Origin of the sequence: Pelobium manganitolerans, from assembly GCF_003609575.1 — a bacterium.
Classification (GTDB): Bacteria; Bacteroidota; Bacteroidia; order Sphingobacteriales; family Sphingobacteriaceae; genus Pseudopedobacter; species Pseudopedobacter manganitolerans.
On record NZ_MBTA01000025.1, the window covers coordinates 288,152 to 332,373 of the forward strand.

At 39.6% G+C, this 44,222-nt stretch carries 50 protein-coding genes and 1 tRNA gene (1 of these 51 cut by a window edge); 33 read left to right on the forward strand and 18 right to left on the reverse strand.

What is annotated here, in order from left to right; translation table 11 throughout:
- On the reverse strand, positions 1-452 hold the 5' portion of the coding sequence (locus tag BCY91_RS11605) for a protein-L-isoaspartate(D-aspartate) O-methyltransferase (RefSeq protein WP_120182204.1). 205 nt of this gene lie to the left of the window's left edge; 452 of the gene's 657 nt are visible here — the first part of the coding sequence; the start codon lies at positions 450-452; its stop codon lies off the left edge, out of view.
- A 99-nt stretch (positions 453-551) separates the two neighbouring features.
- On the opposite strand from BCY91_RS11605, the gene BCY91_RS11610 reads away from it, so the two are divergent.
- Both BCY91_RS11610 and BCY91_RS11615 read left to right on the forward strand, forming a co-directional pair.
- Positions 552-1,910 carry a sugar transferase gene (locus BCY91_RS11610; protein WP_120182206.1) on the forward strand — a complete coding sequence of 453 codons (1,359 nt, stop codon included), beginning with the start codon at positions 552-554 and terminating at the stop codon, positions 1,908-1,910.
- A gap of 27 nt (positions 1,911-1,937) precedes the next feature.
- On the forward strand, positions 1,938-2,615 hold the full coding sequence (locus BCY91_RS11615) for a hypothetical protein (RefSeq protein WP_120182208.1): 678 nt from the start codon (positions 1,938-1,940) through the stop codon (positions 2,613-2,615).
- Here BCY91_RS11615 and priA read toward each other — a convergent pair.
- Positions 2,612-5,092, reverse strand: coding sequence for a replication restart helicase PriA (gene priA, locus BCY91_RS11620; RefSeq protein WP_120182210.1), 2,481 nt, complete (start codon positions 5,090-5,092; stop codon positions 2,612-2,614). The genes BCY91_RS11615 and priA overlap by 4 nt on opposite strands.
- Entirely contained in the window at positions 5,092-5,475 is a 384-nt protein-coding gene (locus BCY91_RS11625) for a DUF423 domain-containing protein (RefSeq protein WP_120182212.1), read from the reverse strand. Before BCY91_RS11625 ends, priA begins: the two co-directional genes overlap by 1 nt.
- Before the next feature lie 126 nt (positions 5,476-5,601).
- Here BCY91_RS11625 and BCY91_RS11630 point away from each other — a divergent pair, with 126 nt between their 5' ends.
- Positions 5,602-7,176, forward strand: a complete 1,575-nt coding sequence (locus BCY91_RS11630; RefSeq protein WP_245989103.1) for a hypothetical protein — start codon at positions 5,602-5,604, stop codon at positions 7,174-7,176.
- Positions 7,177-7,210: 34 nt separating this feature from the next.
- Positions 7,211-8,677 (forward strand): DUF5723 family protein, encoded by a 1,467-nt coding sequence (locus BCY91_RS11635; protein WP_120182215.1) that lies wholly within the window; start codon positions 7,211-7,213, stop codon positions 8,675-8,677.
- Here the strand turns inward: BCY91_RS11635 and tsaB are convergent.
- The 5 genes from tsaB to mscL all read right to left on the reverse strand — a co-directional run bounded on the left by tsaB (position 8,674) and on the right by mscL (position 10,733).
- Positions 8,674-9,366: a tRNA (adenosine(37)-N6)-threonylcarbamoyltransferase complex dimerization subunit type 1 TsaB gene (tsaB, locus tag BCY91_RS11640; RefSeq protein ID WP_120182216.1), complete on the reverse strand. Its 693-nt coding sequence runs from the start codon at positions 9,364-9,366 to the stop codon at positions 8,674-8,676. The two genes, BCY91_RS11635 and tsaB, sit on opposite strands and share 4 nt — an antisense overlap.
- Positions 9,367-9,378: 12 nt before the next feature.
- Positions 9,379-9,609, reverse strand: coding sequence for a membrane protein insertion efficiency factor YidD (gene yidD, locus BCY91_RS11645; RefSeq protein WP_120182217.1), 231 nt, complete (start codon positions 9,607-9,609; stop codon positions 9,379-9,381).
- On the reverse strand, positions 9,606-10,004 hold the full coding sequence (locus tag BCY91_RS11650; RefSeq protein WP_120182218.1) for a ribonuclease P protein component: 399 nt from the start codon (positions 10,002-10,004) through the stop codon (positions 9,606-9,608). The genes yidD and BCY91_RS11650 overlap by 4 nt, the downstream gene beginning before the upstream one ends.
- Positions 10,005-10,070: 66 nt before the next feature.
- Positions 10,071-10,229 (reverse strand): 50S ribosomal protein L34, encoded by a 159-nt coding sequence (rpmH, locus tag BCY91_RS11655; protein WP_017258626.1) that lies wholly within the window; start codon positions 10,227-10,229, stop codon positions 10,071-10,073.
- Between the two features lie 120 nt (positions 10,230-10,349).
- A complete protein-coding gene (gene mscL / locus BCY91_RS11660) occupies positions 10,350-10,733 on the reverse strand; it encodes a large conductance mechanosensitive channel protein MscL (RefSeq protein ID WP_120182268.1) in 384 nt (127 codons plus the stop codon).
- Between the two features lie 156 nt (positions 10,734-10,889).
- On the opposite strand from mscL, the gene rpoN reads away from it, so the two are divergent.
- Both rpoN and BCY91_RS11670 read left to right on the forward strand, forming a co-directional pair.
- Positions 10,890-12,365, forward strand: coding sequence for an RNA polymerase factor sigma-54 (gene rpoN, locus BCY91_RS11665; protein WP_120182219.1), 1,476 nt, complete (start codon positions 10,890-10,892; stop codon positions 12,363-12,365).
- Between the two features lie 84 nt (positions 12,366-12,449).
- On the forward strand, positions 12,450-13,091 hold the full coding sequence (locus BCY91_RS11670; protein ID WP_120182220.1) for a hypothetical protein: 642 nt from the start codon (positions 12,450-12,452) through the stop codon (positions 13,089-13,091).
- A gap of 67 nt (positions 13,092-13,158) precedes the next feature.
- Here BCY91_RS11670 and rpsO read toward each other — a convergent pair whose 3' ends face one another.
- Complete coding sequence (gene rpsO, locus BCY91_RS11675; RefSeq protein WP_120182221.1) at positions 13,159-13,443, reverse strand: 30S ribosomal protein S15; 285 nt, start codon at positions 13,441-13,443, stop codon at positions 13,159-13,161.
- A gap of 179 nt (positions 13,444-13,622) precedes the next feature.
- Between rpsO and BCY91_RS11680 the strand changes: the two genes are divergently transcribed.
- The 8 genes from BCY91_RS11680 to BCY91_RS11715 all read left to right on the forward strand — a co-directional run bounded on the left by BCY91_RS11680 (position 13,623) and on the right by BCY91_RS11715 (position 22,605).
- The gene (locus BCY91_RS11680) at positions 13,623-14,339 is read left to right on the forward strand and encodes a class I SAM-dependent methyltransferase (protein WP_120182222.1); all 717 of its coding nucleotides are present in this window, start codon (positions 13,623-13,625) and stop codon (positions 14,337-14,339) included.
- On the forward strand, positions 14,336-14,755 hold the full coding sequence (locus BCY91_RS11685) for an acyl-CoA thioesterase (protein WP_120182223.1): 420 nt from the start codon (positions 14,336-14,338) through the stop codon (positions 14,753-14,755). Before BCY91_RS11680 ends, BCY91_RS11685 begins: the two co-directional genes overlap by 4 nt.
- Before the next feature lie 111 nt (positions 14,756-14,866).
- Positions 14,867-15,997 carry a tRNA guanosine(34) transglycosylase Tgt gene (tgt, locus tag BCY91_RS11690; RefSeq protein WP_120182224.1) on the forward strand — a complete coding sequence of 377 codons (1,131 nt, stop codon included), beginning with the start codon at positions 14,867-14,869 and terminating at the stop codon, positions 15,995-15,997.
- Complete coding sequence (locus tag BCY91_RS11695; RefSeq protein WP_182995365.1) at positions 15,997-17,094, forward strand: LptF/LptG family permease; 1,098 nt, start codon at positions 15,997-15,999, stop codon at positions 17,092-17,094. Before tgt ends, BCY91_RS11695 begins: the two co-directional genes overlap by 1 nt.
- Before the next feature lie 2 nt (positions 17,095-17,096).
- Positions 17,097-18,002: a DMT family transporter gene (locus BCY91_RS11700; RefSeq protein ID WP_120182225.1), complete on the forward strand. Its 906-nt coding sequence runs from the start codon at positions 17,097-17,099 to the stop codon at positions 18,000-18,002.
- A gap of 636 nt (positions 18,003-18,638) precedes the next feature.
- Positions 18,639-18,788, forward strand: coding sequence for a hypothetical protein (locus tag BCY91_RS17635; protein ID WP_182995366.1), 150 nt, complete (start codon positions 18,639-18,641; stop codon positions 18,786-18,788).
- A gap of 668 nt (positions 18,789-19,456) precedes the next feature.
- Positions 19,457-22,291: a hypothetical protein gene (locus tag BCY91_RS11710; RefSeq protein WP_120182227.1), complete on the forward strand. Its 2,835-nt coding sequence runs from the start codon at positions 19,457-19,459 to the stop codon at positions 22,289-22,291.
- 2 nt (positions 22,292-22,293) lie between these two features.
- The gene (locus BCY91_RS11715) at positions 22,294-22,605 is read left to right on the forward strand and encodes a hypothetical protein (protein ID WP_120182228.1); all 312 of its coding nucleotides are present in this window, start codon (positions 22,294-22,296) and stop codon (positions 22,603-22,605) included.
- 69 nt (positions 22,606-22,674) lie between these two features.
- Here the strand turns inward: BCY91_RS11715 and BCY91_RS11720 are convergent.
- Positions 22,675-22,748 (reverse strand) — tRNA-His (locus BCY91_RS11720).
- A 148-nt stretch (positions 22,749-22,896) separates the two neighbouring features.
- On the opposite strand from BCY91_RS11720, the gene rnhA reads away from it, so the two are divergent.
- Positions 22,897-23,367: a ribonuclease HI gene (gene rnhA, locus BCY91_RS11725; protein ID WP_120182229.1), complete on the forward strand. Its 471-nt coding sequence runs from the start codon at positions 22,897-22,899 to the stop codon at positions 23,365-23,367.
- A gap of 130 nt (positions 23,368-23,497) precedes the next feature.
- Here the strand turns inward: rnhA and fbp are convergent, their stop codons facing one another.
- From fbp to BCY91_RS11740, 3 genes are read right to left on the reverse strand one after another with little or no spacing between them, the layout of a single operon-like run.
- Entirely contained in the window at positions 23,498-24,544 is a 1,047-nt protein-coding gene (gene fbp / locus BCY91_RS11730) for a class 1 fructose-bisphosphatase (protein ID WP_120182230.1), read from the reverse strand.
- A 23-nt stretch (positions 24,545-24,567) separates the two neighbouring features.
- Positions 24,568-25,062, reverse strand: a complete 495-nt coding sequence (locus BCY91_RS11735; protein ID WP_120182231.1) for a metallophosphoesterase family protein — start codon at positions 25,060-25,062, stop codon at positions 24,568-24,570.
- 10 nt (positions 25,063-25,072) lie between these two features.
- A complete protein-coding gene (locus tag BCY91_RS11740; protein WP_120182232.1) occupies positions 25,073-25,786 on the reverse strand; it encodes a tRNA1(Val) (adenine(37)-N6)-methyltransferase in 714 nt (237 codons plus the stop codon).
- A 167-nt stretch (positions 25,787-25,953) separates the two neighbouring features.
- Between BCY91_RS11740 and lepA the strand changes: the two genes are divergently transcribed.
- The 7 genes from lepA (at position 25,954) to BCY91_RS11775 (ending at position 30,962) form a co-directional block, all read left to right on the forward strand.
- A complete protein-coding gene (gene lepA, locus BCY91_RS11745; protein WP_120182233.1) occupies positions 25,954-27,738 on the forward strand; it encodes a translation elongation factor 4 in 1,785 nt (594 codons plus the stop codon).
- A gap of 163 nt (positions 27,739-27,901) precedes the next feature.
- Positions 27,902-28,159, forward strand: coding sequence for a DUF6364 family protein (locus tag BCY91_RS11750; RefSeq protein WP_120182234.1), 258 nt, complete (start codon positions 27,902-27,904; stop codon positions 28,157-28,159).
- Entirely contained in the window at positions 28,156-28,575 is a 420-nt protein-coding gene (locus BCY91_RS11755) for a PIN domain-containing protein (RefSeq protein WP_120182235.1), read from the forward strand. Before BCY91_RS11750 ends, BCY91_RS11755 begins: the two co-directional genes overlap by 4 nt.
- Positions 28,576-28,672: 97 nt before the next feature.
- Complete coding sequence (locus BCY91_RS11760; RefSeq protein WP_120182236.1) at positions 28,673-29,554, forward strand: bifunctional 5,10-methylenetetrahydrofolate dehydrogenase/5,10-methenyltetrahydrofolate cyclohydrolase; 882 nt, start codon at positions 28,673-28,675, stop codon at positions 29,552-29,554.
- Between the two features lie 48 nt (positions 29,555-29,602).
- Positions 29,603-30,076: a YehS family protein gene (locus BCY91_RS11765; protein WP_120182237.1), complete on the forward strand. Its 474-nt coding sequence runs from the start codon at positions 29,603-29,605 to the stop codon at positions 30,074-30,076.
- 12 nt (positions 30,077-30,088) lie between these two features.
- Complete coding sequence (locus BCY91_RS11770) at positions 30,089-30,442, forward strand: VOC family protein (RefSeq protein WP_120182238.1); 354 nt, start codon at positions 30,089-30,091, stop codon at positions 30,440-30,442.
- A 67-nt stretch (positions 30,443-30,509) separates the two neighbouring features.
- Positions 30,510-30,962 carry a DUF2059 domain-containing protein gene (locus BCY91_RS11775; RefSeq protein ID WP_120182239.1) on the forward strand — a complete coding sequence of 151 codons (453 nt, stop codon included), beginning with the start codon at positions 30,510-30,512 and terminating at the stop codon, positions 30,960-30,962.
- A 54-nt stretch (positions 30,963-31,016) separates the two neighbouring features.
- On the opposite strand, the gene BCY91_RS11780 is transcribed toward BCY91_RS11775, so the two are convergent.
- Positions 31,017-31,781: a lytic transglycosylase domain-containing protein gene (locus tag BCY91_RS11780; protein ID WP_245989108.1), complete on the reverse strand. Its 765-nt coding sequence runs from the start codon at positions 31,779-31,781 to the stop codon at positions 31,017-31,019.
- A gap of 217 nt (positions 31,782-31,998) precedes the next feature.
- On the opposite strand from BCY91_RS11780, the gene BCY91_RS11785 reads away from it, so the two are divergent.
- Positions 31,999-33,468 carry a pseudouridine synthase gene (locus BCY91_RS11785; protein WP_120182241.1) on the forward strand — a complete coding sequence of 490 codons (1,470 nt, stop codon included), beginning with the start codon at positions 31,999-32,001 and terminating at the stop codon, positions 33,466-33,468.
- Positions 33,469-33,566: 98 nt separating this feature from the next.
- Entirely contained in the window at positions 33,567-34,631 is a 1,065-nt protein-coding gene (locus tag BCY91_RS11790) for a HesA/MoeB/ThiF family protein (RefSeq protein WP_147387941.1), read from the forward strand.
- Here the strand turns inward: BCY91_RS11790 and BCY91_RS11795 are convergent.
- The 4 genes from BCY91_RS11795 to BCY91_RS11810 form a co-directional block, all read right to left on the reverse strand.
- Positions 34,619-35,173, reverse strand: a complete 555-nt coding sequence (locus BCY91_RS11795) for a molybdenum cofactor guanylyltransferase (protein WP_120182243.1) — start codon at positions 35,171-35,173, stop codon at positions 34,619-34,621. The two genes, BCY91_RS11790 and BCY91_RS11795, sit on opposite strands and share 13 nt — an antisense overlap.
- Positions 35,174-35,339: 166 nt before the next feature.
- Complete coding sequence (locus tag BCY91_RS11800; protein WP_120182244.1) at positions 35,340-35,795, reverse strand: molybdenum cofactor biosynthesis protein MoaE; 456 nt, start codon at positions 35,793-35,795, stop codon at positions 35,340-35,342.
- A 1-nt stretch (position 35,796) separates the two neighbouring features.
- Positions 35,797-36,030 (reverse strand): MoaD/ThiS family protein, encoded by a 234-nt coding sequence (locus tag BCY91_RS11805; protein WP_120182245.1) that lies wholly within the window; start codon positions 36,028-36,030, stop codon positions 35,797-35,799.
- Between the two features lie 115 nt (positions 36,031-36,145).
- The gene (locus tag BCY91_RS11810) at positions 36,146-36,790 is read right to left on the reverse strand and encodes a radical SAM protein (RefSeq protein ID WP_182995367.1); all 645 of its coding nucleotides are present in this window, start codon (positions 36,788-36,790) and stop codon (positions 36,146-36,148) included.
- A 260-nt stretch (positions 36,791-37,050) separates the two neighbouring features.
- Between BCY91_RS11810 and BCY91_RS11815 the strand changes: the two genes are divergently transcribed.
- From BCY91_RS11815 to BCY91_RS11850, 9 genes are all read left to right on the forward strand, one after another.
- Entirely contained in the window at positions 37,051-38,316 is a 1,266-nt protein-coding gene (locus BCY91_RS11815; RefSeq protein WP_078704261.1) for a site-specific integrase, read from the forward strand.
- Between the two features lie 665 nt (positions 38,317-38,981).
- Positions 38,982-39,359 carry a single-stranded DNA-binding protein gene (locus BCY91_RS11820; RefSeq protein ID WP_113264893.1) on the forward strand — a complete coding sequence of 126 codons (378 nt, stop codon included), beginning with the start codon at positions 38,982-38,984 and terminating at the stop codon, positions 39,357-39,359.
- Positions 39,360-39,403: 44 nt separating this feature from the next.
- Positions 39,404-40,477, forward strand: a complete 1,074-nt coding sequence (locus tag BCY91_RS11825; protein WP_113264894.1) for a DUF932 domain-containing protein — start codon at positions 39,404-39,406, stop codon at positions 40,475-40,477.
- A gap of 52 nt (positions 40,478-40,529) precedes the next feature.
- A complete protein-coding gene (locus tag BCY91_RS11830; RefSeq protein WP_078704255.1) occupies positions 40,530-41,129 on the forward strand; it encodes a PRTRC system protein E in 600 nt (199 codons plus the stop codon).
- Positions 41,130-41,156: 27 nt separating this feature from the next.
- A complete protein-coding gene (locus BCY91_RS11835; RefSeq protein ID WP_037438461.1) occupies positions 41,157-41,375 on the forward strand; it encodes a PRTRC system protein C in 219 nt (72 codons plus the stop codon).
- Between the two features lie 17 nt (positions 41,376-41,392).
- Complete coding sequence (locus BCY91_RS11840) at positions 41,393-42,316, forward strand: hypothetical protein (protein ID WP_245989010.1); 924 nt, start codon at positions 41,393-41,395, stop codon at positions 42,314-42,316.
- A gap of 5 nt (positions 42,317-42,321) precedes the next feature.
- On the forward strand, positions 42,322-42,555 hold the full coding sequence (locus BCY91_RS17890; RefSeq protein ID WP_245989011.1) for a hypothetical protein: 234 nt from the start codon (positions 42,322-42,324) through the stop codon (positions 42,553-42,555).
- Complete coding sequence (locus BCY91_RS11845; protein ID WP_120181048.1) at positions 42,552-43,271, forward strand: PRTRC system protein B; 720 nt, start codon at positions 42,552-42,554, stop codon at positions 43,269-43,271. Before BCY91_RS17890 ends, BCY91_RS11845 begins: the two co-directional genes overlap by 4 nt.
- Positions 43,271-44,077 carry a PRTRC system ThiF family protein gene (locus BCY91_RS11850; RefSeq protein ID WP_113264898.1) on the forward strand — a complete coding sequence of 269 codons (807 nt, stop codon included), beginning with the start codon at positions 43,271-43,273 and terminating at the stop codon, positions 44,075-44,077. Before BCY91_RS11845 ends, BCY91_RS11850 begins: the two co-directional genes overlap by 1 nt.
- Positions 44,078-44,222: the final 145 nt, after the last annotated feature.

Genomic DNA, 44,222 nt, shown 5'->3' on the forward strand with positions numbered 1-44,222 from the left:
TCGTAGGGCGCATATTCAGCAATGCCTTTAGAGCCGTCGCCCAAAAAGAAATTGGCCTTATAGCCTAAATGGGGCAAAACTTGGCTGGTACGTTGGTAAAGTTTTTCTTGCCTTTCTATGGTAAACACTTGCGCACCCAGTTCTAGCAAAACACAGGTTTGGTAACCGCAGCCAGTACCAATTTCGAGCACTTTGTCGCCACGTTGAATGTGCAACAGTTCCGACTGGTAGGCAACCGTATAAGGATTGGAAATGGTTTGACCTTCGCCAATGGGAAAGGCTTTGTCTAAATAAGCTTGCGCCCAAAAAGTTTCGTCAAAAAAATAGTGCCTTTTCACTTTTCCTATCGCTTCCAATACTTTCGCGTCTGATATCCCTTTCGCTTTTAGCTCTTGCACCAATTTTTTTCTCGCACCTTTTTCGCGGTAATTATCAACGTATTTGTAGGCCATTTGCTCACAAAAATATAATCTCCAACCAATATATGGTGCATTTTCTTAGTTTTACCGGTATTAAAAATTGTACAATCTGAAAACGAGCATCTTAAAATAATGGTAAAAAAATCGCAGGTTTCTTATTTTATTTTAAACCTGTTGGCTTTGGCCACTTTCGTTTATCTCATCAACAGTTTTAACTTAAATCCCTTCATCGGAACCCAAAAAAATATTTGGTTTGCGCTGTGCCTTTTAGGCTTATATACTTTATCCGGAACTTTTTTAGACGCTAAACGCAAATCGCGCTTTAAAGAGTTAGTGCTCACCTTAAACCAGTCTTTAATTGTTGCTATTTGCCTGCTCTTTTTTACTTACACGCATCTTCAAAACAGCCGATTATCGTTCGCTATCGCCACCATCTTCAACATTGCACTTTGCCACTTCGCCGTGTTTTCGATATTTAGGCTAACTTATCTTACCGCTTTAAAAAAGCTCCTGCAAAACGCAACTATAGGTTTTAATACCGTTATCATTGGCAATAAGCAAAAGGCAGATACTATTTTAAAAGAGATAGCGGCGCAAAAAAAATCGCTCGGCTTTAAAATTTTAGGTTTTTACGATTTAGAACACAGCACTTTTCAAGAGAAAAATTCGGGGCAAACCCTCACCCATCAAATTCCGGAACTGATTAAACTGCACCAGATTGAAGAGATTATTATAGCGATAGAAACATCAGAACATTTACGGCTAAAAACCCTTTTAGACGAGTTGGAGGAGCATCATGTTACCATACACATCATTCCGGATGTATATGATATTGTCTCCGGATTTGTAAAAATCAACTACCTTTTTTCCATTCCGTTAATTACCCTGCACCGGCAGTTTATGCCTTTTTGGCAAAGAGTAATTAAAAAACTTTTTGACGTTGTTTTTAGTACGATGGTTTTGCTGGTTTTAAGTCCGCTTTTAATCATCATTGCCATATTTATTAAACTTGACAGCAAGGGACCTGTTATTTTCTCGCAAGAACGCATTGGAAAAAACGGCAAGCCTTTTGTAATTCATAAGTTTAGGACAATGGTATTAAACGCAGAAGCGTGCGGACCGCAACTCTCTAGCTATAACGATACGCGCATTACTAAATTTGGCCTTTTTTTAAGACGCTTACGGCTTGATGAACTACCGCAATTTTACAATGTACTTAAAGGAGAAATGTCTGTTGTTGGTCCCCGGCCCGAGCGTAAATTTTATATAGACCAGATTGTGAAAATAGCCCCACATTATCATCACCTTCATAAAGTACTGCCGGGCATAACTTCTTGGGGCCAAGTAAAGTTTGGCTATGCCGAAACCATTGAGCAAATGGTCAATCGTTTAACTTTTGATATAATTTATATTCAAAATCGTTCGCTTTCTTTAGATTTTAAGATTATGATATACACTATTGCTATTATTTTACAGGGAAGAGGAAAATAGTGATTATATTTACGTAATTATTTTTTTATGAGAAAACTCTTTATCATTATATTTTTCGTCACTGTATCTATTGGTGCATCGGCACAATCCCAAAGCAATTCTACCTACTCTATCGGGCTTAAGATGTTTGCATTAGAAGAACAGCCCAAACTTTTGAATGAGGTTAGAAACAATACAAAGTATTACAGCTCTGGTCTTAACGGCCTTATGCTTAAAATAAACGACAACCAAATATCCTATCGCTTTGCTGCTTATACTTTCAAAGAAAAAGACTATACCTTCCGTAATCAGTGCAGCACTTGCGAAATTGTGAGCGGGAACTATAATAGTTTAGATATTAAAATAGGCTTTGAGCGGAGCATCATTTACAGTCGTTTGCAGCCATATTACGGTCTGGAGTTAGGTTATAAAAACGTAGAATTTGGAGGCGTGTCTGCCGATGCAAATAGCAAGGCGCCTATTTATAATGTAAACATCGAAAAAAACGGCGTTACGCTTAACCCTTTTTTAGGTTTAAAACTAAATGTTATTAATGCCATAACCATTGGTGCCGAGGCGGGTTTTGATATCATCAGAACGCATGATAAAGAAACAAAAACCCAACTAAACAGCACGCTAATTTCTAACAGCAACTTTGATCGTTGGCAATACGCTTCGCGCCCGCTGGCCCGGCTTTCTTTGCAGTTTAATTTCGGAAGAGATTAATAGGGGTCAACGTCCGCAATAATAAATGCGCCTTTATTGGCTTTATCTGCTTCAAAAACGCTAATCTGCTCTTTAAGCAAAACCTTTATTTTACTTAACGACTGGCTGGCCCAATCTATTTTTATCGTAATGGTTTGGATATAATAATTGCGCACGCGCCCCACAAGCGGACTATGAGGCCCAATAACCATATCGCCGAGGTAATGTTTTAAAAGCTTGGCAAAAGCATCTGAAATCTTTAGCAACATGCCCAAATCTTTATGTTTGATGTTTAGCTGGATAATCTTGTAAAAGGGCGGATATTTAAATTGCCGGCGCTCAATCATTTCTTCGTGGTACATACTTTCGTAATCGTGGTTTACCACTTGCTGTATTACCCTATGTTTCGCATCGTACGTTTGGATAATCACCTTCCCCTGTTTGCTTCGCCTGCCTGCCCTGCCAGCAACCTGCGATAACAACTGAAAACTACGTTCGTAGGCTCTAAAATCAGGAAATTGGATAATGCTATCGGCGTTGATAATGCCTATTAAGGTAATATTTTCAAAATCCAGACCTTTAGCTACCATCTGCGTCCCCACCAAAACATCTATTTTTCGGTCTTCAAAATCGTTTAAAATCACTTGGTGTGCGTTCTTGTTCCGCGTAGTGTCGTAGTCCATCCGCGCTACGCGTACATCGGGCAATATCACCTTTAAATCGTCTTCAATTTTTTCGGTCCCTAAGCCCTTATAAGCAATGTGTTTAGATGCGCAGGCCGGGCATTCGGTAATATTATCTTCTTTGTACCCGCAATAATGGCAATGCAATTTGCCACTGGCTTTATGATAGGTTAAGCTAACATCGCAATTGATACATTTAGGGGTATTTCCGCAGGTTTGGCAAATTAAAATGGGGACATAACCCCGGCGGTTTTGGAACAAAATCACCTGCTCTTGATTAGCAATGGCGGTGTTTATACCTTCAAGTAAAACACTGGTAAAATGCTCTTTTATTAATTTGCGGTTACGTTCTTCGGCAATACTCACCACTTCAATGTATGGCAGTTTAACGCCTCCATAACGTTCGGCAAGTTTAACCAAACCAAACTTATTGTTTAAAGCATTGAAATAGGTTTCTAAGGATGGCGTTGCCGAACCCAATAAAACTTTTGCGTGGGCAATAGTTCCCAACATAATAGCCACATCGCGGGCGTGGTAACGTGGCGCTGGTTCAAATTGTTTAAAGCTGGCCTCATGCTCTTCATCAACAATCACAAAACCTAAATCTGCGAAAGGCAAAAATACCGATGAACGGGCGCCCAAAACGATTTTTACTTCATTGTTGAGTACCTTTTGCCAAATCTCGGCGCGTTCATTATCATTGAATTTGCTGTGGTAAACAATAATCTGATCTTTAAAATAAACTTTTAACCGATCTATCATCTGGCCGGTTAGCGCAATCTCTGGCAATAGGTAAAGCACCTGTTTGCCCAGGGCTAAATAATCCTCAATTAAGCGGATATAAATTTGGGTTTTGCCCGATGACGTGATCCCGTGCAACAACGTAACCGATTTTTCGTTGATGGATTTTTGAAGTGCCGAAAGCGCTTGCTGCTGTGCGTCGCTCAGCGTAAAATCCATCACTGCCGTTAAATCCGGATGGGTAAACCGGCTGATAACTTCATGCGCTGCAATAAAAACTTCTTTATCAACCAAAGCTTTAATTACCCCGGCGCTCACACCGGTCGCCTCTAATAGATCAGTTTTTTTTACAGATTTCCCGCTTTTTGCCAGTTTGATGTAGCCCAACAACGCATCTACTTGTTTTGGCGCTTTCTCCAGTTCGGCAAACAAATGCTTCAGGTTCTCTTTGTCCTGATAAAGTGGGTTCAACTGTATAACAGCGACTTTCTTTGGCTGAAATTTTTCGTCAATTTCTTCTAAAATATAAATCAGGTTTTTTGAAAAAAGCGAACGTAAGATGGGGAACACAGATTTCTGCGCCAAAATTTTGGTAACATCCGTAACACTAAGTTCGTGCTTCAACTCTAAGGCATCCAGCACCAAAAACTCTTTATCGTTTAAAAGGCTTTTATCAAAATCCGGATTTGCGTTTAAAACTATCCTTGTTTCGCTGGCCAACTTTAATGCAGACGGTAAGGCAGCGGCCATTACCTCGCCTAAAGTGCACAAATAATACTCGGCAATCCACTGCCACAACTTTAGTTGCTGCTGGGTAACAATAGCTTTCTCGTCTAAAACATCTATCAGATACTTTGCTTCGTACTTCACAGGTGCTTTTTGCCCTATTGCAGAAACGATGGCCGTGTAAATTTTACTTTTACCAAATTGCACCACTACCCTTTTGCCTACTTCTGTAAGTGCATTTAGGTGCTTTGGCACACGGTAGGTATATGTTCCCGGAATGGCCAACGGCAAAATCACCTCAACAAACAAGGTTTGCTGGTTAAGCTCTTCCGAATCAAAATCAAACATTATTTGTCTTTTATGGCGGCCAGCAACAGGCTAAACCATCCAAAAATAAACAGCAAGCCGCCCAAGGGCGTAACAGGCCCAATAAATTTAGTGTTGATGCCCATAACGTCTTTTAAGGCTATAAGGTACAAAGAACCACTAAAAAGCAGGATGCCGAATACAAAACAATAAGAAGAAATATTGATGAGATTATTTTTAAAGCGCGCAAAGGTGGATAAAAACGCTAAACCCAAAGTGTGGTAAAAATGGTATTGAACGCCGGTATGCCAGGTTTCTAGTTGCGTGCTACTGATCATGTTTTTTAAAACATGGGCGCCAAACGCACCAAAAACAACGGCAAAAATCCCAAATATTGCCGCACTAATAATTATTCTTTTATTCATTTCGCTTTGATGGTTTTGCTAATTTAATAAAGATGAAAGCAATTTCCAGCCTTTGCCACAAAAATCTATTTTTGTAGCTTAGGAATCTGTGAAATGAAGAAGCCCGTTTTTATTATAAGTGCCTTAATGATAGGCATAATTGCTGTTACTTGGTTATATTTTAAAAAATTAAACGCATCTACCCTCTCCAGCGAGCAAATTTTTAAAGTTTTACCTGCAGATGCTTCAATCGTTTTTGAATATAAGAACGAAGCATACTTTTATGATATCTTCAAAGATTTTACGCTTTTTAGCGATGTTTTAGGAAAAGAAAACCTAAGCCATTTAAGCGCCTTAAAACAGGTGTTTGTAGATGATCAAAATACCGAAGGCATTTTCAACCAAAGCGATATTTTCTTTTCTGTACATCCAACAAAAGCAAGCGAGGCCGCGCTGTTGGTTGTTGCCCCACTAAATTTGGAAAGCCACAACTCCGAAGAGCTTTTGGTCGTTCTGAAAAAAAAGTATCAGCTTCGTCAAAATCCCGACGCTAAAAATGCAATTTACCAGCTTGCCTTTAGCAATAAAACCTACTTCAACTTTTTTATACACAACAACCTGCTGGTTGGCAGCTTTGATGAAAACTTAACCAAAAAAAGTTTGGCCCAGGCAAACAGCAACAATGATAAAGCCACTTTTAATGCCGATTTTAATACACAACGAAACAAAAACTCCGTTGCCAACTTGTACGTCAACTTTGTCAACTTGCGCAACTTTGCCAACCATTTTTCGTCCCGAAAAAACCCCTACGAAACCTATTTCCTAAAATCTATTGACGCTACAGCATCACTAAACATCAATTACCAAAAAAACGCGCTGATGTTTAGCGGCATCACATCGCCAAATTTAAACGCCAAAACTTATTTTAACCTTTTTTTAAACCAAAAACCCGGCGCCACTACCTTGGCCAAACACCTGCCTTATGATGCGGCTAATTATGCATTGTATTATGTTTCTGATTACGGCAGTTTTAAAAATGATTTGCAAAATTTATTGGCTTCGCGCAAAGAGGATAAAGATTTAAAAGCGCAAATACAGCGTATTTCTACCAACCACGCTATTAATTTAGATAAGGAAGTTACTGCAATTTGGGGTAAAGAATTCGGGGTGTTCCAACTGGCCTCCGGAGACAATATAGGCATCGTGAAAAGCACCAATATGAACAGGTTGTCTTTTGTGCTATCTACAATCAGCACAGAAGCCGGAGGCGATATTCGCCATTTCGACGATTCTTTTATGATGTACAACTATTTTGGCGATCCTTTTAAGCAGTTTCGCCGCCCATACTACACCACTATTGAAAATCATTTGGTAGTAGCGAACAGCAGCAATGCTTTACGCCGATTTGTAGAGAATTACCGGGCTCAAAAGCTGCTGGGTTTAACGGATAAAAATATCGACTTCCAACAGTATCTATCCAACCAAGGCAATATCTTCTACTTTATACACAACAGCAATTCAAAAGCGATTATCCGCTCTTTTTTGAGCAAAAGCAGCTATAAAAGTTTTAGAAGTGATAACTTTAAATGGAACGAAATTTACGGCTTGGCCATACAATTTAGCGCCGACAAAGACCGTTTTTTTACCAACTTTTACATGAACGAAACTCCGGATACCGAAGAACTTTTGCCTAAGATTGATAGCGCGGCGTTGGCTTATTGACCTTTGGTTACAGCATCTGCATCAATAAAACAAAATGAAACGTGACACTTTAGTACTTATACTTTTATTGTGGCCAACCTTGTTTTATGCACAAAACATTGCCTTAAACCATAGCAGTACCCAATTTGATGCTTTTGAAAATCCGGTTCAACAAGGTTTTCAAAAAGATTTAAGCCGTAAATATGCCATTACCCTTTTTCCGCATTTATTTGTAACATTTGCCTTTGAAGGCGATGCAGAAACACTTTTTAAACGTGCGCTTTATACCCGAAAAATAAGCAAAAGCAACTTACCCAATTTAGGAGAGAATCACCTCAACTACTTTTACGGAAATAGCAACATCTATTTATTCAATTACCGCATCTTTCGCACCCGTAACTACAACCGCGAGCTTGGATTTTCCCTACAACTGAAGGAAGAAGGCAGCAGCCAAATCAGCAACGAAACATTTACATTGCTAGATGACTTTAGAAAATTTACCCGGCCCGCCTATACCAACCCTTTTAATTCTTCCGGATTAAACCAGGCTTATTGGCAGCTAGGCGCCACCTACCGCGAAAATTACGATGACCGCTGGGCTTTTGGCGCCAAATTGAGTCTCCTTAACGGAATTATCTACAATAATTTTAGCATCACCCAGTCGCAATTGGAAGTAACGCAAAACACTGCTTACAACGCTGATCTTACCGGTTCCTACATCTCTAGTTTCGGATTCGAGAAGCTCAAGCTCGATCGCCTAATCCCAAATCTCAAAAATTTCGGTGGTGCAATCAGTTTGGCCAGCTCGTACCAACATCCTAAAGGCTATTATTTTACCCTGAATCTGAAAGATTTAGGTTTCATTAGATGGGGCAAAAACACCGGACATTATAACTTTACCAGCCATATAAACGGTAGTGCAACAGATTCTTCTGCGTCAAAAATCTTTGACCAAATTAAAAACGATGCGGCGGTAACAGAACAGAAAAAAGCCTTTTACAGCAAAATAGACAGTAAAATAGAGTTTGCGGCATCCAAAGAATTTGGCTTTTATAAACCCGTAGTAGCCTTTTCAAAAAGTATTTTTAACCCTCACGGGCAGCTTGCCTTGCTAAATAACTTTAGCAAAAATGCCTTCGTTTTAGGAGTTAATCCTATTTATGATTTTGAAACTAAACTGAATTTGGGCGCTCAGATTATGGTAAAATCGCCAAATATGGAGTTTTATGTGGGCTCTGAGCAGGTTTTCCCAACTTACTACCTCGCAAAATCTTATCTTAAACAGGATGAAAGTGTGGGCAGGGGAACGCCGAGGATGGGCGCATATTTTGGGATAAACGTAAAATTTGGCAGTAAAATGCAAGACATTGGCACTGCCGATGAAATACAAGGTTTAAATGATAAAGAAACAGGCTTTATTTACCGGATGAGCAATAAAGAGCGCAAAAAAGCACAAAAGCAAAATAAACAGATTGAAAAAAATCGGCGCAAAAACGATAAGCGAAACAACCGCAGGCGTTAATCTTGTTTTTTCTTGCCAACAATAAAATCTTTTAGATAATAAGGCTCAAAGTAAGCCACATCTACAAATTGGCCCGCGGTAAACTTTTCCAAAGCTGGTAAGGTTAAATCTTTGGCCGAATTTTCAAAATCGTCCATTAAACGTGCGTTAAGGTGCTTACCTAACGCTGTCTCGCATTTCATGGCACCATCCCCAAAGAAATAGACCAAATTGCTGTTTAATAAATCAGAAAAGCTGTTCTCGTCAACAATTACGGCAGCGGTAGGCACCGCCGGATTCAGTTCGTTGTCAAAAAAAGCACAATAAACCTCCATCCTGCGCGCATCAATCATTGGGCAAAAGAGCGTATTTGGCTGTACAGAAAAACAACGGCTTTTAAAGCCCGAAGCCATCGCTTCCAAAGTATTTATCGCGATAAGCGGAATATCCAATGCATAACACAATCCTTTTGCGGTTGAAACGCCAATGCGCAAACCGGTATAAGAACCCGGCCCCATGCTCACCGCCACCGCATCTAAGTCGCTAGGTTTTTTACCCGCCTTAGCTAACGCCTGCTCTATAAATAAAGTGATGTTTGACGCATGTATGTTTTTATCCGTGCGTTCAATGCAAGAAAGCAATTGACCGTCTTTTGCTACCGCAACAGAACAGGTTTGCGTAGCGGTTTCTATCTGTAAAATTAAAGGCATTAAATGATAAATTTATGGTACCGGATCATGACCGTGTGCGCCCCAAGGATGGCAACGCAAAATTCTTTTCACCGTTAGCCAAGCTCCTTTAAAGGCTCCGTGTTTTTTAATCGCTTCTACCCCATATTGCGAGCAGGTGGGCGTAAACCGGCACGAATTGCCCAGCAAAGGCGAAATTAAGAATTGGTAAGCTTTAATCAACACCAAAAAAAAGAAAGAGAAAATTTTATTCAAAAACTTCATGCCTCAACTTTTTTTAAACAGTCGGCAAATACTGCTTTCAACTTCTTTTCAATAAAGCTAAAATCATGTGCTTTAGTGCCAACGTAGCTTAAAGCCAGCAAAATCTTTTTTCCATTGTCTTGAAGTGCAGGATAAAAGACTGTGCTTTTATGCAAACGATAAGCTTCTCTGATGCGTCTTTTTATCAGGTTACGATCTATACTGTGCTTGAAACGTTTTTTTGGAACCGCAATTACTACCTGCGCCGGAAAGGCTTGTTGGCTATCGAGAGAAATAAGCCAGGTAACGCGAAATGGATATAACAAAAAAGAAGAACCGTTTTTGAAAAGCTCATCTAAAAGCTTTTTACTACATAAACGTTCTTCTTTTTTAAAATAATTTGTTTTGACAGTCATTACCGATTGTTAATAGCATAAACATCGGCTAATTATCAAATGTTTTGATAATTAAGAACAATCAAATTATGCTTTATGACGACGCTCGTCTGATACAGTTAATCTTTTTCTGCCTTTCGCTCTCCTAGAAGCCAATACTCTTCTACCATTAGCGGTAGACATTCTTTCTCTGAACCCGTGTTTATTTCTTCTTTTTCTTTGAGAAGGCTGGAATGTTCTTTTCATGATGTGCTATAATGTAATTCTCGCTCTTTTTAAATCAAGAGCGCAAATATAGTGTGTTATTTTTATAAAAACAATCCCGATTAAAAAATAAATCTGTACCTAAAACACATAGCGCCAAGCTTATTTGTTTTTCAAAATATCGCGTATTTCGGTTAATAAAACCTCTTCTTTGCTAGGTGCAGGTGGCGCAGCAGGTTTGGCTTCTTCTTTCTTCTTGAATGAATTTAAACCTTTAATCACTAAGAAAAGTACAATAGCAACAATAATGAAACTAATCACGGCAGATAAAAACAGCCCGTACTTTACCGTTCCAAACGCTGTCAGTTTCTCAATGTCGGATAAATTAGCGGCATCTAAAGCTGGTTTCAGCAATAGCGGAGTAATAATATCCTCAATAAACGAGTTGATGATTTTACTAAACGCAGCACCGATAACAACGGCAACCGCCAAATCAACCACGTTGCCTTTAACGGCAAATTCTTTAAACTCTTTTACAAATCCCATAAAATTAATTTTTGTTACAAATCCGAAATTAACAATTATCAGCAAAAACACTTAAATGTGCATAAAATTAATTTACGTCAAGTTTTGGATTGAAAATTGTTAAGCAGGATTTACCTAGCTTTTTTTAACTTTGATTATCTAACACTTACTATATATATGCTAAAACAAAACCTCCAACAAAAACTTCTTCAAAAATTATCGCCGCAACAAATTCAGTTTATCAAATTGTTGCAGGTGCCCACAGTTGCCCTGGATACTAGAATTAAAGAAGAACTGGAGGAAAACCCCGCGCTAGAAGATTTGAGCCTGGCAGACATGAATGAGCCGGTGGAAGAATACCCGGATAAAGACCCGGATGACGACTTTAAAGCTGATGCGCAAGATGAGATGAGCGATGAATTTAATGTTGACGATTATTTGCAAGACGACGACATTAACGATTACGGAAGCCGTTACGATAATAACGATGACGATGATGACAAAAAAGAATTGCCTTATGCTGTAACCAATACTTTTTTTGAAAACTTACAGGCGCAGTTGGACCTGGTTGATTTGGGCGATAAAGAATATATGATTGCCCAACAAATTATAGGAAGCCTAGATGACGACGGCTATTTACGCCGGGCGATACCGTCTTTAATAGATGACCTGGCTTTTTCGCAAAACATTTTTGCCGAGGAAAACGAAGTAGAGGAAATGCTGAAGGTGATCCAAACTTTTGACCCCGCCGGCATTGGCGCCAGAGACCTGCAAGAATGTCTTTTAATCCAGCTAAAGAAAAAGGACGGCAGCAACCCTATTATACAAAAAGCAATTGCTGCGGTAGAAAACCATTTAGACGAATTTACTAAAAAGCATTACGATAAGCTGGAACGCTCTTTAAACATCAGCGCTGATGAATTAAAGGAAGTAGTTGGTGAAATTTTAAAACTGAACCCAAAACCGGGCGATTCTGGCAGTAGCGCAAACATTAAGCAAATGCAGGTGATCCCGGATTTCCACATTGCTAAAAATGACGGAACGCTGGTTTTAACGCTTAACTCTAAAAATGCGCCCGAATTAAGGGTAAGTAAATCTTACCAAGAAATGTTTCAGCATTACGAAAAAACTGCCGATAAAGACAAAAAGCTAAAAGAAGCAGTGCAATTTGTAAAACAGAAACTCGACTCGGCAAAGTGGTTTATAGATGCCATTAAACAGCGCCAGCAAACGCTATTGAAAACCATGAACGCTATTATGAACTATCAGTACGATTTCTTTTTGTCTGATGGTGACGAGCGCAACCTAAAACCGATGATTTTAAAAGATATTGCAGATCGGATTGGGATGGATATTTCGACAGTTTCTAGGGTGGCAAACTCCAAATACGTGCAAACCGAGTTTGGTACTTTCTTGCTTAAATCTTTTTTCTCCGAAGCTATCCAAACAGACAGCGGCGAGGAAGTTTCTAACAAAGAAGTGAAAATGATTTTAGAAGAGTGCATTGGCAAGGAAGATAAACACAAACCTTTGGCAGATGAAAAGCTAACCGAAATTTTGCGCGAGAAAGGGTATAATATAGCAAGGCGTACCGTGGCAAAATACCGTGAACAGCTAGGCATACCCGTGGCCCGGTTAAGGAAAGAGCTTTAATTATATAAAAACCGGGAAAATGCCCGGTTTTTTTGTATCATAATTACAGCCTTTTGGGTATGGACGTAAAAACCTAAAGAGCTTATGAAAAAAATCTACTTTGTAACAATCGCAATTTGCGCGCTTTTGGTCTCGTGTAAAGAAGAAAGCGTTGAGCCAGAAATGGTTGTTTGCCCATTAGAAAGCATTTTTCCGGCCTGCGAATGCGATGTGGATACCTTGAGCGCCCAAAGCGAATACATAAAAGCAGAAATAGACGGCGTTCCGATGTGCTTTGACGTGGTTCCGAATTTCCAGAACGACTTTGGAAATATGTTGTTGTACGGAAACATCATCAGAAACAACGAGTCTGTTTATTATGACAACACCCATCTGATTAGAAATACCAAAAATAGCCTGTGGCAAATTGCTTTTTACTTAGAAAACACCCATGCCTTAACTAAAACCTACCCTTACCAACTTCCTCGGCAAAACCCTGAAGTTTGTGAGATAGGCGAATTGCAGCTGAATGGCGGAGGAATTTCTTTCTCGAATCCGTTTGCGCTAAATAAAATGCAACTACAAGTTAACGGCTTTAAAGACGGCTATTTTGAAGGTGTTTTTTCGGGTATCGCGCGCGCGGCAGATGGTTTAAGCAGTGTGCAAATAAGGGAAGGCAAATTCCGCATTAAGCTTACGCAGATAAACCGAGACCTAAATGTAAACGCCCCTCCTATTGATAGATGAAATTTAATATCATAAAAAAAGCCACTTCCGCTAATCCGAAAGTGGCTTTTTAATCTTAAAGCTATGCTTAGATAGATTTGATGATATCTCTTAAACCCAAAGCTTTGATAATAGCACGGTATCTTTCAATATCTTTTTTGAAAAGGTAACCCAATAAAGCTCTTCTTTTACCAACTAGTTTTTGAAGGGCTAATTGGGTCGAAAAATCTTTTTTGTTCTTTTTCAAGTGCTCTGTCAAATGCGCAATTCTGTAAGTGAACAACGCTACCTGACCTTCGGCAGAACCAGTGTTGGTTTCAACTTCGCCGTGTTGTTTGAAGATTTCTTTCTTCTTTTCTGAACTCAAATACATTCTTGAATAATATTAAAGCAATTAAAACTATTTAATAAGGCTGCAAATGTAAGTTTATTTGGCTTACCATCAAACATTTATTTTAAAGTTGGCACAACCGCCGGTTTACTGGTGCAGCATTAACTTAGCAATCTAAAAATTATTCCTAATTTCGAGGCAAAGGCATTTCCTGAGATTGGATGGAGAAAAAGCAAATTATTTCTTATTTCACAAATCGTTATACTTTAAACAAAGAACAACAGCTTTACCTGGCAATCCATGCTAAAAGATACCAGACCGTCCTAAGTTGGCTCGCTGATAAACACTTTAACCGCGTATTGGATATTGGACCTTCTTATTTGAGCGAGCTACTTCAAAATCATCTTCAAAAGCCTATCACGTTAATGGGTTTTGATGCAGAAGAGAGCGTAGGCGGCCACCTCCCCAGCTTAGAAATTTTATCAAACAACCACTTTATACAGCAAAATTTAAATGATTGGGCTACTGATGCGCAATCTCCCAAGTATGATTTAATCATTTGCGGAGAAATACTGGAACACCTTTACAGTGCTCCCCAAAAGCTATTTCAGAACCTGTACAAATCTTTAAATACCGGTGGTTTTTTGATTTTACAAACGCCAAATGCGGTAGCTTTACGTAAGCGCATCAGTTTGCTTATCGGTATAAATCCTTTTGAAATGCCCCGAGAGAACCAAAAAAACCCCGGCCATTACAGAGAATATACGCCGAATGAGTTGCGCAAGTTGGCACGAGCGAACGGTTTCTGCATACAAAAACTGATTTTAGATGAATATTTTGAATATCCTTCATGGCAATCAAAAGTTTATCGGAACGTTAAAAGCTTAATTCCCGCAAATTTGAGAAGCGGCATTACCATCATCCTCCAAAAAAAATGACAAAAAAACACTATACCACCTTTTCTACCACGCACAAAGTACGGCCAGATGATATAGACATGTTTAACCACGTACATAACAGCATTTATTTAGATTATGTACTGGCCGCCCGTTATGAGCAGATGGAAAAATTCTACGGCATGTCTATGGAAAAATTTTTAGAAATGGGCTTCGGCTGGGTAGTAAAAGCCGTAAATATCGAGTATAAACGTCCCCTTGGTCTGGGCGATTATTTTTCGGTAGAAACGCGAATTATTGAGGTTGATAAAAAAAGTTGTCGGGTAGGTTTTGAGATTACGCGCCTAAAAAACAAAAAAACAAGTACCATCGGTTGGTTTGATTTTGTGATGATAGATTTAAAAACCGGCAAAGCTGCCACCATTAGCGACGAGATGATTAGCCTGTACAGCATATAGGGCGCAATTTTGGCCAAACAGGAAGAATCCCGCCTTGCAAAAGCCGTCGATAAAAACGCGTAAAGCCATTGCCTCAAATTTTACTATTTTTGCACGCTGAAAGCAAGAAGCATGAAGTTTAAACTAGCGGTTCAAGATAAAAACTGTAAAGCGCGCGCAGGCGAAATCACCACGGATCACGGCACTATAAAAACGCCAATTTTTATGCCTGTGGGAACTGCCGGAACCGTGAAGGCGGTTCATCAGCGCGAACTTGCGGAAGACATTAATGCACAAATTATTTTAGGGAACACCTATCATTTATACCTACGCCCCGGTTTAGAAACCCTAAAACTTGCTGGCGGCTTGCACAAATTTAATGGCTGGGATAAGCCAATTTTAACAGATAGCGGTGGCTATCAGGTTTATTCGCTTACCGAAGTACGTAAAATAAAAGAAGAAGGTGTTACTTTCCGCTCGCATATTGATGGCTCTAAACATTTGTTTACGCCAGAAAATGTGATGGATACGCAAAGAATTATCGGTGCAGATATCATCATGGCTTTTGATGAATGCACGCCCTACCCTTGCAATTACCATTACGCGCGCCGTTCAATAGACATGACGCATCGTTGGCTAAAACGTTGCATTAACCGTTTTGACAGCACCGCTCCGCTTTACGGCTACTCGCAAACCCTATTCCCTATTGTGCAAGGTTCTGTTTATAAAGATTTGAGGATTAAATCGGCCGAGTTTATTGCCGAGCAAAACCGCGAAGGCAATGCCATTGGCGGACTTTCTGTAGGCGAACCGGCAGAAGAAATGTACGCCATGACAGAGGTGGTGTGCAACGTATTGCCAACAGACAAACCGCGTTATTTGATGGGCGTGGGCACGCCGATTAACATTTTGGAAAACATTGCTTTAGGTATAGATATGTTTGATTGTGTAATGCCTACGCGCAATGCCCGAAACGGCATGTTGTTTACGCGCAAAGGCATCATCAACATTAAAAACGAGAAATGGAAAAATGATTTTTCACCTATTGATGCGGACAGCGATCTGTTTTATGATTTAAATTATTCTAAAGCTTATCTGCGCCATCTAATCCATTCCAAAGAAATATTAGGCGCCCAAATTGCTACCTTGCACAACTTGCATTTTTATCTTTGGCTGGTTGCAGAAGCGCGTGAGAAAATAATTTCTGGTGATTTTTACGACTGGAAGAACCAAATGGTGAAAGTTTTAGGACAAAAACTTTAATGGACTTTTTAAACCGCTACATCAAGATTATTGATTGGTATATCATCAAGAAATACCTAGGCACTTTTGTGTTTACTTTGGGAATTTTCACGGTGATTTCCGTAGTGTTTGACATTTCGGAAAAGCTTGATGATTTTTTAAAAAGTACCGCAACTACCAAAGAGATTATTCTAGAGTATTACGGCGGTTTCATTCCTTTTTATCTCAACTTTTTATCGCCGCTCATCAATTTTATCGCGGTAATCTTTTTCACCGCAAAAATGGCAGATCAAACAGAAATTGTCCCCATCCTTTGCGGAAAAGCGAGTTTCAACCGTTTTCTGCGCCCGTATTTTATCGCGTCAACGCTGATTTTTATTATTTCGATGATTTTTAATCAGCTCATTATCCCAGAAACAAACCGCTTAATGACCAACTTTGAGAATACTTACCTTAAGGACAGCAAAAATACCAGCCGGAGCAATGTGCACCTGCAACTGGACCACGGCACGTTTGTTTTTATGGAGTCTTTTGACAATAACACCAACAATGGTTATCGCTTTACGCTCGAGAAATTTAATAAAGATACTTTAGAATCCAAGTTAATGGCAGACCGTATCGCTTGGGACTCTGTTGCCAGAAAATGGAAGATTTACAACTTTACCATCCGCCACGTAAACGGTTTAAAAGAACGTATGGAAGCCGGTATTGAAAAAGACACCACATTGGATATGAAACCTGTGGACTTTGATATCCGTGACAATATTTACTCGGCAATGAACTATAAAGAACTGAACGAGAAGATTGAAAAGGAAAAAATCCGCGGTTCGGGAATTATGGTGAACCTGGAACTGGAAAAATACAAGCGCTGGGTATATCCTTTTTCCACCTATGTGCTTACGCTCATTGGCGTAGCCTTGTCGTCCAGGAAAGTGCGCGGTGGCGTGGGCTTGCCTTTAGGTGTAGGCATAGCCATGAGTTTCCTTTATATTTTGTTGATCCAGTTTTCCAACGTTTTCGCTTTAAAAGGCGGTTTGCCGCCTATAATTGCTGTTATTATACCTAATCTTATTTTCGGAACGATAGGCGTTGTGCTGGCTATTAAAGCGCCAAAATAGCAATGAAATCCAAACTGAAAAGCAACCTGTTTATATTGCATCTTACGGTGCTGGTTTGGGGATTTACCGGCGTGTTAGGTGCGCTAATTAGCGTGGGCGAGGCGCACTTGGTATGGTACCGGGTGTTAATTGCCGCACTCTCTTTGTATTTGTACTTTCGATGGAAAAAAACATCTATCAGGGTAAGCAAACAAACCTTTTACCGCTTATTTTTCACCGGAGCAATTGTTGGCCTACACTGGATTTTGTTTTTTGGCGCCATTAAAGCGTCGACCATTTCGGTAGCCATGGTATGTTTATCCTCACTTACCTTGTTTACAGCCATTTTGGAGCCTTTACTTAACAGCAATCGCGTTTCGAAGATGGAATTAGTGGCCGGATTGTTTATCATTTTTGGGATATATGTGATTTTTAAGTTTGAGACCGGCTACACAAAAGGTATCATTATGGGGCTTTCTAGCGCACTTTGCGGTAGCTTATTCTCTATTATAAATGGTAAACAAGCTAAAAATCGCTCGGCAACCATCATCAGTTTTTATGAATTGATAGGCGCTTTTGTATGGGTGAGCGTATATTTGTTGGTTACAAAAGGTTTTGATGCGCGTATGATTTTGGGTATGTCCGATATTATTTATCTCCTGATTTTAGGCACCATTTGCACCTCTGTGGCATACGTTGCAGGCGTATCCGTGATGAAAGAATTGAGCGCTTTTAAAGTTGCTTTAATTACAAATCTGGAACCCATTTATGCTATTATTTTAGCGCTGATCATCTTCGGTAAAGACGAAAAAATGACCTCGGGTTTTTACCTCGGCGCCACAATTATCTTATCTACCATCTTTCTTTTCCCGGTAGTTAAGACGCGGGTTGAGCATAAAAAACTGAAGAAAAGAACACCTTTTATCTGAAGGGAAAACAGCAAAAAAAGGCAGGGAAAACCTGTTAAATTCCTTGACCTAAATTTTCTTTTATTTAGCAATAATACAGCGGTAACCACTGACTGTTTGTCTAAAAAAAACGGCTGTTATGCGCATCAGAATTTCCTGTTAAAACAGCGCAAAAACACACACACAAAAGCGCGGTAAGTCTGCAAAAAACAGCTGTAAATGGCTTAGATATCTGCTACCAGAAATGACAAAAACAGGGTGTGAAATACGCCCCGTTTTGAACCTCAAAAACCGCTTATTACATTAAAAAACCTGGATAAAGATTTATGGCTTACTAAGCTAAAAAAGACATAGAAAAGGAGTCGGATTTACGGCTCAAAAACGGCAAAGAACCCACTGGCAAAACCTATAAAAAAGCTTTCAGAATCGCCCATAAATGAACCTGAAATTCACCGTCTTTTTGTCTTAAATACAAAGTTTAGCTACACACAAGAACTGGAAAATACTGAAGATTTTGCCGTGCAAACTACTTCATGACCTTGCCTTCAAAACACAGAACTACGTTAATAGTTAACAAAAACCATCGTAAAACACCTCTTACAAAAGCACATAAAAGCAGGAAAACAATAAATCCAAACCGCAAAAAACATGACCGTGATGCAAAAAAATCATGCATTTATCACCAACAAAAACGCGTTAAAAATCTATCAACTAAACAATATGCCTCTTAAAAATAGGCGCCAAAACTTGGTAATGCCTCCAAATCAGCTATCAAAAATCAACAAAAACTACCGCCCGAAACCGTAAGAAAGCAGTGGGTTCTACCAATATTTGCCACAAAAAAAAGATAACATTTTTAGACTTTTTTGCCTTTGAAGGGTTAGAATTTACACCTCAAAAACAAGAAAAAACCTCAGCATTTCTACCAAATTTCTCGTCTAAAAAAAGAGCAACAACAAAAAATATCAAGCAGAAAAAACCAATTTATAAATAACAGAATAATACACTTAGCCCTCTAATTTTTTACTGAGAAAAGAAGCTGTAGATCCGCCAAACGACGTAAAATGGAAAGGTACAAGCAACACCAAAATAGGCAGAAATGCATTGGCAGAACCACTTATTTTAGTCAAAAGTTTCGGGCGGGCGACTAATCTAAATTTGCAACGTTTAAAAAATTCTGTAAAGAAAATTCCAATATAGAAGAAAATTTAGCGAGGAATATGGCAGTGCTTCGTGTATAAAATTCTTAAAAAATTTAGTTACATTCACCAGCGAAAATATATAAAAAAACACAGACTTAAAAACACCATTTACAGATTAAACAACCATTAATAAATAAAAAAGGTTAATATAATTTTTACTATTATTAAACTGAAAATCAGAACTTAAAATAAAAAAATTTAAATTAAAACTTTACATAATAATATAATAAATCACCTATTGAAAACTAATAATTTTAGTAAATCACTAATTAAATGCCATATATTAATATTAAAACAATAATATTCAGTATTATATCTATAATTATTTTAAGCTTTTGTTCACAAAGGTGTTTTTCGCAACTTATTGATGGCGGACAAAACCCACCTAGTGTAAAATTTAGGCAAATTAATACGGAGCGTTTCCAAATCATCTATCCTACCCCACTGGAGTTTGATGCTCAAAAAGTGGCAAATACACTCGAAGCAGTGGTGGCCGATGTTAGCAAAACCTTAGGGCGCCAACCCAAACCAATTTCCATCATTTTACAGAACCAAGGTGTGCAGTCAAACGGCTTCGTAACTATGGCTCCCCGACATTCAGAATTTTACACTATGCCCGGTCAAGAATTTGACGCACAAGATTGGCTCAACTCACTAGCTGTACACGAACTTAGGCATGTGGTTCAGTTTGACAATTTAGCTCCAAACTTGGGAGCTCCACTTTTTGAAGAATTGAAGCTGGCACTGTTCGGCATCAACTTACCAGCTTGGTTTTTTGAAGGTGACGCGGTAGGGATAGAAACTGCATTAAGTAAGGCGGGCAGAGGAAGATTACCGGCATTTGAACAAACTTTAAGAACAAATATACTCTCACAAAATAAGTTTAGCTATTCTAAAAATTATTTTGGATCTTATAAAAATTTTGTATCCGGGTATTATCCTATGGGATATTTTATGACTACAAAAATCAGGAAAGATAATGGCCCAAAAATTTTATCCAATATCCTAACTCGAATTAAAGACCTACCCTTTCGTCCTTACAACTTTAGTTCGTCGCTTAAAAAATTCACCGGAATTGGAACCCGCCAACTTTACCTCCAAACCATGGCCGAGATGGAGAAGTTGTGGAGCGCGCAAGAAGAAAAAATCAAACTTGAACAATACCCGGTATTAAATCCGACCAACATCAAAAACCCGAGTAATTATTTACTTCCTCAAATTGACGAAAAAGGACGTTTGCTTTGCCTAAAAAATTCTTTCACGGCAAGTCCGTCAATCATCACTATTGGCCCGCAAAAAAAGGAAGAAGTTTTAGTAAAAATTGGCCCGCAAACAGAGGCCAATTTTAGCCTTGCCAAAGACCTAATTTGTTGGGACGAAATCAGGATCGACAGCCGCTACCAGCAACGTACATTTAGTGTAATATGCACCTACAATTTAACAACAAAAAAATACCGTCAGCTTACGCACAAAACACGGCTGTTTTCCCCGTCATTTTCTGCCGACGGAAAAAAAATAATTGCTGTAAAAGTTAGCCAATCCAATCATTTCAATTTAGTGGAGTTAGATGCCGAAAGTGGCAACTTGCTAAAGGAATTTCCGAATCCAGAAAACTACACTTTGCAAACCCCTGCCTACAATAACGACGCAACAAAAATTATAGTCACCGCTGTATGTGAAAAGGGAAAAAGCTTGCTGCTTTATGAGGGAGATAACGCTCGGCTATTGCTTCCTTTTACAACACAGCTTATTGCCCGACCGATTTTCTGGAACAAGCAAATTATTTTTAAAGCGCATTACAACGGTATCGAAAATATTTATCTGTTGACCGAACGCGGAGAAATGCGCCAACTTAGTCACAGCAGGTTTGGAGCCAACTACCCTTATGTAAACCGCGGACAATTATACTTCAGCGATTATTCCGCAAATGGCTACAACATCGCCTCGCTTGATTTAAGACGCCACAACGACGCGCATGCTTCCCGCGAAGAAAACACCTTCGTGGAATATTATTCATCGCTTATATCGCAGGAAAATGCGTCAAATATTTTGGAAAGTGTGGATTCTGTCCGATACCCCTCAAAACCCTATCCCGATTTCTCGCATGTGTTCTACTTTCACAGCCTAAGACCGTCTGTTACAGAAAACCAATATAATAACGATTACAATTTAGGTTTCGACCTCATTTCCAACAACAAACTCAACACTGCAGCCGCATCTTTAGGCTATCAATACAACAGCGCACTGCACAGCGGCTCCTATAGCGCCAACTTCAGCTATCAAAAATACTATCCAAAATTATCGCTTAGCTACCGCAACCGCCCACGGCTGGCATACACTAAAATCAAAAACCAAACGGATAGCATTATTGTGCCGTTTACCTGGCGCGAGCATTACAGCAGCTTAGATGTTAGCATCCCCTACGCTAAAAATTGGCTTAACAAAAGCCTTTATGGCAGCTTCACCGTATCCACTTCCTATACCCAGCGCTACAACCAAAACATGCAGGTTTCGGGCTTTCTACTGCAAAATGTTTTTCCGCTGAAGTACCGTTTTGCAATTGGCATTAACAGCCAGCGCAGTGCCAGAGATTTAGCGCCTCGCTGGGGGCAAAACTTGGAATTTAACTATGAACACGCTCCTTTTGATAAAAAATTAGTTGGATCCAACTTTTTTGTCAAATCTGCTTTTTATTTTCCGGGTTTAGCGCCCAACCATAGCTTTAGCGCCAGTTTAAATTTCCAAACTAACAGTGGCGTGTACCTGTACCATGCGGATATTCCGCGTGCAAACGGATGGGCAAACATGCCGGGCATCCTAAAATTGAAGAACACGCTTTTGTTGAGCTATCGCTTTCCCGTTGCTTATCCCGACTGGGAACTTGGCCCAATTGCCTACGTAAAGCGCATTAAAGGCGGTGTTTTTAGTGACTTTGAAAACATCAATGCCGGCAACGGTTTACGCGGTTACGGATTAGATTTAAGTGCCGATATGAATTTATTGAGATATTACCTTCCTATTTTCGAGTTTGGCGGAAAAATTATCATTCCGGCTGAAAGCGCCACAAAAAAACCGATATTCGAGCTTGGGATTAATTTTAATTACTGAAAATGAGCTTTAAAACTATTCTTATTATCATTTGTAGCGTTGCCCTTACCATTGTGTGTATGCAAAATATGGAACCCGCAAACATCCAAATACTTTGGATGGAGTTTACTGTGGCTAAACTATGGATGCTACTGACTTGTGCTTTTTTCGGATTTGTGATTGGGATACTAGTGGCTCGGCCCAAAAAGAGAATTATACCACAGGAAAACAGCGCAGAAGTTCCTTTTGAAATTAACCGCCCTGTGGGGGATGATGAACTTAGCAACAACAGCAAAAAACAACTGAGTGATGAAGACAGGGATTACTTGTATTAGATTTAGAAGTAAACTTTGGATATAAAAAAAGCCTCTCAATTTCTTGAAAGGCTTTTTCTTTTTTTGAAGGGCGGACGAAGGGACTCGAACCCTCGACTCCCGGCACCACAAACCAGTGCTCTAACCAACTGAGCTACGACCGCCGTGCATTAGTGGAGCGCAAAAGTAATTTAAAATTTAGAAAATTCAAATTTTTAAACACTCTTCAGCCCTGCTTAATGCTATAATGCTGATTTATTGCAAAATAATTTTTTAAAATCGCTTGTTTTGCCATTTCCCTATCTTCGCACTATGATCCAAATTTTTACCGATGGTGCCGCAAGTGGCAATCCAGGGCCGGGCGGTTACGGCGTTATCTTAAGAGCAGGCAACCATTATAAAGAAATTTCGGAAGGCTTTAGGCTCACCACAAACAACCGTATGGAACTTTTAGCGGTTTGCATAGGCTTAGAGGCCATCAAAAAGCTTAACCAAGAAATCGTGATTTATTCTGACTCTAAGTACGTGATTGATTCGGTAGAAAAGAAATGGGTTTTTGCCTGGCTAAAAAAAGGCTTTGCGGGCAAAAAAAACAAAGACTTATGGATGCGTTTTTTACAGGTTTACAAATTGCACCAGGTAAAATTTGTATGGGTGAAGGGACATGCCGGACATCCGGAAAACGAAAGATGCGATGAGCTTGCCGTCATCGCATCTAAATCTAAAGATCAAAAAATTGACACTGTTTTTGAAGTTGAAAATCAAAAACAGAAGTTGCTTTAGGAGCCTCACCCTAACCCTCTCCAAAGGAGAGGGAACTTAATTCTTTACTTGGTTTAAGCTTAAGGAACATGCAATTTATACGGATCGGATAATAAAACGACCGAACTTCTTCCCCAATAAACCATCTATATTAATGAACTTCTTCCGTTTTTGAGTTAGCTGCTTCTTCTAACGGAGAATATTCGGCCATAAACTCTTCTGCTTTTAAAACCATGTCGGTAGAGCCGATGAAAATGGATTCGCGCTGGTGGATTTCTTTTACATCTATCTCCAAAATACGCTGGTAGCCGTTTGTGGCCCTTCCGCCGGCCTGTTCAATAATAAATGCAAGCGGGTTACATTCATAAACCAAGCGGAGCTTACCTTTTGGCGCCGCGGCGGTGGTAGGATAAATATATACGCCACCTTTAATTAAATTCCGGTGCAAATCTGCCACCATAGAACCGATATACCTTGAAGTATAAGGCCTGTTAGTGCTTTCATCTTCTACCTGGCAATATTTGATGTATTTTTTAACGCCTTCTGGGAAATGCACGTAATTTCCTTCGTTTACGCTGTAAATATGCCCTGTTCTCGGAATTTTCATATCCGGATGCGACAGGCAGAACTCGCCAATAGACGGGTCTAAGGTAAAGCCGTTTACACCACAGCCGGTAGTATAAACCAACATGGTTGATGAGCCGTAAACGATATAACCCGCCGCTACCTGTTCCGTGCCTTTTTGCAAAATATCGTTAATATTTGCTTCTCCTTCTTTAGATAGTCTTCTAAAAATAGAGAAAGTTGTGCCCACAGCAACGTTAACGTCGATGTTTGATGACCCGTCCAAGGGGTCAATAGCCACCGCATATTTGGCGTTTTTAGAAACATCTTTGTTTAAGATAACGATTTCCTCATTTTCTTCTGATACTACCAGGGCGCACTCGCCTCCGGCACTTAAAGCGGCAATAAATTGCTCATTTGCGTACACGTCTAAAACTTTTTGAGTTTCCCCCTGCACGTTTGTGGTTCCAACTTCGCCTAAAATATCGGCTAAACCCGCCTTGTTAATTTCCCTGTTTACAACTTTCGCAGCGATCCCGATGTCGCGCAATAACCTGGAAAGCTCACCCTTCGCATATGGAAAGTCCGCCTGCCGCTCAATAATAAATTGTCCTAATGTAGTTAAGTTTGCCATATACCCTTAGTGTACTTTTTACGCTATCTATCAGCTAATTCTATGGCGTCTAATGTATGAATTTTATTATCGGAAATACAAAACCTAATTAAAGTTCTTTTTTTGTGCCAACCTTGTTTTCCGGCCGCACCGGGATTAATATGCAGGCATTCTATTTTTTGGTCGTAAATCACCTTTAAAATGTGCGAGTGCCCGGCGATGAAAAGCTGCGGTGGCTTAGTGTAAATATCCGGCTTTACCTTAGGCGAATATTTACCCGGGTAACCTCCGATATGCGTCATCCATACATCCACATTTTCACATTTGAAACGTAGATGTTCTGGGTAAACTTGGCGAATATCTTTACCATCAATATTTCCGTAAACTCCTTTTAAAGGCCTGAAATTAGCCAACTTATCCGCCAGCTCTATATTACCGAAATCACCGGCGTGCCAAATTTCGTCTCGGTCATCAAAATATTTAAAAACCGCATCATCCAAATAGCCGTGGGTATCGGAAATAAGCCCGATTTTTTTCATGAACTGCTAATTAAAATATCTTAAAAAAATCTTTAAGCAAAGCTTTGTATTGTAGCGAATGCACGCTCTGCTGATCGTAAATACAAAAATCACTAAAGGAAAGCGCTTCATCATCGCTTAGCGAAAAAGAAATAACGTGCCGGATGTGTGCTTTATCTGGATAAGATTTGATTTTCACGATATGATGGGGATATAAGCCGAAATCTTTGGCCGTAGTTTGCAACATCAGAGAAGTTTCTACCGGCAACACCATAACCAATCGGCCATTTTTGGCTAAATGGCTTTTGGATGCCAATAACAAATCGAAAAAAAACTGCTGTGTGGTGTGTTTAGATAGGTTTGTTTTTTCTTTAGGCGATTGCAGCGCGTTTAAATGATAAGGCGGGTTTGATACGATAAGATCATATTTCGAATGCGGATATAGCTCAAAAAACTCTTTAAAACCGTGATGATAAGATTTTAACTGTGCGCGAAACAAGGAATTTTCAAAGTTCTGCTTTGACCTTTCTGCCGCCGCGGCATCTATATCTATAGCATCTATTTGCGCACCGCTATTTCGCTGGGCCATCATTAGGGCAATAACGCCGGTCCCTGTCCCTATGTCCAATATTTGCTTCGCGCCTGCTAAATCCACCATCGCGCCAAGCAAAACCCCATCTGTGTTGATTTTCATGGGGCAGGCTTCTTGGTTAATCACAAACTGCTTAAAATGGAACAAAGACACCCAACAAAGTTAATGCTTTATAAAAGACAGCGCAAAAAAGAAATAAGGTGTAAGGAATAAGGAGTAAAGAGCGAGGAAATGGGCGCTTGTTATTTACCGTTTAGCTACGCTTGCGCCGTTTAAAAAAAAACGATAATTCTGCGTAAAAATCTATCTTTGCGTTTCAGATGAAGCATATACGTAATTTTTGCATTATTGCACATATCGACCATGGTAAAAGTACCCTGGCTGATAGGTTGTTAGAGTACACGTCGACAGTTAGTCAGCGCGAAGCGCAAGCACAACTGTTAGACAATATGGATTTGGAGCGCGAGCGCGGTATTACCATAAAAAGCCACGCCATACAGATGAACTATGTGCATGAAGGCCAAGAATATGTGCTAAACCTGATTGACACCCCGGGGCACGTCGATTTTTCGTATGAGGTTTCACGGTCTATCGCTGCCTGCGAAGGTGCTTTGCTTATTGTAGATGCTTCGCAAGGCATCCAAGCGCAAACCATCTCTAACCTTTACTTGGCGCTTGAACAAGATCTTACCATTATCCCTATACTGAATAAGATGGACTTACCGGGCGCTATGCCAGAGGAGGTGAAAGACCAGATTATTGATTTGATTGGCGGCGACCGTTCGGAGATTATCCCGGCATCGGGCAAAACCGGAATGGGAATTAAAGAAATTTTGACAGCTGTAATTGAGCGTGTACCGCCACCTGTTGGCGATGCAGATGCGCCACTGCAAGCTTTAATTTTCGACTCCGTTTTCAACTCTTTCCGTGGCATTATCGCCTACTTTAAAGTAGTAAACGGCGAAATCCGCAAAAACGATAAAGTAAAATTTGTGGCTACCGGCAAAGAATATATTGCTGATGAAGTTGGTATCTTAAAACTGAACCCAACGCCCAAAGAGGTAGTGAAAACCGGCGACGTAGGTTATATTATTTCGGGGATAAAGGAAGCGAGAGAAGTTAAAGTTGGCGATACCATCGTGCTAAAAGATAAGCAGGTAGCAGGTATCCAAGGTTTTGAAGAAGTAAAACCGATGGTTTTTGCTGGAATTTATCCGGTAGATACCGATGAGTTTGAAGAACTGCGCGAAGCGATGCACAAACTGCAGCTAAATGATGCTTCTCTGGTTTTTGAACCAGAATCTTCCGCTGCTTTAGGCTTCGGTTTCCGATGCGGCTTTTTGGGGATGTTGCACATGGAAATTATCCAGGAGCGTTTGGAACGCGAGTTTGACATGACGGTAATTACCACCGTGCCCAACGTTTCTTACATTGCGCATACTACCAAAGGCGATCCGCGTGTGGTAAACAACCCATCAGAATTGCCCGACCCTTCAAAACTTCAGTTTGTTGAAGAACCTTATATTAAAGCCAACATTATTACCAAAGCCGAGTTTGTGGGCCCGGTAATGTCTCTTTGCATCCAAAAAAGGGGCGTTATTGTCAATCAGCATTACTTAACATCGGACCGGGTTGAGCTTGTTTTTGAAATGCCAATGGGCGAAATTGTTTTTGATTTTTACGATAAGCTGAAAACAATTTCTAAAGGTTATGCTTCGTTTGACTATCATCAAATTGGCTTTAAACAGTCTGATTTGGTAAAAATGGATATTATGCTTAATGGGGAGCATGTTGACGCATTGTCCTCGTTAATCCATCGCAGCAATGCCTACGATTTTGGTAAACGCATTTGCGAAAAACTTCGCGAGCTGATCCCGAGGCAACAGTTTGAAATTGCCATTCAAGCATCAATAGGCGCTAAAATTATCGCCCGAGAAAACGTGAGGGCCTTACGTAAAGATGTTACCGCGAAGTGTTACGGTGGTGATATCTCGCGTAAGCGGAAATTACTGGAAAAACAGAAAAAAGGTAAAAAACGGATGCGTCAGGTGGGCAACGTGGAAATCCCTCAATCGGCGTTTATGGCAGTGTTGAAGTTGGATTAAAGCTGAAGTAGCAAGTGTATCAAGACATCAGTATCAAGATCACAGGCAGCCGTTAGGTATACATCTAAACGCCAAAAAATCATCTTGATACCTAACACTTTTTTACGTATAAAAAATTTTTAATTCACGTATTGATTTGTACCTTTGGTAAAAAATTTTTGTTATGGATGCTAAACTAACTTTATCTTTTGATGAGGCTGTCATTAATAAAGCAAAACAATACGCAGAGCGCAACAACATCAGCTTATCGCGGATGGTAGAGCATTTATTAGCAAAAGTTGTAGAGAAACCTTACCAATCTTTAGAAGATTTTCCGATTGCTGATTGGGTAAGACAAGTAGCCGAAGGCGATGCTATCTACAAAACCAAAAAAAGCAAAAAAACTTCGCTAGAGGATGAGTTTTTCGCCTCAAAAAAATGAGAGTTTTTTTAGATGCCAACGTTCTAGTTGCGGTATTAAACAAAGAATATCCCGTATTTTCTTACGCCGCGCGCATATTAAGCCTGGCCGATAAACCTGCGTTTACAATTTACACTTCGCCCGTTTGTTTGGCCATTGCCTATTATTTTGCCGAAAAAAAAACATCCGCAAAAATCGCAAAAGCTAAAATCAGCTTGCTTTTGGAGCATATTAAAGTTGCCGGAAACGACGAATTGGGGGTACAACAAACCTTAATAAACAAAAAAGTGCTTAATTTTGAAGATGGTTTAGAATACTATGCCGCAATACAAAACGAATGCAAGTGCATCGTAACAGAGAACTTAAAAGATTTTCATTTTTCGGAAATAGAGGTCTTAAATTGTGAAAGCTTTGCTTTGAAATATTTCGCGCGCTGAAGCTTACGCAAATTTTGCCTACTATTCATTTTGAAATATCCTCGGTGCATTTCCAAAAAATTTTAGCTTTGTAATTCAAATCAAATCCCTATAAACAATGACCCTGTTAGACGGAAAACACGTATCAGAAGAATTAAAAAAACAAATTGCTACCGAAGCTGCCGAAATGCTGGAGAAAACGGGCAGAAAGCCACATTTGGTTGCTGTTTTAGTTGGAAACGACGGGGGCAGCGAAACCTATGTAGCCAGCAAAATGCGCAACTGCGAGAAAGTTGGCTTTAAATCTTCTTTGGTAAGATATGATGATACGGTTACCGAAGCAGCGCTTTTATCTAAAATAGAGGAACTAAACAAAGACAGCTCGGTCGACGGCTTTATCGTTCAGCTTCCTTTACCAAAGCACATTGACCCCGAAAAAGTTACCGAGGCCATAGATTACCGCAAAGATGTTGACGGCTTTCACCCCATTAATTTGGGACGTATGCAACGCAATTTACCATGTTTTTTACCAGCAACGCCTTTCGGTATTATGTTGATGTTGCAATTTTACGGCATTGAAACTGCCGGAAAAAACTGCGTGGTTATTGGCCGCAGCAATATAGTAGGCAGCCCAATGAGCATTTTGATGGCGCGTAATGCCAATCCTGGAAATGCCACGGTTACGCTTACCCACAGCAGAACACAAAATTTGAAAGAAATTTGCCAAAAGGCAGACATCATTATTGCGGCCATTGGCAAAAAGAACTTTGTAACGGCAGATATGGTTAAAGAGGGTGCGGTGGTTATTGATGTGGGTATGAACCGCGAAACGTCGGACAAAACTAAATCGGGTTATAAACTTTATGGAGATGTAGATTTTGATAACGTGGCGCCCAAATGCGCTTACATTACGCCGGTGCCGGGCGGCGTAGGTTTAATGACTATTGTAAGTTTATTGAGAAATACCCTATCTGCCGCAAAAAAAGAATTTTACTCTTAACGGAGAAAGTTTTGAGGTTTAGATAAACAGGCATTAAAAAATTGAAATTTGCTTAACAACGATATTTTAAGACGTTTACGTTTCATTTTTGACTTGAATGATGATAAAATGATCAAAATATTTGCCTTGGCGGCCGAGGAGGTAACGCGCGCGCAAATTAGCGATTGGCTAAAGAAAGATGACCACGAAGATTTTAAGCCTATCTATGATATTGATCTTTCGAAATTTTTGAACGGGTTCATTACCTACAAGCGCGGGCAAAAAGAAGGCGAAATTCCTAAACCCGAAAAATCTTTAAACAACAACTTAGTACTCAGGAAATTGAAAATCGCTTTGTCTTTAAAAGACGACGACATTTTAGAGATTTTAAATTTGGCGAATTTCCGTTTAAGCAAACACGAGTTGAGTGCTTTCTTCCGCAACCCCAGCCAATCGCAGTATCGCCAATGCAAGGACCAAGTGTTGCGGAACTTTTTGTACGGCTTGCAAATCAAAGAACGCGGAGTTACAAAATCTGAATAAGAACATTGCGACATGATTGCCTTTAAACGTACAGACCATATTTTAATTAATGTGCCACCGGGCGAACTTGCATCTGCTAAACATTTTTATCAAGATGTTTTGGGCTTGCAACCTATTGAAAGTGAACGTCCGTTTGTGGCTTTATGGTTTCGCATAGCCGATATTGAACTGCATATTACAGAAGAAGCCGGTGGAACTTTATCGGGACGCCATCCAGCGTTTGAAGTAGAAGATTTGGCTGAAGCAGCCCGATTCTTGAAGTCAAAAGCTATTTCGCTAAGTTATTCATCCAAAATACCCGGCCGCGAACGTTTATTCTTCCGCGACCCTTTTGGGAACCGGTTCGAGTTGATTGAATACGATTAGTTCCGACGTTTTTTTGAATAAATACCAGTATTTTTTCGGTAATTCACATCTTAAACCAAAGAAAAAAATGAAAATTACCAAAACTATCTTTCTCGCTTTCCTGTTTATACTTGCTACAACAGCAGCGCTTCAGGCACAAAGTAAAAGCGATAAAATCAAAACTTTATTGAAGCTTACCGGCTCTGCAGATATTGGCACCCAAGTTTCTAAGCAGATGATTGCCGCGCTTAAAACCAATATGAAATCGGTACCGGAAGGTTTTTGGGATGCTTTTGAACAAGAAATTAATGCCGAAAACCTTATTGAACGCATTATCCCGATTTACGAAAAATACTATTCGGAAAAAGATATTGATGGTTTAATTACCTTTTACCAAAGTGATTTAGGCAAGAAAGTAACCGCTACCTTACCTACTATAATGCAAGAATCTATGCAAATTGGGCAAACTTGGGGCAAAGAAATTGCTGAAAGGGCAATAAAAAAACTGAAAGAGCAAAACCCAGACGGGCACCAGCATTAACATAAAAAAACAGCCTTCATCAAAAAAAACGAAGGCTGTTTATTCAAACATTTTTTACTTATTACTATCCTCGTAAGCTAACAAACGCTTGGGATTGCTAATTTTATAACCGTAGTCTTCTGGGTGTTCAATTACCTCTTTCATAGAAATTAGGCTATAAACGTATTTGCCCGTTTCTTGGTTTAATTTTAACCTGAAATAATCATCTTGCTGTTGTTTAGCAATTTGCCTTCGCATTCGGCCTTCGCCGCCGTTGTAAGCTGCGGCTGCTAAAGTCCAACTATTAAACTGCTTGTACAAATCTTTGATGTACCTAGCAGCGGCCACGGTTGCTAAGCGAACATTCATACGCTCGTCTACCTTACCGTTTACGGTTAAACCATAATCGCGTGCGGTTTCCGGCATAAACTGCCATACCCCTGCCGCGCCTTTTGGCGAGTACAAACCGCGTGTCATCCCGGTCTCTACTAAAGGAATGTATTTAAAATCTTCCGGAACACCGTATTTTTTCAAAATCGGTTCGATGATAGGAAACCAAATTTCGGCACGTTGGTGCAACCTTAAAGTCCGCAGATTATTATAAGAATGCGCTTTCAAAGCTTTTCGCATCTTTTTTTCGATGCCTTTATCGCCGGAAGGCAAAAGTTCATTAGCAAATTCCAAATGGCTAATCGCATCTGTTTCTACAATGCTTCTTAGCGCCTTTAAATTTGGAACGTCAGCTTTGCTAATTGTACTGGAATAGCTGTAACCAAACATTTTTGTGAGCACACAAAATACCAACATCAAGCTACAAGCAACTATGTATTTTAATCGCATAATTCTTGTTTTTTTTATCCAATAATAAAAAAGCTGGGCAAAGGTATAGTTTATTTATCACATAATCAAATAGTTAGCAAAAACAGCGTTTAAACACCATTAAACACCGCTTTTTAGGACTTTTATGTTAGGCAAACAAAACTACCTTGTAAACATGCGCTTATCCCCTAATTTTTTGTAATTTTGCAGCCCTTAAACAGGTTTAAAATTTTTAACCATGCCATTTAACAAAAACAGGAACAGTCGTGATGACAAGTCCGGCAAAGACTTTAACAAGTCAAACAGATCTGAATCTACCGGCAGATCAAAATCAGAAAATTATCCGCGCCCCTCTTTCTCCGATGACCGCAACGAAAGAAGCTACAAAAAGCCTTACGGATCTAGGGATGGCGACAGCCGTAGCTATCGCGGCAGCAATGAGCGCACTGGAGAAAGAAAAAGCTTTGGCGACCGTAAGGCAGGTGGCGACAGCTACCGCGACAGAAAAGATTACGGCGAACGCGGTGAGCGTTACGGTGAAAGAAAAAGCTACGGCGACCGTAAACCATATGGTAACCGCGATGAAAACTACGGTGAAAGAAAAAGCTTTGGTAAACGCAACGATGACAGAAACCCTTACGGCGAACGTAAACCTTATAGCGAACGCGAAGAGAATTTTAGCGAAAGAAAAACTTATGGCGAACATAAGCGCTACGGCGAGGAGCGCGATAGGTTTAACGACAGAAAGTCACGCTCGCGCAAAGACGCCAACGGCAAAGCACCTTTCCGCTCGAGAAATGATGAAAACAGAAAGCCATTTGTAAGCAGCGACAGGGACTTTAACCAAAACTACCGCAGACGTGATGATGAGCGCGGAGAAGAAAGGCCTAACAGATTCCGCAGAGATGACGACCATCGTGATTTTGGAGACGACCAGGTTAGGTTAAAAAGATCCGACAGCAACAAGCCGGCAAAAAAGAACAATGAACTTATCCGTTTAAACAGATATATTGCTAATGCTGGCATTTGCTCGCGCAGAAAAGCTGATGAGCTGATTGAAGCAGGCGTTATCAGTGTAAATAACGAAGTAATTACCGAGTTGGGCACAAAAGTAAATCCGGCCACAGATGAGGTACGCTACAACGGCGAATTGCTGAAACGTGAAAAAATGGTGTATGTGCTTTTAAATAAACCGAAAGACTACATCACTACCACAGACGATCCGCAAGAGCGCAAAACGGTAATGGAACTGGTATCTAAAGCTAGCTCTGAGCGAATTTACCCGGTTGGCAGATTAGATAGGAACACCACTGGCTTACTGTTGTTGACAAACGACGGCGATTTGGCAGAAAAGTTATCGCACCCGAAAAACAGCATCAGTAAAATTTACAATGTAGAGCTGGATAAAAACTTAACTCAAGGCGATTTCAATAAAATTGCTTTTGGTGTTGAGCTGGAGGACGGTTTGATAAAGCCAGATGAAATAAGCTACGTAAAAGGTGGCTCAAAAAGAGAAATAGGCATACAGATACACAGTGGCAAAAACCGGATTGTACGCCGTATTTTTGAAAGTTTAGGTTACGAAGTTGAAAAGCTTGACCGTGTAATTTATGCCAACCTTACCAAAAAAGATCTTCCGCGTGGCCGTTGGAGATATTTAACAGATATGGAGCTGGTGCAGCTAAAGCACTTTACAAAGGTTCAGTAACTATTGGGTTTTTAAAACCTAACATTGCATTTTTGAAGTCCGTGAACCAAATCGCGGACTTTTTTTGTGTTTATTTGCTTATTATCCAACCGCGCAGTATGAATATCTCACTATCAAAAGAAGAGCAAATTAAATATAGCCGCAGCTTGTCTTTAAAAGGTTTTGGCGCAGAGGCACAATTGAAACTCAAGAATGCTTCTGTTTTGGTAATTGGTGCGGGCGGATTGGGATGCCCTGCCTTATTATATTTAACAACTGCCGGTGTTGGAGTAATTGGTATCGCCGATGGCGATGTAGTTTCGCTCACAAACCTGCCAAGACAGGTTTTGTATGATATAAACCATGTTGGGCAAAAAAAGGCTGAAGTGGCAAGAAGGATTTTAACAAATAAAAATCCTTCTGTAAACATCCAAATCTACCCTGATTTTATTACGCCGGAGAACTGCCTACCTATTACCGAAAATTATGACGTTATTATTGACGCGAGCGATAATTTTGAAACCCGTTATCTTTTGAATGATGCCTGTGTGATTTTAAACAAGCCACTTATTTACGCTGCACTGCATGAATTTGAGGGCCAAATCTCCGTTTTTAATCATAAAAACGGACCTACGTTAAGGTGTTTGTTTCCAGAAATTCCAAAGACCGGAACAATAAACAACTGCGCAGATACTGGCGTTTTGAGCGTTTTACCGGGTTTGATAGGCGTTTGGCAGGCACAAGAGGCAGTGAAAATTATTACCGGGATTGGTGAAGTTTTAAACGGCAAACTGCTGGTTTATAATTCGCTTTACAATGAGGTAAACGTTATTTCTTTCGAGCTTAATGAAGCAAACAAACAGTTCAGAAATTTAAATCACTTGATAAACAAAAAATACGAAGAAATTGATGCATCTACATTACATAAATTGCTGGAAAAAGATCATATCCAGGTTGTAGATGTTAGAGAACCTGATGAATTTGATGTTGAAAATGTTGGAGGACTAAATATTCCTTTAGTCGAGCTAAGCCACCGGTTTAAAGAATTAAACATCAAAAAAAGAACAGTAGTAATTTGCCAAAGCGGAAAAAGATCTTTAGTTGCTGTTGATTTGATTAAAAAGCAGTATCCGGATATAGAAATCTGCCATTTAAAAGGGGGCTTAAACAACTATTTATTGTAGTTATTGAAGGAAGTATCCGATTCGCCGGTTGCAAGGCTAAAAGTGTTAGAACTATCAAAAACGTGTTGCATGCTGTAATTTTCATCATGTTTTATACGATAGGTTTTCAAAAGTTTTTCTAAACCTATAGCCGTATAAATACCGCAAAAAGGCTGGTAACGTTTTTCATTTTTGTAAACATAAAAATCAAAATCTCTTCTTTTATTAAAACCATCGATTAGCTTTTTTATAGTTTCTGATTTCATATCAATTTGATCGCAGGCTAAAACCAACCAATTATTTTTTGGAAAATGAATATGGGCCGTTAAAATCCCCCGTAAGGGACCGGGTATACTGATGTGATCTATAATCAGATTTTCTTTTGCAATTACGTTTTTATAAGCTTCCAGCTGAGATAAATTGATGCTTACTTTAACGTCTAAACCCAAACACAGGAGCTTCTCACGCATAATTTCAACCCAGGTTTTGCCATTTAAAGTTTTCAAACCTTTATCGGTTCCGGCTCTTTTGCTTTCGCCTCCAGAGAGTATTAATCCGTTCATTAGTTCATTAGGCTTGTTTTTGTGGCTAGTTAGTTAATTGGTCATTGGTTCATTAGTGAACAGTCAGTAGTGAGTTGTTCACTCATTCAAAATTTATTCATTAGTCATTACCGTTAGCAGGTAGCTCCCTCTCCTTCTTCCGCCCGGACGGTACGGACGGGTGAGGCTACTCATAAATATGCACATTAGCATCACCTGTAAGCTCCTGACAACTGCAATTACCGCCCCATTTTTTTTCGCCATCTGTAAAGTATTCGCATTTCCATAAAGGTAATTCGTGTTTTATTTTTTCGATGATGTAGCGGTTTGCCTCGTAGGCTTCTTTGCGATGCGGCGAAGAGGTCAGCACAAAAACTGCGCTCTCCCCTACTGTCACCTCACCAATTCTATGGAGTGCAATAACGCTGGTGAGTTGCCATTTTTCTTTGGCTTCATCCAAATATTGTTGCATCATTTTATTGGCCATGCTTTCTGCTGTTTCATAAAACAAATGAGCCACTTCCTTTCCCAAACTACGCTTCCGCACCGTTCCGTTGAAAATCACGACCGCACCGGCGCTATCATCCTCAAAATCACCGATAACTCGGGCGACATTTATTTTTTCTGTCACAATATATTTCATATTAACCTCCACTGCTTGGCGGAATTACGCTCACCGTTTCAACCCCATTTAAATCGTGTTCCAAAGAAACGAAAGTATCGTCCACTGCAAATCTGGATACATCTAAAATTGCTTTAGCCGACGGATTCTGCTTCTCCAATTGCTTTCTTAGTTCCGAAATGCTGGTAATATCAGTACTTAACTCAACCCTTGCCGGGAAATAATCTTTTAGCACCGCGTATAGTTTTATTTTCATTTTTTTTATTTAGATGTGAGATAGGAGACTGATTTCAGCGTTGCAAAGTATCGAGATGTGAGTATCGAGACTAATGAACCAACGAACTCCTTTTACTAATGACTAACGAACTAAATCATCCTCCGATCTCCAGCATACTCAATTTGCTTCCTGTAAATTTGACTTCCTGTTTTTGTTTTAACGCTTTCCAGAGTCTACTTTTATAGGCTTTTGTTGAATTCGCATCTATTAAGGAAATAGACTCGTTTACACTTAAACATCCATAAATATTTCCTTCATGATCTAATCTTAATCTGTCGCAATCGCTACAAAAAGGATGGCTACTGTTTGCGATAATCCCAAAAACTGCGCCTTCTGTTGTTTCCCAATAATTGGCTGTTGCCGATTGTTTTCTGGGAAGTGCTTTAAATTGGTAATGCCTTTCTATAGCTGATAATATATCTTCTTGCGAAAACAAAAAATCATCTTTCTTATGGTGAAGATGCCCCATTGCCATTACTTCTAAAAACCGGATTACAATTCCTCTTCTTTTCGCAAAATTTAACAATGGAACAAGTTGATCATCGTTTTTGCCTTTCATTAAAACAGTGTTCAGCTTAACATGAAGTCCAGTTTTTAAGGCTACGTCAATTCCCTTTTTTACTTCTTCAAATTTGTCTCTTCGGGTCATTTTAAAAAAGTCTGTACTGTTTGCTGCATCCAAAGAAATATTGATTTCACGCAGACCGGCATCAAACAACAGTTTTGCCTTTTTTTCCAATAAAAAGATTAGTAGAAAGCAAAAATAAGCAAAACGGTTAAAACCGTTTATATACAATGCTTTATAAAACAGTAGTCTTAGTTTGGAACTCGGTGTCTGATAGGTTTTGGTCTTAAAAATACAAAGATAGGTTACTAATTCGTTACCGATTAGCAAAGGTAATTAAAGGTGTAACAGATTATATTTCAGTGTTTTGCCCTATTTTTCATATTCCCTTGTAACTCAATACAATTTAATTTTAAACATTAAACATTTGAGTTATGGAGCAGACAAAAAAATCTACGTTCAAATTACTTTTCTACCTGAAAAAGAACGAGCCGAAAAAGAACGGTAATGCCCCGATTATGGCACGTATTACTATTGATGGAACACCTAAGACTTTAGGAACAAAGTTAGAAATCAACCCAAATAATTGGGATTTAAAGTATGGAAGAGTTGAAGGCAAGAGTGCAAAAGCACTAGGTATTAACCAAAAATTGGATAATATACGGGCACGTATTGATACCCTTTATGAAGATATGCTGAAACACGAGGGTTTTGTAACGGCACAAAAGCTGAAACTTGCATTTCTCGGTGTTGGTATTATGGAAGATTCCTTGCTGAAAGTCTTTAAGAAGAACAATGACGATTTTGGGAAAATGGTAGTACAAGGAGAACGCTCCGAAAGTACCTACTACAAATACAAAATTGTCTATAACCACGTTACTGAATTTATCAAAAGCAGGTATCATCGTGATGACATGGCGTTCAGGGAATTGACGTGTGATTTTATCAGAGAGTTTGATTTCTTCCTTAGAATAGACAAAAAGTGCACACACAATACTGTTTGGGTATATACTATGCCACTCTATCGTGTTGCGGAAATAGCTGTCAAAAACGGTCTTATCAGGAAAAATCCTTTTGAAGATTATGAAATAGCGATGAAGGAAAATGACCGTAGCTATTTACTCAAGGAAAACGTTGAGTCCCTGTTATTACACAATCCTTCAAAACAAAATTATGAAATTGTAAAGGATCTTTTTGTATTCAGCTGTTTTACAGGACTATCTTATATAGATATTAAACAACTTAAAAGTACTAACATACAATCCTTTTTTGATGGTCACGATTGGATTATAAGCCGAAGACAAAAATCTGATGTTGCCTCTAATGTTAGGCTTATGGAAATACCCAAACGTATTATTGAAAAATATAAAGGTACTACCCGAAATGATTTTATTTTTCCTGTTCCAACTAATAAAATTTGTAATAGCCATATAGACAAACTTGTTCAAGAATTAGAGATTGTTACAGAACAAAAAGTAACCTTTCACACCGCAAGGCACACATTTGGAACAATGTTTTTAACAGAGGGTGTACCCCTTGAAAGCCTTAGCAAAATGATGGGACATAAAAACATTTCTACCACTCAAATCTATGCCAAGATTACCAGTCAGAAAATTAGCAAGGATATGGATTTGGTATCGCATAAATTTGCAGGAATGGAAGCCGCATTTTCTGAAATGGAGAAAGAGGTTATCATTTAGAATTTATATACACACAGAGCGAAGCAGGATTATGTCCTGCTTTTTTTATGCCCATACTTAATCCTCAAAAGCACATTTATTCCTCCAGCACCCATCCCATGCAATAAAAGAGCTTTGGCAGGATGACTTAATAAACCATACTGAAAAACTATCCAATCTTATCCCTCAACAAATATTTTCAGTACCGTTTACGTGGCCTCCAAAGCCACAATACTTTGAGATACTAAAATAAATTCTGCTAAATGTAATTGCAGGTTTTGTAATCATAAGGCCATTTCCTCAATGCCTTTTTCAAGTGCTTCCACATGATTTTTTATTCAAGAACCGATATGCTTTTTTGTTCCATTTCAAGAGCAAAGGTATTTCCGTGTTCTTAACGCAGAAACAAGGTCGTGCCTTCCTGGTTTGCAAAAAAAATCTCCACCCATTCGGGTCGTATTTTTTTGACAAAACCTTGTTCCTGCTAAACACTAACCTTTTTATGCTCGTGAAACGAAACAAAGCATACTCCGGCTCTTTAGACGAATAAAAAAAATGTCAGAAATGAAAAAATACAGCATTGGAAATGGCAAAAGAGTGAAACGAAACTTCAGCACCTCCTCTCATTGCCGAATAAATCAAGGGAAAAATCAGAACAAAATTAATAACGCAAAAAAGTAGAAATCATGAACATTACAGGAAGACTGACAAGAGATGCGGAAGTACGCACAACGTCACAGGACAAACAAGTAGTAAATTTTTCAGTAGCGACCAACGACAGCTACCGTAACAAACAAGGTGAGCGTGTAGAGCAAACAACCTATTTTGATTGCTCCTATTGGATAACCCCAAATGTAGCCAAGCTACTTACAAAAGGCACTTTGGTAGAACTATCGGGAAGAGTAAGTACAAGAGCGTGGACAGGCAATGACGGAGAGCCAAGAGCAGGACTGAATTTCCATACCTCACAAATCAAACTGCACGGCGGTGGCAAAAAAACGGAAACGGTACAAGCCACCACAGGCACAAACAATAATAAGACAGAAGACGACCTACCATTTTAACAACGAGTATTCAATCATTTTTTAACATCAAAATTTTAAGCATTATGGCACATAATATCAATTTCAACGAGAGAACAGGACGTTATTCATTTTTTAGCGTTCAGCAAAAAGCGTGGCACGGTTTGGGGCAAATCGTAGAACAGTACCCGACAAGCGAAGAAGCTATCAAGCACGCAGGGTTAGATTACGAAGTCGTAAAATCCCCACTATTTACAAAAGGTTCGGGCATTATCGAAACGGCTAACGGTATTGAGATAGGCAGTAGTGAATTGGAAGTACCTAACTATTTTGCTAACATACGCACCGATAACAATGCAGTATTGGGAGTAGTCGGAAAGGATTACCACATAGTACAAAATCGTGAAGCCTTTAATTTCTTTGATGCAATTGTAGGTGGTGGCGAGGGTATTCTCTATGAAACCGCAGGAGCATTAGGAAACGGAGAACGTATTTTCATCACAGCCAAATTGCCTGACTACATCCGTGTCGGTAATGGCGATGATGTTACGGAAAAGTACATCTTCCTAACCACTTCGCACGATGGTAGCGGAAGTATCACAGCCGCATTTACTCCTATCCGTATAGTTTGCCAAAACACCTTAAACGCTTCGTTACGCAGTATGACCAATGTGGTTCGTATCAAACATACTTCGGGAGCAAAACAACGTATAGAAAATGCCCACAAGATTATGGGACTTGCCAACACATTGAGCAACCAATTAGAGGGAATTTTCAATGAGTGGGCAAAAGTGAAGGTAACAGACCAAGAGGTTAAAAAGCTAATCCAATTGGCACTTTGCCCGAATAAGGAAACCTTTGATTTGCTAAAAAAGGGTGCTATGGATGAAATTTCCACCGTGTTCAAAAATACCGTTGAGGACGCATTTGCATACGCAATGATAAGCGATACACAGCAAATGGACACAACAAAAGGCACTTTGTTCGGAGCGTATAACGCTGTTACAGGCTACTATCAGAACGTGAGAAATTACAAGAATGACGAAGCCAAATTACAAAGCATTGTATTGGGTGGTACTGCTCAACTCAAATCACAGAAAGCATTTGACTTGTGTAATGGTTTTGCTTTAGATGGTGCAGAAATCCTAAACCTTAATTAAATAACAACAGGCTACCGCCTTAATCGGTGGTAGCCTACAAAATTTCATAACAATGAATACAAATTTTTTCAACCAGATACAGCAGTTGGACTTTACAGGAGTATTACAACTGAACATTTCAAAAGGAATAGAAAGCAACCTAATCGTAACAGTATTGCTTAACAACGAACAATGCGGAGATAGTGCCAAAAACGGTATTCCCCCATTGACATTTAACGCCACGCCCCAAGAGTTTGACGAGGGATTTTTTGAACAGATTACCAAACCTATACAAAAAATATCAGGCTTAATGGTGGATATGGAAAAATTCTTAAAGCAATTGGAAGAAGTTAAAAAACAATCGGCAATCGAGAAAGAAAAAGCCGAAAAGGAGAAAAAGGAAAAAGAAGCCAAAGACAAGAAATTTAAAGATGCTATAGTAAAGGCTGACGAGTTGGAGAAAGAGGGTAAGTTCCGTGAAGCGTGGATGAAAGTACCCGATATAACGGAGTTTCCCGAAAAAGCGGACGAGATACGCAAACGCAAAACATCATTATCCGACAAGTTTGCCACACCGAGCCTTTTCGGAACAATGGAAGAAGCACCACATGAATCGCCAGAGGAAGCAGTTACTGCCGATTATCCTATTGATGAAGCGGACGAAGAAGAATAAAAGTGTTAACCCCAAAATCAGAAAGTTATGTTATTAGCAACGCAATTAGAGCGAGTTTTCATACTCAAAGATAAAGGACAGGACATCAGACTGACCGACCCCGAACCACGTTGGAGCGTGGAAGCCGTAATGAATTTTTACGCCAATATGTACCCGATTTTGACAACCGCAAAAGTATCAGCACCACAAATAAAAGATGATGCAGTCGAGTACAAATTTGAGAGCGTAATGGGTACGAAAGGTTAAACCAAAATTTTAAAACGATGAATTATGCAACGCAACATCATATCGGGAACTATCAGCATACCCGAACAGAAACGACAACGGCAATTGCACCGACAGTTGGGCGAGTTTGCCAATTGGATGCAAAGACCAAAGGATGCAAACCAAGTGCAGAAAGACAAGCAGAAGTCCGTACCGATAGCAATGCTACCAATGGTATTTTAAAGTGTACGTTTCTGCCAAAACTGAAAACAGCAAAATCCGTACAGGCTTGTCAGAAAACGGAGAGGGATTTTCACAAGTCCCTTTCCAAACTTGCCGAGCATCACAGCATTGAGCCAATGCAGACCCAAGATTTTGAGTTTCCATACAATATAGTATTGTCTATGTGGGATATGGAAACCAAAGTAAAACGTACCAATATCAATTGGGAAGGTTTTAAATTGATACAGGATAGCAAGAAAACCTACTTTACAAGTGAGGAACGGTACAACACAGGTACAACCTTGTATTACATTCCAGTTGTGCCACTCTTTCAAATACTCAAAGACCAGAAGCGTAAAAAGACCGCACAGCTTTTACTATCAGTATGCAGTTATCTGTACCACATTGCCCAAATTCCCTATTACAGACAAGAAGAAAGTTATTTGTATTGGCTTTACGAAATGATGAACGATTGGGTTGAACAGGACGAGGAAACGGCAGAAACCGAAACCAACAAACGTGAGTTGAGAAATGCCGAATACATTGGCGATAAGGTGGAACAGAAGTTATTCAACCTCATCAATCTAAAGGTATTTGAAAAGCGTTTGAACCGATTTAAAAGTGTTGATACGTTCGATAGCGAATGTTGGAAAATTGCTCGCAATGCGTTTGCCCTTTATACTGAATATCCAAGCGAAAATATTTTCAGAAACGCAACATTGCCCGAAAAAGACCTTATGATAATGACGAGAATGAAATAATCGGAATGGAAAAGTACATTTCATTTATTGCAGATACTAAAGGCTGGTTATACGAAAGCCTTTCAGATACAATCAACAATGAATTTAACGAGTACGGAGCAATGGAAGAGCCAACTATTTCCAAGCAATTTGACGGAAGCGAAATACCAACAGCCAACCTCGATTTTGAGAACCGTTTGTTTGATTTATTAAATGATTTGAGTGGATTATTATACGAATACAAAACGATAGAAAAATGAACACAACAACAGATATAACAGACCATTTCGGAACATTGTACCACCCAAAATCTGCTTTGGTTTTCTACGAAGCCAAAGGAACAGATACCGATATGTACGTGGAGCATTTTGATATGGATAGCAATGGAACGCCTATAAATGCCCACCCACTGACAGTAAAAGAAGCTAACATTTTGGCAAAGGCTTTACAGACGGATGAAGAAAAAAACACAGCCTTTTTAAAGCCAAAGGGAATTTTGCCTACCAACATTCTGCATATTAATCCGAGCGAAAAAGGTACGGTGCTATGGTACACCAAAACACAGCAAAGGCAGATATATTTTGTGGATAGTTTGGGCATACCCAACGGAAAGGCACAAGTACCGCCAATGCTTTGGTTAGCGAGCAAAAGCAGTCTTACGGTATTTGCTTTGGCAAGCGACAGAAGACCTACCGAGAAAACGCCATTGCATTACGTCCCATTTTTCAATATCTACGAAAAAGGCAACGTATGTATGGGTACTGTTAGTATTGACATTAAAAATTCGGCTTCGGTTGAGGAATTTATACAGGCTTGGGAACATTATTTTTTCAATTCCTATTTCAGCCATTCATTATGCGAAAACTTGACGAAAAAAAACATTGTAAACCTTTGGAAAGACCTTATCAACACAGACAAACCCTTTCCTAAAGAAGTATTAAAAAAGAATAACAAAACCCTTAAAAATCTATTGTGATGAATACAGCAAAAACAGCAATCCATTTTACGGACAATTATCTGCTCAATCCGACAAACCCGATTTCGGTAAACCTTATCGGAGCAGGTGGCACAGGCTCAAAAGTATTGACCGCTTTAATGGAAATAAACGAAAGTTTGATAGCATTAGGACACGCAGGGTTGCAAGTCCGCCTTTGGGATGATGATGTTATCACGAGTGCTAATTTAGGCAGACAGCGTTTTGCAGAAAGTGAAACAGGATTATACAAATCCGTTGCCTTGATCAATCGTTGCAACCGTTGGGCGGGTACAAATTGGAAAGCCGAAACGATAAAATTTGAAAAGGACAAGTTTGGGAGAATGCCCGAAAAAGCAAGGGCAATCATTACCATTACTTGTGTGGATAATGTACAGGCGAGGTTTGGCGTTGCTGAAATTCTGAAAGAACTAAGTTACCGCAGACACTATCAAGATGAGCCGAAATATTGGTTAGACTTTGGCAACAGCCAGCATACAGGACAAGTGCTACTATCTACTATCGGAGAGATAAAGCAACCCAATTCCGAGAAATACCAAACGGTGGCAAGCCTGCCATTTGTTACCGATGAATTTGGCGAATTGCTGAAGCAATCCGAACAAGAAGACAACACGCCAAGTTGCTCCCTTGCCGAAGCATTGGAATACCAGGACTTGTTTATCAATTCCTCATTGACACAAATGGGTTGTTCCTTATTGTGGAACTTATTCCGCAGAGGAATGACCGAATACAAGGGATTTTTTCATAATCTGAAAGATTTCCGTACCCACCCGATAAAAGTCGCCTGACCCGAAAAATCGGGCGGGCAAAAATGCAATTCCTCACTTTGGTCGGAAACGCATTTTTGCATTTAGAATAGGTGCAACCCCCTTGTCAAAATGCACCACTACACAATTCCCTTTCCTTACATTTTACCAAACAGGTTGCGAGTTT

Coding starts and splice junctions, on each gene's coding strand:
- BCY91_RS11610 (WP_120182206.1), top strand. CDS start 552: ATGGTAAAAAAATCGCAGGTTTCTTATTTTATTTTAAACCTGTTGGCT.
- BCY91_RS11615 (WP_120182208.1), top strand. CDS start 1,938: ATGAGAAAACTCTTTATCATTATATTTTTCGTCACTGTATCTATTGGT.
- priA (WP_120182210.1), bottom strand. CDS start 5,092: ATGTTTGATTTTGATTCGGAAGAGCTTAACCAGCAAACCTTGTTTGTT.
- BCY91_RS11625 (WP_120182212.1), bottom strand. CDS start 5,475: ATGAATAAAAGAATAATTATTAGTGCGGCAATATTTGGGATTTTTGCC.
- BCY91_RS11630 (WP_245989103.1), top strand. CDS start 5,602: ATGATAGGCATAATTGCTGTTACTTGGTTATATTTTAAAAAATTAAAC.
- BCY91_RS11635 (WP_120182215.1), top strand. CDS start 7,211: ATGAAACGTGACACTTTAGTACTTATACTTTTATTGTGGCCAACCTTG.
- tsaB (WP_120182216.1), bottom strand. CDS start 9,366: ATGCCTTTAATTTTACAGATAGAAACCGCTACGCAAACCTGTTCTGTT.
- yidD (WP_120182217.1), bottom strand. CDS start 9,609: ATGAAGTTTTTGAATAAAATTTTCTCTTTCTTTTTTTTGGTGTTGATT.
- BCY91_RS11650 (WP_120182218.1), bottom strand. CDS start 10,004: ATGACTGTCAAAACAAATTATTTTAAAAAAGAAGAACGTTTATGTAGT.
- rpmH (WP_017258626.1), bottom strand. CDS start 10,229: ATGAAAAGAACATTCCAGCCTTCTCAAAGAAAAAGAAGAAATAAACAC.
- mscL (WP_120182268.1), bottom strand. CDS start 10,733: ATGGGATTTGTAAAAGAGTTTAAAGAATTTGCCGTTAAAGGCAACGTG.
- rpoN (WP_120182219.1), top strand. CDS start 10,890: ATGCTAAAACAAAACCTCCAACAAAAACTTCTTCAAAAATTATCGCCG.
- BCY91_RS11670 (WP_120182220.1), top strand. CDS start 12,450: ATGAAAAAAATCTACTTTGTAACAATCGCAATTTGCGCGCTTTTGGTC.
- rpsO (WP_120182221.1), bottom strand. CDS start 13,443: ATGTATTTGAGTTCAGAAAAGAAGAAAGAAATCTTCAAACAACACGGC.
- BCY91_RS11680 (WP_120182222.1), top strand. CDS start 13,623: ATGGAGAAAAAGCAAATTATTTCTTATTTCACAAATCGTTATACTTTA.
- BCY91_RS11685 (WP_120182223.1), top strand. CDS start 14,336: ATGACAAAAAAACACTATACCACCTTTTCTACCACGCACAAAGTACGG.
- tgt (WP_120182224.1), top strand. CDS start 14,867: ATGAAGTTTAAACTAGCGGTTCAAGATAAAAACTGTAAAGCGCGCGCA.
- BCY91_RS11695 (WP_182995365.1), top strand. CDS start 15,997: ATGGACTTTTTAAACCGCTACATCAAGATTATTGATTGGTATATCATC.
- BCY91_RS11700 (WP_120182225.1), top strand. CDS start 17,097: ATGAAATCCAAACTGAAAAGCAACCTGTTTATATTGCATCTTACGGTG.
- BCY91_RS17635 (WP_182995366.1), top strand. CDS start 18,639: ATGCAAAAAAATCATGCATTTATCACCAACAAAAACGCGTTAAAAATC.
- BCY91_RS11710 (WP_120182227.1), top strand. CDS start 19,457: ATGCCATATATTAATATTAAAACAATAATATTCAGTATTATATCTATA.
- BCY91_RS11715 (WP_120182228.1), top strand. CDS start 22,294: ATGAGCTTTAAAACTATTCTTATTATCATTTGTAGCGTTGCCCTTACC.
- rnhA (WP_120182229.1), top strand. CDS start 22,897: ATGATCCAAATTTTTACCGATGGTGCCGCAAGTGGCAATCCAGGGCCG.
- fbp (WP_120182230.1), bottom strand. CDS start 24,544: ATGGCAAACTTAACTACATTAGGACAATTTATTATTGAGCGGCAGGCG.
- BCY91_RS11735 (WP_120182231.1), bottom strand. CDS start 25,062: ATGAAAAAAATCGGGCTTATTTCCGATACCCACGGCTATTTGGATGAT.
- lepA (WP_120182233.1), top strand. CDS start 25,954: ATGAAGCATATACGTAATTTTTGCATTATTGCACATATCGACCATGGT.
- BCY91_RS11750 (WP_120182234.1), top strand. CDS start 27,902: ATGGATGCTAAACTAACTTTATCTTTTGATGAGGCTGTCATTAATAAA.
- BCY91_RS11755 (WP_120182235.1), top strand. CDS start 28,156: ATGAGAGTTTTTTTAGATGCCAACGTTCTAGTTGCGGTATTAAACAAA.
- BCY91_RS11760 (WP_120182236.1), top strand. CDS start 28,673: ATGACCCTGTTAGACGGAAAACACGTATCAGAAGAATTAAAAAAACAA.
- BCY91_RS11770 (WP_120182238.1), top strand. CDS start 30,089: ATGATTGCCTTTAAACGTACAGACCATATTTTAATTAATGTGCCACCG.
- BCY91_RS11775 (WP_120182239.1), top strand. CDS start 30,510: ATGAAAATTACCAAAACTATCTTTCTCGCTTTCCTGTTTATACTTGCT.
- BCY91_RS11780 (WP_245989108.1), bottom strand. CDS start 31,781: ATGCGATTAAAATACATAGTTGCTTGTAGCTTGATGTTGGTATTTTGT.
- BCY91_RS11785 (WP_120182241.1), top strand. CDS start 31,999: ATGCCATTTAACAAAAACAGGAACAGTCGTGATGACAAGTCCGGCAAA.
- BCY91_RS11790 (WP_147387941.1), top strand. CDS start 33,567: ATGAATATCTCACTATCAAAAGAAGAGCAAATTAAATATAGCCGCAGC.
- BCY91_RS11795 (WP_120182243.1), bottom strand. CDS start 35,173: ATGAACGGATTAATACTCTCTGGAGGCGAAAGCAAAAGAGCCGGAACC.
- BCY91_RS11800 (WP_120182244.1), bottom strand. CDS start 35,795: ATGAAATATATTGTGACAGAAAAAATAAATGTCGCCCGAGTTATCGGT.
- BCY91_RS11805 (WP_120182245.1), bottom strand. CDS start 36,030: ATGAAAATAAAACTATACGCGGTGCTAAAAGATTATTTCCCGGCAAGG.
- BCY91_RS11815 (WP_078704261.1), top strand. CDS start 37,051: ATGGAGCAGACAAAAAAATCTACGTTCAAATTACTTTTCTACCTGAAA.
- BCY91_RS11820 (WP_113264893.1), top strand. CDS start 38,982: ATGAACATTACAGGAAGACTGACAAGAGATGCGGAAGTACGCACAACG.
- BCY91_RS11825 (WP_113264894.1), top strand. CDS start 39,404: ATGGCACATAATATCAATTTCAACGAGAGAACAGGACGTTATTCATTT.
- BCY91_RS11830 (WP_078704255.1), top strand. CDS start 40,530: ATGAATACAAATTTTTTCAACCAGATACAGCAGTTGGACTTTACAGGA.
- BCY91_RS11835 (WP_037438461.1), top strand. CDS start 41,157: ATGTTATTAGCAACGCAATTAGAGCGAGTTTTCATACTCAAAGATAAA.
- BCY91_RS11840 (WP_245989010.1), top strand. CDS start 41,393: ATGAATTATGCAACGCAACATCATATCGGGAACTATCAGCATACCCGA.
- BCY91_RS17890 (WP_245989011.1), top strand. CDS start 42,322: ATGGAAAAGTACATTTCATTTATTGCAGATACTAAAGGCTGGTTATAC.
- BCY91_RS11845 (WP_120181048.1), top strand. CDS start 42,552: ATGAACACAACAACAGATATAACAGACCATTTCGGAACATTGTACCAC.
- BCY91_RS11850 (WP_113264898.1), top strand. CDS start 43,271: ATGAATACAGCAAAAACAGCAATCCATTTTACGGACAATTATCTGCTC.